The sequence below is a fragment of the Burkholderia sp. WSM2232 genome (assembly GCF_000472545.1).
In the GTDB taxonomy this organism is placed as follows: domain Bacteria; phylum Pseudomonadota; class Gammaproteobacteria; order Burkholderiales; family Burkholderiaceae; genus Paraburkholderia.
Map to the genome: position 1 here is coordinate 57,672 of NZ_AWZV01000025.1, position 56,824 is coordinate 114,495.

Genomic DNA, 56,824 nt, shown 5'->3' on the forward strand with positions numbered 1-56,824 from the left:
TGGCTGCTCGACCGTTTCGATGTCGACAGCAGATGGTGCCTCGTGCACGCCACGCACGTGGATGCCGGCGAGACGCTCGCGCTTGCAAAGAGCGGCGCGGTCGCCGGCCTGTGCCTGACCACGGAGGCAAACCTCGGCGACGGCATTTTCCCCGCGCACGATTATCTGGACGCGCAAGGCCGTATAGGTGTCGGCTCGGATAGTCATATCGGCGTCGACTGGCGCGCCGAGTTGCGTCTGCTCGAATACGGGCAGCGCCTTGTGCGCCGGCAACGCAATGTGCTGGCGTCGGCGCAGGTGTCGTATGTGGCCGATCGTCTGTTCGACGCAACGCTCGTGGGCGGCGCGCAGGCAACCGGCCGCGCGGCCGGCGCCTTGCAAGCCGGCCATCGCGCGGATTGGCTCGTGCTGGACCCGGATCACCCGAGCATTGCCGAGCATGCGCCGCATGCGTGGCTCTCGGGCCTGGTATTCTGCGAGCATGGCGAGACGCCGATTCGCGATGTGTACGCAGGCGGAGACAAGGTGGTCGACAAGCGCCGGCATCGCGACGAAGAGGGCGCTTACGCACGCTATCGCACGGCACTCGCCGAACTGCTCAAATGACACGAAGCACCACGCGGTGCATGCCTGAGATGGGTAGCATGCCCGCGTTGCGGCAACGTTCTTTCGCTCCAGGACTGACATGACTGCTCAGAACACTCCGCCGGTTTTCACGCTGCATAGCGGAAGCCTGCCGCTACTGATCTCGATCCCGCATCTGGGCACCCGGATTCCCGCGGACATTGCCGCGACGATGACACCGGTCGCGCAACGCACCGACGACTGCGACTGGCACCTCGACCGGCTCTATGCATTTGCGAGGCGGATGGGTGCGTCGATTCTCGCGCCCACCTACGCGCGCTACGTGATCGACCTGAACCGGCCGCCCGACGGCGCGAACCTGTATCCGGGGCAGGACACGACGGGGCTCTTGCCCGTGGATACCTTCGACAAGGAGCCCTTGTACCGCGAAGGCCAGTTGCCGGACGAAGCCGAAGTGGCGCGCCGTCGCGATGCATACTGGATGCCTTATCACGCCGCGCTTGCGAGCGAGCTTGCCGCGCTCAAGGCGCGCCACGGCAAGGTGCTGCTGTGGGAGGCGCACTCGATCCGCTCGCACGTACCGCGGTTTTTCGAAGGGCGCTTGCCCGACTTCAACTTCGGCACCTCGAACGGCGCGAGCGCGGTGGCGGGTCTGGCGGAGGAACTGGCGGCGGTGGTCGAGCGGCATGGCGATTATTCCGCCGTTGCCAACGGCCGCTTCAAGGGCGGCTATATCACGCGGCACTATGGTGAGCCTTCGCAAGGCGTGCATGCGGTGCAGCTGGAGTTGTCGCAGATCACCTATATGCAGGAACAGTTGCCGTACGCCTACGATGAAGCGCTGGCCGGCAAGATCGAGCCTTTGCTCGAGCAACTCGTGACGACGGCGTTCGAGCGCGTCAACGCTGCCTGATCGCGACGCCTGACGCATAACGAAAAAGCCTCGCCGCCGGCGAGGCTTTTTTCATGCACGCGACGCCTCGCGTCGGCATGGTCCGCCGTTGCCCTCGGCGCGAGGGCAACCATCAACGGCAGTGGCGTTCCCAGTGATGATGCACGTGCACCTTCTTGCACACCGGGTGATGGTGGCGAGCCGCCTGCGCGGGAGCAATTGCGCCGAAAACGGCGGCGGCCGCGGCGATGGCCAGAACGATTTTCTTCATTACAAAACCCTTAATCCGTGTTGTGAAATTCGCGGTGCGGCACGGCATGTGCCGCACGGTACGCAAGCATGCCACACACATGCGTACCGCGTAGGAACGCCGACGCTGCGCAAGTGTCCATTCCCATGGGAAACCCCGGAAAACTGCGTGTGGATTGACGAGCGGCAATGCGTGTAAATTTCGCCAGGAAGGCTCGCATGACCCAGGGCGCCACCCTTGCAGACGAGGCCATGCACCGGCTACCCTTTCAAAACGATGACGCACGAAGGCGTCGTCCTTACATCGGGCAAAAGATGGAAGACCCAGCGATGGAAGATTCCGACGAATTGCTGCTCCCGGTCTGGCGCGCGAATCTCGTGCTGCTCACGCGCGAAGTCGGCGCGGCGACGCGCCTCGCACGCATGATGACGTTCTCCGCGAGCTATCTGAAGTTGATGTTGTCCGGCCAGCGCGAATTCAGCGAGGAGTTCGTGCGCGGCATAGAAGCGGTGACCGGCTTGCCGAACGGCTGGATGAACACGCCGCACAGCGAAGCGGAAATTCCCGCCAACGCGCGCGCCGCAATCGACAACGAAGAGCCGCTCGCGCGCTTTCGCGGCACCGCGCATCCGGTGCGAAAAAAGACCGTGCTGCGGCCGCCCGAGCCGATTTTCGGCCAGACCTCGCCGGCTAAACGAATGGAGGACGAAACGCTGGACGCCGAAGCGCATCGGCGTCAGGCCTATTTCCGCAAGGTCCGCGAGCTGGCAGTCCAGGAAGTGCGGCGTTTCGAGCGACATCTCGCGCATGCGCCGGTCGAGCTGACGTCGTTGCGATCGAGGGTGGAAGACGTGATTGCCGCCGCCGAGCGCGACGATCCCATTCAGGCCGATCTTGCCGGGCGGCTCGAACAGATCGAGAAGCACCGTCATTTGCTGCTGCGGCATGTGGAGAGCTTGCAGGCTTTGCTCGGGCAATTGGGCGAGGGCGACTGATGCGCGTTCCCATCCGCAAGAGGCTCACGCGGGCGCCGCGCGGCACAGGGCGCTCATGACGCGCCGCCCGAGGTGCCTTAGCATGGCCGCGGCGCTTGCCTTGGTCGCCGCAGCCTCTGGCGCATGCGCGGAGGCGGCGGACGCGTCGAACGCGCCGGACGCGGCATCTGCTGCATCCACCGACGAGCGCGCGCCCTACACGACGGAGCGCGACGTGCATCTCTTCACGATCCAGAAGGACGGTTCCGTCGAGGAACACGACGACAGCGTGTTGCGCGCGAACACCATGAGCGGCGTGGACGACATCGCGCAACGTTACGTGTGGTTCAACAAGGACATCGAGCAGGTGCAGTTGCTCGCCGCCGAAACCATCGCCCCCGATGGCGCGACCCAGGTGGTTGGTCCGGAAGCGATTCGCGACGTTCAGGAGCCGCGTTCGGCGGGCGCGCCGAGCTTTCAGGACGGCGTGTTGCGCACGGTGATTTTTCCCGGCGTAGAGCCGGGCTCGCGCGTGCATCTGGCGTTTCGCAAGACCCGCATGAAGCCCTTGCAGGCGGGTACTTTCGCGTACCTCGTGGAGCCGACCCGCGAGCCGGTAGAAGAGCAGCGCCTGATCTTCGATCTGCCCGCCGACGTGCCGCTTTATGCCGACGCGCGCGGCTACACCGCACAGCCGCCGGTCACCGCGAACGGCCGCACGCGCTACGAATTCCGCTACCGGCATGGGCCGTATGCGCGGCTCGAAGCGGGCGCGGTCGGCTATGCGAACTGGGGCGATCGTCTGATGGTCTCGACTGTGCCCGACTTCGCGAGCTTCGCGGCGCGCTATCGCGTGCCCGCTATCGACGCTACTTTCGGCGACCCGGCCATCGTGCGGCTCGCGCAGTCGCTCACCGCGCGAGCCGCCGATCCGCGTGAGAAGGCGCACATCCTGTACGACTGGATGCGCATGAACATCCGCTACGTGGCGCTGTACCTCGGCGAGACCGCTGCGATCCCGCACAAGGCCGCGGACATTCTGCGCAACCGTTATGGTGACTGCAAGGACCACGTCGCGCTGTACAGCGCGTTGCTGGCCGCTGTCGGCATTCGCAGCGAAGCCGTGCTGCTCAATCTCGGGCCGTACTACACCTTGCCTGACGTGCCCGGCTACGGCGCGAGCGCCATCAATCACGCAATTGTCTGGATTCCTGAACTGTCGCTGTACGCGGACACGACCGCAGGCGGCGTCGGCTTCGGCTATCTGCCGGTGGCCGTCATGGACCGGCCGGTGCTGCTGGTCGGCGAGGGGGTGCTCTCGCGCACGCCCGCCACGCAGGAACGCGAGCGGACGGCCCGCGTGCAGATCGACGTCGACGAAAACGGCACCGCGCGTTACGGCTATCGCGTGGAAGATGCGGGCTTCACCGCCGAAATCGAGCGCAATATCTTTCGGCGTGCATCGCGCCAGCGCACGCAGCAGATTGCCGGCAATCGTCTGTTGCAAACCGGACTGCATGGCAGCGCGCAATTGCAGACGGGCGATGTGGCCGCGACCGACGGACCGTTCGCGACATCGATGCAGGGCAAGCTCGAGCATTTCGTCTGGATGGACGGCACGACCGCCGTGCCCGCCCTGACGAGCTTTTCCGGCGGCATGGACTCGCAGGTCCAGGCATGGCTTGCCGAGCCTGTGCGCACGCAGCCGTGGGCCTGCATTGGCGGTGCGTTCGACGAGACCCTCGAGATCACGCTGCCGCGCTTTGCCAGGCTAACCGACATACCCGCCGATACGGAAGTGCAGAACCGCTACGTGAGGTTCTCGTCGCGCTATGTTTTCGATCCGGCGGCGCGGGTGCTTCAGGTGAGACGCCAGCTTCGCGCCGCCTTCGGTCACCAGATGTGCAGCGCCGAAGAGTTTGAGGCCATGCAGGAAGATCTGGTGCGGATCGAGCGCGACCTCGACGCGCAGATCGTCGTCAAGGCCGCGCGGCTCAGTCAGGCTGCGAGCGCGAACTAGCCGCCTCAGGTGCCGCTCTTCGTGACGATCGGCACCCACGCGCCGTTCTTCACCTGATACAGCGTCGAGGCGCCGCTTTTCAGAGCACCGGTTTTGTCGAACGAGATTTTGCCGGTCACGCCTTCGAAGTCGATTGTCTTGAGCACGGGGCGGTAGTCGTTGGGCGAAGTGGATTTCGCCTGCTGCATGGCCCGGATCGCGGCCCATGCGCCGTCGTAGCCGAACGGCGCATACGAGAGAATCTCGCCGCCGAAGCGCTTCTTGAACTTCGTTGAGAAGTCCTTGCCGCCGGGCAGTTGCGCGAGCGGGCGGCCGTATTCCCAGGCCATCACGCCTTCGGCCGCGTCGCCGGCGAGCTTGATGAACTCCGGATCTTCAACGCCTCCGCCGCCCACCAGTTGCGCGGTCACGCCAAGCTGTTTCATGCGCCGCGCGAAGCCCGCGGCCTGCGTATCGAGCCCGCCGAAGAAGATCAGATCCGCATTCGCTGCCTTGATCTTGGTGAGCTGCGTGCTGAAATCCACCGCGTGGTTGTCGGTGTACTCGCGCGCGACGATGGTGCCGCCGTGCGCTTTCACGGCCTTCTCGAACTCGTCCGCTTCGCCCTGGCCAAAGGCGGTGCGGTCGTCGATGATCGCGATGCGTTTCGCCTTCGTCACCTCGACTGCGTAGACGCCTGCGTTGCCCGCGTTTTGCGCGTCGGTGGAGATCACCATGAAGGTGTTCGCGAAGCCGCGGCCGGTGATGATCGGGTTGGTGGCGGCAGGGTCGATCACCGGAATGCCGGCCTGCTCGTAGACCTGCGAGGCGGGAATCGTCGTGCCCGAGTTGAAGTGGCCGACCACCACCGAGACGCCCGAGTCCACCAGCTTCTGCGCGACCTGCACGCCGATGCGCGGGTCCGCCTGGTCGTCCTGCGAAACGATCTGGAATTGCGCGAGCTTGTCGCCGATCCTGATCTTCTGCGCGTTGGCTTCTTCGATGGCGAGCCGCACGCCGTTTTCGAGGTCCTTGCCGTAGCCGGCGTTCGCGCCCGTCATCGGCCCGGCGAAGCCGATCTTGACGGGCAGGTCGTCGGCGAAACTGCCGGCCGATGCGACGGCAAAGAGGGCGCCGACGCACAGAACAAGCGGTTTGAGCATGCTGTGCATGGTGTAGTGCCCGGTGTGGTGCTCCGTGTGGTGGCTGGTGCGGCGGTTACTCATGGTCTCTCCTCACTTCGTCGGTTCAGGTGTGAAAGCGGCAAGGTGATGACGCGGGTCGGGCGAGCCGCTCGAGCACTCAGCAAGTACTCAGCGAGCGCTCAGCGAGCGCGGGAGCGGTCACCGATGGGGCAGGCGTTTTCACACAGGCGCGTACGCTTGCGATCACGCTGGCTGGATCAGATGACGTTGCATTCGCACGCCGGTCATGTGGCGCGAATATAGGAAGCCAATATGCGGCCGTCTTGGCAGTTCGCGACGCTTTCAATGAGCATTTCGGCACAGCGGGCACGGGCCGTTGCACGCGCTGCGCCGCCTGGCGCATCGGCAGTGCGGATTGGCGCACATGCCTGGCTCATGCGTGGCACCTGTTGGCACCTGTTTGGGACATTGTTCGCACGTGGATGGGCCGTACGTGGCCCAGACGTGGCCGAGACCTGGCGCACACGTGGCCCACACGTGGCCCATGCGGGGACGCTTTCCACTGCAAAAAGAAAGGCCACGGGGAACAACACGGCCTGAAGAAACCCCACGCGCACCTGCCGGCGTGGGATTCGAAGACAGGAAAAGAAAGACCGCGCGACGCACGGCGCACCACGCGCGCCGCGCCGCTGGGCCGGTACTGGCAGCGAGTCTTACCGCTCGCCTTGCTGGCGCAGCACTTCTTCGCGCAGACGTAGCAGCGGCGCTTTGGTTTCTTCGTCGGCCCAGGTGTCGAGGTCGTCGATTGCGCGCTGGCAGCCGTCCAGCACGAGGTCGAGATCTACGGGCACGCCGTTGTTCAGCGCAAACTCGATGGTTTCCGCAAACTGCTGGCACTCTTCTTCGCCGTACGAAATGTCGAGGTTGTCCGCGATCACTTCGGCAATGTTGCTACGCGCCTTGTCGTCGGGCGTCACCATGTCGATGATGCCGCGCGCCACCGCGGGCGAGTAATAGAGCGCAATGTCGAGCCACTGCGCGGGATCGAAGTCGGGCTGGTCGAACTGGTTTTCGAAGAACTCGATGGCTTCCTGTTCGTGCACCTCGTCAGCGTCGACGCTCATGCACAACTGCTCAAAATACTCTTCCCGCTCGCTGCGGATGTAACCGTCCATCAATGCCTCGTCTGCTGAATACCGGATGCGTGTGAAAGTCGCCGCGCGCGGCCGTTGCCCAGCGCGCGGCACGCATTATAGGACGAGCGCCCGGCGCGCGAGGTTCCATGCAGCGTCATGCAGGCAGCAGCGACGCCGCGCCCGAGGCGCAGCGCGACAACGAAACGCGACAACGAAACGCGACAACGAAACGCGACGGCGACGCGTCCGAAGGCGAGCAGCGCGCGCCGTCTAAGCGGTTTCTGCCACCCACGCGTCGAACCATTCGCGCGGCTGCGCGATTTCGTTTTGCGCGGCCACCAGTTCCAGTTCGTAGCGCCCGGCCTGCCAGGTTGTCTTGACCACCGCGTTGACGGCGGCGAGCGTGTGTTCGAAGGCAGCGCGAATCGTATCGCCGAGCAGCGTGCGCGCGACGAACACCGCGCTCGTCACATCGCCCACGCCGACCGGCTGGCGCGCGAACGGATAGAGTGGGCGCTGACCCATCCATGCCTCGCGCTCGGTGACGACCAGCATGTTGAAGCGGTCCGCGGGACTGTTGCGGTCGAGCAGATGTTTGACCAGCACAAGCTTGGGTCCGCGCGCGATGATTTCCCGGCAGGCGGTGACGGCTTCTTCCAGCGTTTCGATTTCGCGGCCGACGAGCCGTTGCAATTCGGTGTGGTTCGGCGCCATCGCGTCGGCCATTTCCGGCATGGTGTTGACGAGAAACTCCTGGATGCCCGGCTCGACCTTGCAGCCGCCCGCGGCGCCCATGACCGGGTCGCAGAAATACCAGGCGCGCGGATTCGCGGCCTTCACGGCCTTGACGATTTCGAGTACCGCCTGGGCCTGCTCGGGCGTGCCGAGGTAGCCCGACAGCACCGCGTCGCAGCGCGGCAGCATGCCGATTGCGCCGATGCCTTCGGCGAGCTCTTCCATCTGCGTGGCGTTGATGGCGGTGCCGGTCCAGTGGCCGTACTGCGTGTGATTCGAAAACTGCACCGTGTTGAGCGGCCACACGTTCACGCCAAGCCGGCGCATCGGGAAAACGGCCGCGCTATTACCCGCGTGCCCGAAAACGACATGTGACTGAATGCTCAGAACGTTCTTCGTCATGGTATGGCTCGCGCAGGCGTACGTGCGCGATCAAGAAAACGGGAGGGATGCGCGGCGATGGTGCACGGGACGTGTGCCGGTCACCTCGCGCGCGGGACTGCTTCACACCTTGCAAGAACAATGCACGGTCTGCATCGTGAAGAGACAATACATGAGTTTGCCGCAAGGCAGGCGATCCGTCCCCGTGTTGTTGCGCCGAACCATCACTGCTCAGGGCTCAGACGAGCTCCCGATAAAGCGCCAGATAGCGCTCCGCCGACGCGCCCCAGCCGAAATCCTGGCGCATCGCGCGGCGCTGCGCCGCTTTCCATTCGGTGCGCCGGCCATGCAGCGCGAAAGCGCGGCGAATCGCCGCCGTCAGGCTGCGCGACGTAAAGCGCTCGAACACGAAGCCGGTGGCGAGATCTTCGGCGAGATTTTCGAGCGATGCGTCCACCACGGTGTCGGCCAGACCGCCCACGCTATGCACGAGCGGCAGCGAGCCGTAGGCGAGCGCATACAACTGCGTGAGGCCGCACGGCTCGAAGCGCGACGGCACGGCAATCACGTCGCTGCCAGCAATGATGGTATGCGCGAGCGTTTCGTCGAAGCCCAGTTCCACCGCGACACACTCCGGGTGCGTCTGCGCGACGCGCTTCAGGCCGTTTTCGAGCGCGGGGTCGCCGGTGCCGAACACCACCAGTTGACCGCCGCGCCTGACGATTTCCGGCACGGTTTCGAGCAGCAGATCGAGGCCTTTCTGCTCGGTGAGGCGGCTCACCACGCCGAACAGCAGCGCATCGCTTTTTTGCGCGAGACCGAAGCGTTTTTGCAATGCCTCCTTGCAGGCGAGCTTGCCGGCGAGCTTCGTTGCGGTGTAGCGGTGCTCGAGGAGCGCGTCGCTGGCCGGGTTCCACACCGTGTAATCCACGCCGTTCAGAATGCCGCTCAGGTCGTGCGCGCGGCTGCGCAGCAGGCCGTCGAGCCCGCCGCCTTGCGCGAGCGTCTGGATTTCGCGCGCGTACGTTGGGCTCACGGTCGTGATGCGGTCGCTGTAGAAAAGCCCCGCCTTCAGAAACGACAGTTGTCCGTAGAATTCGACGCCTTGCATGCTGAAGAAGTCGTCCGGCAAACCGAGCTGGCCGAACTGATGCGCGGGAAACACGCCCTGATACGCAAGGTTGTGCACGGTAAAGACACTGCGCGCGGGCGCGCGGCCCTGCTGCCGTTCGGCCGCTTTCAGGTAGGCGGCGGCGAGCCCGGCATGCCAGTCGTGCGCATGCACGATCTGCGGCGACCACGCCGGATCGAGCTGCTGCGCAAGTTGCGCGGCGACCCAGCCGACGAGCGCGAAACGCTGCGCGTTGTCGCCGTAGGGCACAAGTTCGTCGTTTAGATAGGGATTGCCGGGCCGGTCGTACAGCGTGGCGGCGCGGATCATGTAGACGATAAGCCCGTTCGAGGGCAGCGTGCCCTGTTCCAGCGCGACGCCCGGTGCATCGAAACGGCGGCCCAGTTGCGCGACCGGACGCACGTCGCGCAGACCGGCGGCCACCGCCGGAAAACCCGGCAGCAGCACGCGCACGTCGGCGCCGCGCTCGACCAGTGCGGCGGGCAGCGCGCCCGCGACGTCGGCGAGACCGCCTGTCTTGAGGAGGGGATACAGCTCGCTGGCGACGTGCAGGGCGCGAATCGTCATAGGCTCGGTCTCGTTCCTTTGAATGCTGGGGGCGATGAACGGTGCAGGCGGCTTGCGCAGCCCGTGCGCCTGGTCACTTCATGTCCTTTGCAGCGACTCGGGCGTGACCAGCACGACGCCGTCGTCGGTGCGATAGAAACGCTCGGCGTCGCGCACCGGATCTTCACCGATTACCGTTCCGTCCGGAATCGAGCAACCGCGGTCCACGACCACTTTCTGCAAGCGGCAACTCGCGCCGACGGTGACCTGCGGCAACAAGACTGCCTCATTGATGTTACAGAACGAACTCACCTTGACGTTCGACGACAACACCGAGCGCGAAATCTGCGAGCCCGAAATCACACAGCCGCCGCACACGATCAGATTATTGCCCGAGCCTTGCAGGCCCTTCAGGTCGCGCACGAACTTGGCGGGCGGCAGTTGCTCCTGGTAAGTCCAGATGGGCCAGCTGCGGTCGTAAAGGTCGAGCGTCGGGATCGTGGAGGCGAGGTCGAGATTGGCGGCCCAATAGGCGTCGATCGTGCCCACGTCGCGCCAGTACGGCTCGACGTTCGGGTCTGACGACACGCACGACATGCTGAACGGATGCGCGATTGCCGTGCCCTGCGTGACGACGCGCGGCAGGATGTCCTTGCCGAAGTCGTGGTCGGTATCCACGCTGGAGATGTTCTCCTCTAGCAGTGCATACAGATAGTCGGCATTGAACACGTAGATGCCCATGCTCGCGAGCGCGGTGTCCGGGCGGCCGGGAATGGCGGGCGGGTCGGCCGGCTTTTCGACGAAGCCGGTAACGCGGCGGTTCTCGTCCACCGCCATCACGCCGAAAGCAACCGCGTCCATGCGCGGCACCTCGATGCAGCCAACCGTGCAATCGGCGCCGCTCTCCGCGTGATCCGCGATCATGCGCGTGTAGTCCATCTTGTAGATGTGATCGCCCGCCAGCACGACCACGTACTTCGGCCGGATCGAGCGGATGATGTCCAGATTCTGGAACACCGCGTCGGCCGTGCCGCGATACCAGTGCGCGCCTTCCACGCGCTGCTGCGCGGGCCACAGGTCGATGAATTCGCCAAACTCGCCGCGCAGGAAACCCCAGCCGCGCTGCAAATGGCGCAACAGCGAGTGCGCCTTGTACTGCGTGACGACGGCGATGCGGCGGATGCCCGAGTTCAGGCAATTGGACAGCGCGAAATCGATGATGCGGAATTTGCCGCCGAAATGCACAGCCGGCTTCACCCGCTTGTTGGTGAGCGGACCAAGCCGGGTGCCGCGTCCGCCAGCAAGCACGATGGCGAGGGTGGTGCGTTGCAGATCGTTCAGCCGTGCCGGAGTATCCATGTTTGTCTCCTTCGGTTTTATCGTGGTGCCCTGCAATGGGTGCTGACTTGCTTTCCCCGATGATGCTGGTCGACCGCTTCTGCATTGATTCGCGCATCCGGACCGCTGCGCTGGCGAGCCCGTCCCGTAGTTCTAGCACTGAATCGGCTTGCGCGGGCGACGTTTGTCGTGCGTGGGCCGCCCTGGCGCTCAACTGTGTACGATCGCGGCTGTCGCGGCCGCGTGCTGTGCGCTACGACACACAGTGCGTGAGCCTCTGGCCCGCAATATGCGTGCCACGCGCCGGGCGAGCGCTGTGCCGGGGCGGGCCGGGCGCGGTGTTGCGCGCGCCGCTGCGCGGTTGCGCAGGCAATCGTAGAATCGTCCGCGACTGGGGCGGCGTGCCGGTGCTTCGTTTCGAGCGGGGTTTCAAGGCGTGCCTGCCCCTGCCTTCCGCGTTCCTTTTCTGCTCTTCCTGGACACTATGCCAATCAGCTTTCGCCGTTTTCCATCGCTTGTCGCATTGAGCGTGGCCGTAGTCTGCGCCGCGTCGTTCGTCGTGGACGATGCGTCCGCCGCGTCCTCTGGCCTGCCACAAACCGACGTGCCGGTTGCGTCGTCGGCCGCTTCGGCCGCTTCGGCCAGTGACACGTCCGGCGCCGCCGCGAGTGCCGCCGGCGCGAATGCGGGCCCCGCCTACGGTCCGGAGTTGCAGGGCTTCACCTATCCGGCGCCAGTCGGGCAGTACGCGTTCACCTCGCAAGGGGTCCCGCTTCACATGGCGTACATGGACGTCAAACCGGCGCACGCAAACGGCCGCACGGCGGTGCTTCTGCACGGCAAGAATTTTTGCGCGGCAACGTGGGAGGCGACCATTGTTCGTCTGAGCGAAGCCGGCTATCGCGTGATCGCGCCCGACCAGATCGGCTTTTGCAAGTCGAGCAAGCCCGAGCACTATCAGTACAGTTTCCAGCAGCTGGCGCGCAATACGCATGCGCTGCTCGAGTCGCTCGGTGTGAAGGACGCGACGATCATCGGCCATTCGACCGGCGGCATGCTCGCCGTGCGCTACGCGCTGATGTATCCGCGCGAGACGCAGCAACTGGTGCTCGTCAATCCGATCGGTCTCGAGGACTGGAAGGCAAAGGGCGTGCCCTCGCTGTCGGTGGACGACTGGTATCAGCGCGAACTGAAGACCAGTGCCGACGGCATTCGCCGCTACGAGCAATCCACTTACTATGCCGGCCAGTGGCGCGCCGATTACGAACCGTGGGTGCAGATGCTCGCGGGTATGTACCGTGGCCCGGGCAAGCAGATTGTCGCGTGGAATTCGGCGCTGCTTTACGACATGATCTATACGCAGCCGGTGGTCTACGAATTCGGCCAGTTGAACATGCCCACGCTACTGCTGATCGGCCAGAAGGACACCACCGCGATCGGAAAGGACGCGGCCTCGCCCGAGGTGCGCGCGAAGATCGGCCACTATCCGGAGCTCGGCAAGGCCGCGGCCCAGGCCATTCCACATGCGACGCTGGTCGAATTCGCCGATCTCGGCCATGCACCGCAGATGCAGGACCCCGCTGCATTCCACAAGGCGCTGCTGGACGGAATGGCAGCAGTACAGACCGGCCGCTGAGTTCGCGGGACGTGAAGGCCTAGGAGGGCTCGGAAGGGCTGGGAGAGGCTCTGAGGGCTCGGAAGGCCAGAAGGCCAGAAGGCCAGAAGGCCAGAAGGCCCAGAAGCGCTCAGGTAGCCGGAACAAACCGTTGGACGAAGAAAAAAGGCGGCGCCTCGCAAGCGCCGCCTTTTTCCACCCGCCGACGCTTCACTTCGCGTCGGCCAGTTCCTCGCGAATTTCCGCGCCGATCTCAAACGAGCGCAGCCGCGCCTTGTGATCGTAAATCTGCGCGGTGAGCATCAATTCGTCCGCATGGGTTTGCTCGATGATGGACATCAGGCTTTCGCGCACCGCGTCGCGATCGCCGATCGCCGTGCACGCGAGCGAATGCGCAACCGAACTCAGTTCCATTTCCGATGCCGCGAGCCGTTCGACCGGCGGCTGCAATTGCCCCGGCGTGCCGCGCCGCAAGTTGATGAACTGCTGCTGCAGCGACGTGAAGAGGCGCTGCGCTTCTTCCTGCGTGTCGGCTGCAAAAAGATTCACGCCGACCATCGCGTACGGCTTGTCGAGTGTCGCGGAAGGGCGGAACTGCGAACGATAAACCTGTAACGCCGTCAGCATGTAATCCGGCGCGAAGTGCGACGCAAATGCAAACGGCAAGCCGAGCGCCGCCGCGAGCTGCGCGCTGAAAAGCGACGAGCCGAGCAGCCACAGCGGCACGTGCAAGCCCGCGCCGGGCACCGCGCGAACTCGCTGGCCGGAGGCCGCGTCCGCGAAGTAGCGCTGCAATTCGACGACGTCGTCGGGGAAAGAGTCCGCGCTGTTTTGCAGGTCGCGGCGCAGCGCGCGGGCCGTGGTCTGGTCGGTGCCGGGCGCGCGCCCAAGACCCAGGTCGATGCGGCCGGGATACAGCGACTCGAGCGTGCCGAACTGTTCTGCAATCACGAGCGGCGCGTGATTCGGCAGCATGACGCCGCCGGAACCCACACGGATCGTCTTCGTGCCGCCCGCCACGTAGCCGATCACAACCGAGGTGGCCGCGCTCGCAATGCCGGTCATGTTGTGATGCTCGGCGAGCCAGAAGCGGCGGTAGTTCCACCGTTCCGCGTGTTGGGCGAGATCGAGCGTATTCCTGAAGGCATCCGCCGGCGTGGCGCCGGCAATGACGGGCGATAGGTCGAGGACCGAGAAGGGGATCATTGTCTGTGGTTTTGCTGTTTCTGGCGCTTTCACGCGATGGAGCATTCTCGCAAAGCTTCGGGCTTTCTGCTGGCGACGCGGCGATGTCCACGCTTGCGAAAGGGTTTGTCGGCGGCAGCAGGTCCGCATTACATGCAAATCCGATATAGATATGGTCGATCAATATTTAACAAGCGCATGGTGCGCTGCTACCGTGAGGACCTCGAAAACGCGCTGCGCGCGGTTTTGCAGCGAGCATCCTGCAGCGCCGTCGCCCCGCCGCGCGGCAACCATTCACGGAGGCATTCGCGTGTCCATCGAATTCATCGGCATGATCCAGACTCGCAAGGTGTCGGAAACACACGCGCCGCAAGGGCCCGTTATCGACATCGGCTACGTCGAGCAGTTCGCCCGCGCGCATGAGGCGGCGGGCTTCGACCGCATTCTCGTGCCGCATCACTCCACGAGCCCCGACGCGCTATTGACCGTGGCGCACGCGGCGAGCGTGACGAGCAGAGTGCACTTCATGCTCGCGCATCGTCCGGGCTTTGTTGCGCCGACGCTCGCCGCGCGGCAACTCGCCACGCTCGATCACTACTCGGGCGGCCGTCTCGCGGTGCACATCATTTCCGGCGGCGACGACGCCGAGCAGCGCCGCGACGGCGACTTCCTTTCCCACGACGAACGCTACGCGCGCACGGACGAGTACCTGCAGATCGTGCGGCGCATCTGGACCGAAGCCGCGCCGTTCGATCATCACGGCAAGTACTACCGCTTCGAACAGGGCTTTTCCGAAGTCAAGCCGCTGCAGCAGCCGCATCTTCCGGTGTATTTCGGCGGCGCGTCGGCGCCTGCGCTGGCAATTGCCGGACGTCATGCTGATGTCTACGCGCTGTGGGGCGAATCGAAGGCGCAAGTGCACGAGCAGGTGACGCGCGTGCGCGCCGAGGCCGCGAAACACGGGCGCAGCGTGCGCTTTTCGGTGTCGTTCCGGCCGATTCTCGCCTCGACTGAAGCCGCCGCGTGGGAGCGCGCCGAGCGTATCCTCGCTGAAACGCGGCGGCTGCGCGCGGCGCAAGGGCTCGGTGTAGGCGGTCCGGCGCAAAGCGAGGGCGCACGGCGGCTACTCGCGGCAGCCGGCGATTCGGATCGCGCCGACGAACGCCTGTGGACCGGCATCGCGAAAGAAATTGGCGGACGCTCGAATTCGACGGCACTGGTCGGCACGCCCGAGCAGGTCGCGAAGACGCTCGCCGAGTACTACGCGCTTGGCGTCACGACTTTCCTCGTGCGCGGCTTCGATCCGCTCGAAGACGCCATCGACTATGGCCGCGAACTGATTCCGGCCACGCGCGAGCGGATCGCGCGCCTCTCGAAGACTGGCAAGACAGGCAGTGTTCCGGACGGCGAGACCGTGGCCGCCTGAACGGCGGGGCGAGGCGCACGCTTGGGGCCTTTCGGCCGTGTCGACATTGCACCGCCTTGGACCGCGACCTTGCGGGCAGCGCGCGCTAACAGTGCATCCATGACATGCGCGGGTTCGCGAAACCTCGCGCATTCCAATCTTTGGAACTATCCTTCAAGGTTACCGATGACCGCTACTTTGCGATCGGACCGGCTGCGCGCGTTCGTCGGCCGGATCGCGTCGCTCGTCGACAGCGAAATACCCGAAGCCGCGCTACTTGAGGCGGGCGGCGCCGCGCTCGGCGAATTGATTGCCCATGACGACTGGCTCCCCGACGCCTTCGCGCAGCCCCACCCCGAGCGCTATCAGCAGTTCCTGCTGCATGCGGATTCGCGCCAGCGCTTTTCGATTGTCAGTTTCGTGTGGGGACCGGGTCAGGCCACGCCGGTGCACGATCACACGGTATGGGGCTTGATCGGCGTGCTACGTGGCGCGGAAATTGCGCAGCGATACCGTGTCACGGCACAGGGCGAGATTGTCGAGCAGGGCGCTCCGGAGCGTCTTGCCAGAGGCGCCGTGGATGCGGTGTCGCCGCGCATCGGCGATATTCATCGCGTGAGCAATGCATTTGGTGACCGTACGTCGATCAGCATTCACGTGTACGGTGGGAATATCGGTGCCGTGAGCCGTTCGGTGTATCCCGGCGGAATGGCCCGCAAAACGTTTGTGTCCGGCTATTCGAACGACGTGTTGCCGAACATCTGGAATGTGTCGAAGGAGTCCCCGATCCCATGACTTTCGTGAAAGATTTTCGTACCCGATCTTATGCAGACGTGCGCCGCGCACTGCTCGAACGCGAGGAACTCGCCTTCGTCGACGTGCGCGAGGAAGACCCGCACGCGCGCAGTCATCCGCTTTTTGCTGCGAACCTGCCGCTGTCGCGGCTCGAACTGGACGCGCCGGTGCGCCTGCCGCGCCGCGATGTGCCGATCGTCGTGCTCGACGACGGCGAAGGACTGGCCGCGCGCGCCGCCGCGCGCTTCGACAGCCTCGGCTACACGGACGTTGCGTTGCTCGAAGGCGGCTTGCAAGGTTGGCGCAAGGCGGGCGGCGAGTTGTTCCAGGACGTCAACGTGCCGAGCAAGGCATTCGGCGAACTGGTGGAAAGCGTGCGCCATACGCCGTCGCTGCCGGCGCAGCAGGTGCAGGCGTTGCTCGATCGCGAAGAGAACGTGGTCGTGCTCGACGCGCGCCGTTACGACGAGTATCAGACCATGAACATTCCCGGCAGTATCAGCGTGCCGGGAGCGGAACTCGTGCTGCGCGCGCGCGAGCTTGCGCCGGACCCTGCCACGCGCATCATCGTCAATTGCGCGGGACGCACGCGCAGCATCATCGGCGCGCAGTCGCTGATCAACGCGGGGCTCCCCAATCCGGTTGCCGCGCTGCGCAACGGCACCATCGGCTGGACGCTCGCGGGGCAGCCGCTCGCGCACGGCAGTTCGCGTCGCCCTGGTCCGGTCGTGGACGACGCGCTGCGTCTCATCGCGGCCGACGGCGCGCGCTCGGTCGCGGATCGCGCGAAAGTGGGCCGCACGTCGCGCGACGAAGCGCGCCGCTGGGCCGACGAAGCGGTGCGCACCGTCTATCGCTTCGATGTACGCACGCCCGAGGAATACGAAGCCGGGCACGTGCCGGGCTTCCGGTCTGCGCCCGGCGGCCAGCTCGTGCAGGAAACGGAAATGTTCGCGCCGGTGCGCGGCGCACGCGTGATTCTCGCGGATAGCGACGGCGTGCGCGCCAACATGACCGCCTCATGGCTCGCGCAGATGAACGTCGAGGTCTACGTGGTGGACGGCCTGACCGCCGCCGATTTCGCTGAAAAAGGCGCGGCTCCCGCCGCGCGCTTCGCGCCGCAGCCGCCCGACGCGGAAGAAATCGCCCCCGCCGAACTCGCCGCGCTGCTGCAGTCGCCGGGCACCGTCGTGCTCGATTTCACGAGCAGCGCGAACTATGTGAAGCGCCACATTGCGGGCGCGTGGTTCGTGATCCGTAGTCAGCTCGAAACGGCGCTGCACAAGCTGCCTGACGCGCGCCGCTATGTACTCACCTGCGGCAGCAGTCTGCTCGCGCGCTTTGCTGCGCCCGAGGTGGCGGCGCTGACCGGCAAGCCAGTCCAGGTGCTGACTGGCGGCACGGCCGCGTGGATCGAAGCGGGCCTGCCGGTGGAAAGCGGCGAGACGCGGATGGCGTCGCCGCGCATCGACCGTTACCGGCGTCCGTATGAGGGCACCGACAACGCGCGCGAGGCGATGAACGCATATCTGGAGTGGGAGTATGGGCTCGTCGCCCAACTCGCGCGCGATGGCACGCACGGGTTCCATGTGATCTGAACGTCAGTTGCGCCGGCGGGTCGAGACATCTGGTCCGCCTCGCCCCCGCAGCAGACTCACGCAGCGCTCTGCAACCCGCGCCTGTCGGGCTGGGCGCTGCGCATCTCCTTGAACTGCCGCGCGATCACCGCACCGAGCCGCTCCACCGGCTGTTGCAATTTGCCGAGCACGCGCGGCTGCACGAGCCAGATGTCGATGAGCGGCTTGAAGTCGCTGATCGGCACTACGTCGAGCATGTCGGCATAGCTGCTCGCGGCGAGCAGCGGCAAGGGCACGAGCCCGAGGCCGTGACCGTCTGCGACAAGCTGCAACTGCAGTTCGGTGCCGAGCGTTTCCAGATTCAGCCTGAGCGCGAGTCCGAGACCTGTCAGCGCACGCTGCAGGCCGTCGCGGAATCCGCAGCCGTCCGGATTCAACACCCAACCCAGCGACTGGCACTCGGCAAGCGTGTGCGTGCGTTTCCTGACAAGCCCCTTGCGGGCGACCACCGCCAGTTTGATGCGGCCGAGCGAACGCGCCGAAAGCGTGTCGTTAAAGGTCTTGTTGGCGGGCAGCAGCATCGCGGCGACGTCCAGCTCGCCGTCTTCCAGCTGTTCGAGCAACTGGCTGCTCCAGCCGGTGGAGGCGCGCGTCTGCAAATCGGGGTAGGCCGCTTTCACCGCGCGCAGCGCTTCGCCAAGCGCAATATCGGCGACGGTCTGCGCGACGCCCACGCGCAGCGTGCCGATGGGCGGCGTGTCGGTCGCGACGATTTCGCGCAGTACGTCCAGTTCTCGCTGGATCACCCGGCATTGCTCATACACCACGCGGCCGGTTGCCGTCGCCTTGAGCGGACGCGTGTTGCGGTCGAGCAATTCGACGCCGAGCGCTTCCTCGAAATTCTGCAGGCGGCGCGTGACGGCCGGCTGCGTGAGCCCGAGGCTGAGCGCCGCCTGCTGCAGCGACTGACAGCGAATAACTGTGACGTAAGCGTCGATTTCGTCGATCTTCATGATGCGCGATGGGGTTGGTTCGTGCGCCTGATGATACCTGCGGCGCGAATACGGGGGACCTGGCCGCCAACAAAAATTCGCATATTTGCTTAGAAGAATAATGCGTTTGTCTTATATGGGGCGTTGCGCTTATCGTCGCTGAACTTTGCAGGAATTCGAATCGCAGGCCATTACTCGCACGCCATAACCATGATGCCTTTCGGCCCGCCTTATACGATGTTTTCCGTGCTGCCTCGCACCTTCGTCAAAGCGCTTGCCGGCGCTGCGCTCGCGCTTTGCGCAGTGTTGTGCACGACGTCAGGGCACGCTGCAGACCTTCCGGTTCTCAAGGTCGGCGACCAGTCGTTGCAGACGCGCGGCATTCTCGAAGCCTCCGGCCAGTTGAAGGACCTGCCGTACAAGATCGAATGGTTCAATTTTCCGGCGGCGCAGCCGCTTGGCGAAGCGCTGAACGCGGGCGCCGTGGATGTGGGCGGCCTCGGGGACGCGCCGCTCGTGTTCGCGCTCGCCGCCGGCGCGCGGGTGCGGGCGGTGGCGGCGACGCGCTCCGATCCGCTCGATCTCGCCATCGTGGTGGATCCGCATTCGCCGCTTGCGGATGTCGCGAGTCTGAAGGGCAAGCGCCTTGCGACGACGCGCGGCTCGATTGGCCACTACCTCGCGCTCGCTGCGCTGAAAAGGGCCAATCTCGCGGCGAGCGAAGTCACGTTCGTGTTTCTTGCGCCCGCCGACGCGAAGGCCGCACTTGCCTCTGGCAGCGTTGACGCCTGGTCGGTGTGGGATCCCTATACGGCGCTCGGCGAATCGCGCGATCACGACCGCATCATCGCTAACGGCGTGGGTTTGTCGGAGGGGCTCAGCTATCAGGTCGCGACCGAGGCGGCGATTGCCGGCAAACGCGCGCAACTGGCCGACTTTCTGCGGCGCGTGGCGATCGGCCAGCGCTGGGCGCTTACGCATCCGGACGAGGTGGCGGCCATGCAATCGCGCGTGACCGGCTTGCCGACCGATGTGCTGAAGACGGTTTACCAGCGCGGCCAGGTGCATCCCGTTGCCATCGACGACACGGTCATCGCCGCGCAGCAGCGCACCGCCGACACCTACGAAGCGGCCAACGTGATACGCACGCATCTTGACGTGCGCGCAAGCTTTGACCGCAGCTTCCCGCTGCCGTGATTCGCACCGCGCGGCGCCGCGAAATCCTCTGCCAATTCGGTGTAAACGCGCTCTCGTCTAAAGCCGCCGATCCCGTTAGATTAGGCTCACTTGGAAGGCTTTATGAGGGGACCAGGGCGACCAGACAAGCAGCGGTTCGCTACTTCCGTCGCTGGCGCAAGGTGAACGGCCAAGGTCGTTTATCGCCGCACCGGAACAGGACCGCTGCGCGTCGTCCCACACTGCCGTGTCGTTCAAACGGGGTTTTGTCCTCCGACCTGCGTCTTCCTTCTCCGGCGTACTGACCGTACCCGCCTTTACGAAAGCTTCAATGTCCCTGTCATGGGCGACGCTTTGCACGGCGTCGCCTTTTTGCTTTCTGTTGCGTCTGTTGCTGTTTGCAATACATCTCGCGCGGTTACCCCGATCGTCGAAAAAATGCCTGACGTACCGCGTTTTGCGCGCACCGGGCCGGGATGACGGCGTGTTGGCGGACGCGTGTGCGCGCTCGCGGTTTTTGCGTTGCGCGGTTATCCTGTAGCGCGCCCCGACCAAGTGCGGCGGGGCATCACAACATGACCGGTGCGGGCCCTCGCGTGCGCACTGCTACAGGAAATTCGCTGTGAGCCTGAAACTGCCTATTGTCGCCATGCTGGCCGCATGCCTTGCGCTCACCGCATGCGACGACCAACAAAGCGAGCGTGCCGTGCAAAAAATCAGGGAGCTGTTCAACGCCGTGAAGCCCGACGCACTGCTGCTCAAGGACATGACGCCGGGCGTGACCACCGAAGCGCAGATCCGCGAGCAGATGGGCAAGCCCGAAACGGAACGCACCTATACCGACGGTTCGAAGCGCTTCGAGTATCCGCGTGGTCCGCAAGGTTTGAATACGTACATGGTCGACATTGACCGTGACGGTAAACTGCAATCCATCACGCAGGTGTTGACCGCCGCGAATTTCGGCAAGATCCGCATCGGCATGAGCGAGGACGAGGTGCGGCGGCTGCTCGGCAAACCGGGCCAGGTCGCGGTGTTTCCCCTCAAGCCTGAGACGGTGTGGAGCTGGAAATGGCGCGAGGGCGGCGTGACGGAAGAAGGCATTTTCAACGTGCATTTCGACCAGAATCACACGGTGTACACGACATCGCGTTCGGATGTCGTGCGCGGGCGCTAGAAACAAAGAGAACAGAAAGACGGGGGCTTCATGATACGTCGACGTCGATACAGCCGTATCGGACTGGTATTGGGTGGCGGCGCGGCGCGCGGCTGGGCACATATAGGAGCGATTCGCGCGCTGCACGACGCGGGCATCAAACCCGACGTGGTCTGCGGTACTTCGATCGGCGCGCTGGTCGGCGCGGTCTATGCGAACGGCGACCTCGACTGGCTCGAGGAGTGGGTCTCGCGGCTCACGTGGCAGACGGTGGTGCGCCTGCTCGACTTACGGCTCTCCGGCGGCCTGCTCGGCGGGCGCAAAGTAATCCAGCTTTTTGCCGACAAATTCAACGGCCGGTCCATCGCCCAGTTGAACATGCCGTTCGCGGCCGTCGCCACCGAACTCGACTCAGGCCGCGAAAGCTGGCTGCAGGACGGCAGCGTGGTGGACGCGGTGCGCGCGTCGATTGCGATTCCCGGCATTTTCACGCCGGTGTGGCACAACGGCGTATGGCTTGTCGACGGTGGCCTGAGCAATCCCGTGCCGGTGTCCGTGGCGCGCGGCATGCGGGCCGACTGCGTGATCGCGGTCGATCTGAACAACGACATTCTGAATGGCCGCGATTTCGGCGGCGCGGTGGTGGACACGCCCGCCATCGATCCGAACGCGCCCCCGCCCGTTTCGCTGCGCCGTAACGGCAAGCCCTGGCCGCGCTGGCTCGCGCCCGCCGAGGAGCGCGTCACCGACGACGTGCGCGTGCCGCCCGCGCCGAGCGCCCGCGTGCCTTCCATGCTGAGTTCTATCGCGCAAAGCATCGACATCATGCAGGTGCGGATCACGCGCAGCCGTCTGGCGGGTGAGCCGGCAGATATTCTGATCCAGCCGCGCCTGGGCGGTATGGGCATTTTCGACTTTCATCGCGCGGCCCCGGCCATCGAGGAAGGGCGCGCGGCGGTCGAATACATGCTGCCGGCTATTCGCGCGCGGCTCGGCATAGACTAGCGCCGCCCGGCGCGCTCTGTGCACGCCGCACTCGGGCAACGCCGCACTCGGGCAACGCCACACTCGGGCGCGCCGCACTCGGGCAACGCCACACTCGGGCGCGCCGTACTCGGGCACGCCTTACTCGGGCAACGCCTTACTCCGGGCACGCGCTTCGCCTTGCGCGAAGCGCGCGCCGTCTATCGAAAAAGCGACCTCAAACTTGCGAAATCGCTGCGGCGCCTGCTGAACGCGCTTCGCGTGACCAGCGCCAGTGCCCCACGACATCGGGCATGACAGGGCGCAGCGTGCCTTACACGTCTCTTGTTGCATCGCACCAAATTCGCCGCCTGCCTTTGTGATTTTAATTTTCGCTTGCGAGACTCCGCGCCATGCCTGATGGGTCGGGGCGGGCGGCGTGAGCCGACTGCATCCTGGCAACGTTCAAACGAACCTGGATGGAGACACGCGTGGTGCTATACGGCTTTGGTCCGGTGTTGCTGGCCGGCACGATCCAGACAGTCGAACTGTCGGTTCTGTCGCTCGCGACCGCCGTGCTGCTCGGGCTCGCGGGCGCGGCGGCGAAACTCTCCCTCAACCGGCCGCTGCGCGCGCTCGCCACCGGCTATACGACGCTGATCCGCTCGGTGCCCGACCTTGTGCTGATGCTGCTGCTTTTCTACAGCATCCAGATCGCGGTCAACAATCTGACCGACGCGCTCGGCCTGCCGCAATTCGACATCGACCCGTTCGTGGCCGGCGTGCTGACGCTCGGCTTCATTTACGGTGCGTACTTCACTGAAACGTTTCGTGGCGCGTTTCTCGCTGTGCCGCGCGGTCAGCTCGAAGCGGGCAGTGCGTACGGCATGAGCGGCGCGCGGGTATTCGCGCGCATTCTCTTTCCGCAGATGATGCGTTTCGCGCTGCCCGGCATCGGCAACAACTGGCAGGTGCTCGTCAAGGCGACGGCGCTCGTGTCGATCATCGGTCTCGCGGACGTCGTGAAGGCCGCGCAGGACGCGGGCAAGAGCACCTTCAACATGTTCTTCTTCATTCTGATCGCGGCGCTAATCTATCTCGCGCTCACTACCGTCTCGAACCTCGCGCTGATCTGGCTGGAACGCCGCTATTCGATCGGCGTGCGGCACGCGGAGCTCTAAGACCATGATCGACATCCTCAACGAATTCTGGCGCGCGTTTCTCTACTGGGACGGCCAGCGCATGTCCGGGCTCGCGGTGACGCTGTGGTTGCTGGTCGCCTCAGTCGGCATCGGCTTTTGCGTTGCAATTCCGCTCGCGGTCGCGCGCGTGTCGAAAAAGCGCTGGCTCTCCACGCCGGTGCGTCTTTACACGTATGTGTTTCGCGGCACGCCGCTGTACGTGCAGTTGCTGCTGATTTATACCGGCATGTACAGCCTCGAATTCGTCCGCTCGCATCAGTTGCTTGATGCGTTTTTCCGCAGCGGCTTTCACTGCGCGATTCTCGCGTTCGCGTTGAACACCTGTGCCTACACGACGGAGATTTTCGCGGGCGCGATCCGCTCGACGTCGCATGGTGAAGTGGAAGCCGCGCGCGCCTACGGCATGAGCTGGTTCACGATGTACCGCCGCATTGTGATACCGTCCGCGCTGCGCCGCGCGTTGCCGTTGTACAGTAACGAAGTGATCCTGATGCTGCATGCCACCACGGTCGCGTTCACGGCCACCGTGCCCGATATTCTCAAGGTGGCGCGCGATGCGAATTCGGCGACCTATCAGTCGTTCGACGCGTTCGGCCTCGCGGCGCTGATTTACCTCGTGGTGTCGTTTGCTCTGGTTGCGCTGTTTCGCCGCGCCGAGCGTCACTGGCTGGGTTATCTGGCGGTGCGCACGCATTGAGCGCGCCGTGTTCGCAGCGGGCGGCGCGCTCAATGCGTGCGCCGTCACAACCTCGATCCGTATTCTCAAAGGGAGAGCATCTTGCTCCACACCACGCAAACCCAGGCTTGCAAGCTCGCCGTGCAGGACATCCACAAGCGCTATGGCGACAACGAAGTGCTCAAGGGCGTCTCGCTGAACGCGAACAAGGGCGACGTGATCAGCATCATCGGTGCGAGCGGCTCGGGCAAGAGCACCTTCCTGCGTTGCATCAATTTCCTCGAGCGGCCGAACGCGGGGCAGATCGTGGTCGACGGTGAAGCGGTCAAGACGAAGACCGACCGCGGCGGCAACCTCGAAGTGGCCGATCACAAGCAGTTGCAGCGCATTCGCACGAAACTCGCGATGGTGTTCCAGCACTTCAATCTGTGGGCGCATATGAACGTGCTCGAGAACCTCGTCGAGGCGCCGATTCACGTGCTCGGCGTGCCGCGCCGCGAAGCGGAAGAGCGGGCGCGCGAATACCTGGAGAAGGTGGGCCTTGCTCCGCGCGTCGAAAAACAATATCCGTCGCATCTGTCAGGGGGGCAGCAGCAGCGTGTGGCGATTGCGCGCGCGCTGGCGATGAACCCGGACGTCATGCTGTTCGACGAGCCGACTTCGGCGCTCGACCCCGAACTGGTCGGCGAAGTGCTGAAGGTCATGCAGAAGCTCGCCGAAGAAGGGCGCACCATGATCGTCGTCACGCATGAAATGGGTTTTGCACGCAACGTGTCGAACCATGTGATGTTCCTGCATCAAGGCCGCACCGAAGAAGAAGGCCTGCCCGCGGATGTGTTGAGCACGCCGCGCAGCGAGCGGCTCAAGCAGTTCCTCTCCGGCAGCCTGAAGTAACGCGCCGCACCGTCATAGCGCAGCCGATGGCCCGCACGTCCAGTCCCGCACGTACCACCCAGGTGGCGATCGTCGCATTGCCGCCCGTGTCGATGTCGGGCGTCGGGCCGATTGTCGACGCACTCAATCTCGCCAATGAAATCGACGGCCGCGCGTTGTACCGCGTGCAGGTCTGTTCGTGGGACGGCCGCGCCGTGCCGCTCGCGGGCGGCGCCCAATGGCCCGCCGACGCCGCGTTCGGCGACGCGATCGCGTGCGACTGGCTGATCGTCGTCACCGAGCGCTTCCAGCAATTTGCCGACTATCGCCTGTTTCTCGCGAGTCTCGCGCGGGTCGGGCAGCGTACGCCGCTCGTCACCGGTATTCATCACGGTGTATGGTGGCTCGCGATGGCCGGGCAGTTGTCCGGCTATCGCGTGAGCGTCAACTGGGAAACCTATCAGCAGTTCGCCGAGCAGTTCGAACGCTCCATCGTCACCCAGCAGATTTTTGAAATCGACCGCGATCGCGCCACCTGCGCGGGCGGTCAGGCGAGCGTCGACTTCATGCTCGCGATGATCGGCCGCGAGCACGGCCCTGAACTGGCGGACCGCATCGCGGACACGCTCGGCGTCGGCGTGTTGCGCGCGGGCGAGGAGCGTCAGCGTATTCCGTTCGTGACCGCGCCGGGCGAGCGCCATCCGCGACTGAACGATGCGTTGCTGCTGATGGAAGCGAATATCGAAGACCCGCTCACCACCGACGAAATCGCGGCGCTCGTCGGCGTGTCGCGGCGGCAGCTGGAGCGGCTGTTTCGACAGTATCTCGGTTCGATGCCGTCCAAATACTATCTGGGCCTGCGCCTTTCCAAAGCGCGCACGCAATTGCAGCGCACCAGCAAATCGGTCGTGCAGATCAGCCTCGCATGCGGATTTTCGTCGGCGGCGCACTTTTCGAATGCTTACCGCGAACGCTTTGGCGTGACGCCGCGCGAAGACCGCCGCAACTGGATCGAGCGGCAGACCGGCGCGAGCGGCGGCGCCGCGAGCGAGCCGCGCGCGGGCGCATTGATCGAGCGGCCGGATCTCGCAGACTGAACAGGCCGCTGGCGCTGGCCGTGGGCGCTGGAAGCTCATAGAAAGCGTCGCCTGTGCGCAAGACGTATCGCTCGTGGTTTCCTACACTACGTGTATTACCTCTCACCCGTAACGAGGATTTGTCATGAACGACCTGACTGTGACACGCAAGACCTTCGACGAAGTCATGGTGCCGGTGTTTGCGCCCGCCGCCTTCGTGCCGGACCGCGGTCTCGGCTCACGCGTCTGGGATACGCAAGGGCGCGACTATGTCGACTTCGCCGGCGGCATTGCCGTCACCGCGCTCGGTCATGCGCATCCCGAACTGCTGAAAGTCTTGCACGAGCAGGGCAGCAAGCTCTGGCACATCGGCAATGGCTACACGAACGAGCCGGTGCTGCGTCTTGCCAAACGTCTCGAAGACCTGACCTTTGCCGACCGTGCGTTCTTCGCGAACTCCGGTGCGGAAGCAAACGAAGCGGCGCTGAAGCTCGCACGCCGTGTCGCGTTCGATCGTCATGGCGCCGACAAATTCGAAATCGTCTCGTTCACGCAGTCGTTTCATGGCCGTACGTTCTTCACCGTCAGCGTGGGCGGCCAGCCGAAGTACTCGGAAGGCTTCGGGCCGGTGCCGCAGGGCATCGTGCATTTACCGTACAACGATATTCAGGCCGCGAAACAGGCCATCGGCGCGCAGACCTGCGCGGTGATCGTCGAGCCGATTCAGGGCGAGGGCGGTGTGATACCCGCGGACCCGGCGTTCCTCAAGGCGCTGCGCGAAGCCTGCGATCAGCACGGCGCGCTGCTGATTTTCGACGAAGTGCAAACCGGCGTGGGCCGCAGCGGCTACTTCTACGCGTACCAGGACAGCGGCGTGACGCCGGATATTCTCACCACCGCGAAGGCGCTCGGCAACGGTTTCCCCATCGGCGCAATGCTGACCACGAACGAACTGGCCGCGCACTTCAAGGTCGGCGTGCATGGCACGACCTATGGCGGCAATCCGCTCGGCTCCGCGATTGCAGAGAAAGTGGTCGAGCTGGTGAGCGATCCGCAACTGCTCGAAGGCGTGCGCACGCGCAGCGAAGTGCTGAAGGGCCATCTAGCTAAACTCAACGAACGCTTTGGCCTCTTCAAGGAAGTGCGCGGCAAGGGCTTGCTGATCGGCGCGGAATTGACCGACGCCTACAAGGGCCGGGCGAAAGACTTTGTCACGGCGGCCGGCCAGCATGGCGTGATCATGCTGATGGCGGGACCGGACGTGCTGCGCTTTGTGCCGTCGCTGATCATGCCGCTCGACGACATGAACGAAGGCTTCGTGCGGCTCGCGAGCGCGATCGCCGAACTGATCGGCGCGAAGGCCGAAGCCGCCTCGAAATAAGCGCGCGTTCTTCAGTGCCCTGCACGGACTCACCGGTTGTTTTCATGGGTTGCACCGGTGCGTCACATTCATGGCTCGCATTGATGCGTGACACTCCACAGGAACGATGATGCTCTTCGTACGCCCCGGCCGCCTCGCCGATCTCGATGCGCTCGAACACATGGCGCGCACCGCACAGCCGGTGCTGCATTCACTGCCGCATGACCGGCGCGCGCTCGAAGCGCGCGTCGCGCTGTCGGAAGACTCGTTTCGCGCGGAAGTCGACTTTCCGGGCGAGGAGTTCTATCTGTTCGTGCTCGAAGACAGCGAGACCGGCAAGCTGATGGGCACGGCGAGCATCGTCGCGGCGGCGGGCTACTCCGATCCGTTCTACGCATTTCGCAACGACGCGCTGATTCATGCGTCGCGCGAGCTGCACGTGAACCGCAAGATTCACGCGCTCACCATGTCGCACGAACTGACCGGCAAGAGCCGGCTCGCGGGCTATTACATCCATCCGTCGCTGCGCGGCGACGCCGCCGCGCACCTGCTGTCGCGCGCACGGATGATGTACATCGCCGCCAATCGCAAGCGCTTTACGCCTGAGGTGTTTTCGCTGCTGCTCGGCGTGACCGATGAGAAGGGCGTGTCGCCGTTCTGGGAAGCGGTGGGGCGCAAGTTTTTCGGCCGCGATTTTGCCGACATCGAGATCGAATCGGGCGGGCGCAGCAGAACATTCATTGCCGAAGTAATGCCTACCTATCCGATCTACGTGCCCTTGCTGCCCGAAGCGGCGCAGCGCGTGCTCGGCGAACCGGATGCGAACGCCTTGCTCGCGTACGAAATCCATCTCGAGGAAGGCTTCGAGACCGACCGCTTCATCGATATTTTCGACGCGGGTCCGGTGCTTACCGCGCAGGTGGACCGCAGTGCGTGCGTCACGCGCAACGAGACGCGCGAGGTGCGCGAGGTACACGAGAGCGCGGCGCCCGCAAGCGGCTCGGCGTTCCTGATCGCGCATAACGGCGCGGACGGCGAGTTCCGCTGCGTGCTCGGCGATCTGCCGGCCGCGCAGCGCGAAGGCGCGCCGCTCGCGCATGCGGCACGCGCGGCGCTGGGCGTGCAGGACGGCGATGCGGTGCGCTGCGTGCCGCTCTATCGGCCGCAAGGCGAACAACAATCGGGAGATGCACAATGATCGTCGTTCGCGTTGTGCAACGAGGCGATGTGGACGCGCTGATGCGCCTCGCGCAGGAAACCGGCCCGGGGCTCACCACCTTCAAGCCGGACCGCGAGGCGCTTGCCGCACGCGTCGAACGCGCGCGCCGCACCATGGAAGACAAGGCCGCGCCGCACGAAGCAGGCTACTTCTTCGTGATGGAAGACACGCAAACCGGCGATGTCGCGGGCGTCTGCGGCATCGAGGCCGAGGTCGGACTGCAGCAGCCGTTCTACAACTATCGCGTGAGCACGGTGGTACATGCGAGCCAGGACCTCGGCATCTGGACGCGCATGCGCGCGCTCAACATCTCGCACGACCTGACGGGCTACGCGGAGGTTTGCTCGCTGTTTCTGAGCCCGCGTTATCGCACGAGCGGAGTGGGCGGCTTGCTGTCGCGCTCGCGCTTTATGTTTCTCGCGCAGTTCCGCGAGCGCTTTCCGCAGCGCCTGTGCGCGGAATTGCGCGGCCATTTCGACGAGCAGGGCACGTCGCCGTTCTGGCGCGCCGTGGGGTCGCATTTCTATCAGATCGACTTCAACGCGGCGGACTACCTGAGCTCGCACGGCCGCAAGGCGTTCCTCGCCGAGTTGATGCCGCGCTATCCGGTGTATGTCGAGCTGTTGCCCGAAGAGGCGCAGCAATGCGTCGGCCTCACGCATAGCGACACGATTCCAGCGCGGCGCATGCTCGAAGCGGAAGGGCTGCGCTACGAGAACCACGTCGATATTTTCGACGCAGGTCCGGTTCTGGAATGCCATATCTCCGACTTGCGCACGGTGCGCGAAAGCGTGCTAGTGCCGGCCGAGATTGCCGACGTGCCGGCGGGCGCGCCGCAGGATGCGCCGCGCTCGATGGTGTCGAATACGTCGCTGGGCGATTTTCGCGTGGGCGTGGCGGCCGGCGTGCCGCACGACGGCGTGTTCCGCATGAACGCGCAGGAAGCGTCGGCACTCGGCGTGAAGTCAGGCGACCCGGTGCGGGTGCTGCCGCTGAAACACAAACAAGGATGATCATGAGCGAGCTTTTCATCGACGGCGAGTGGGCCGCCGGCACAGGCCCCGCGTTCGCGTCGCACAATCCGGGTACGGGCGCGACCGTTTGGGAAGGCAACAGTGCGTCGCCGGACGACGTGGACCGCGCGGTGCGCAGCGCGCGTCGCGCGTTCGCGGCGTGGTCGGCGGTGAGCCTCGACGAGCGTTGTGCAGTGGTGCGCCGCTTCGCCGCGCTCGTTACCGAACGCAAGGAAGCGCTCGCCGAAGCGATTGGCCGCGAAACGGGCAAGCCGCTGTGGGAAGCGCGCACCGAAGCGGCCTCCATGGCCGCGAAGGTCGAAATTTCGATTCAGGCCTACAACGAGCGCACTGGCGAAAAGCGTTCGGCAATGGCGGACGGAACCGCGGTGCTGCGGCATCGTCCGCATGGCGTGGTCGCCGTGTTCGGGCCGTATAACTTTCCCGGCCATCTGCCGAACGGGCATATCGTGCCGGCGTTGATCGCGGGCAATGCGGTGGTGTTCAAGCCGTCGGAGCTCGCGCCAGGCGTCGCCGCGCTGACCGTGCAGATCTGGCGCGACGCGGGCTTGCCGGCGGGCGTGCTGAATCTCGTGCAAGGCGAGAAGGACACGGGCGTTGCGCTCGCAAATCACCGGCAGATCGACGGACTCTTTTTCACCGGTAGTTCGGACACCGGAACATTGCTCCACAAACAGTTCGGCGGACGCCCCGAGATCGTGCTCGCGCTCGAAATGGGCGGCAACAATCCGCTCGTGATCGGTCCGGTCGCGGATATCGACGCGGCCGTGCATCACACGATCCAGTCGGCGTTTCTGTCGGCGGGGCAGCGCTGCACGTGCGCGCGGCGAATCTTCGTGCCGAACGACGCAGTCGGCGAGCGCTTTCTCGCGCGCTTCGTCGAGGTTGCGTCGCGCATCGGCGTGGGCGAATACAACGCCGAGCCGCAGCCTTTCATGGGCGCGGTGATCTCGGCGCGCGCGGCTTCGCGGCTGGTCGCGGCTCAGGAACGTCTGCTTGGCGAGGGCGGCGAGGCGCTGCTGAAAATGGAGCAGCGCGACCCGAGGCTCGGCTTCGTCACGCCGGCCATTCTCGACGTCAGCGCCGTGAAGCACCTGCCTGACGAGGAGCATTTCGGACCGCTCGCGCAGATCATCCGTTACGACAACTTCGACGAGGCGCTCGAAAAAGCCAACGACACCCAGTTCGGCCTCTCCGCAGGCTTGCTTGCCGACGACGAATCGCTGTGGACGCATTTCCAGCGCACCGTCCGCGCGGGCATCGTCAACTGGAACCGGCCGACCAACGGCGCTTCGTCCGGTGCGCCGTTCGGCGGCCCGGGCCGCTCGGGCAACCACCGGCCGAGCGCCTATTACGCAGCCGATTATTGCGCGTACCCGATGGCCTCCGTCGAAAGCGCGCAACTGCACATGCCCGCGAGCGTCTCGCCGGGCCTTCAATTCTGAGGATCGACGATGCAAGCCACTGAAGCCAATTTCGACGGCCTGGTCGGCCCCACGCACAACTACGCGGGGCTGTCGTTCGGCAACGTCGCGTCGCAGAACAACGAGAAGTCGGTTGCCAATCCGAAAGCGGCCGCGAAGCAGGGTCTGCGCAAGATGAAGCAGTTGGCCGATCTCGGCTTCCATCAGGGCGTGTTGCCGCCGCAGGAGCGGCCGTCGATGCGTCTGTTGCGCGAACTTGGCTTTTCGGGCGACGACGCAACGGTCATCGCGCGCGTCTCGAAGAACGCGCCCGAGTTGCTCGCCGCGGCGAGTTCGGCGTCGGCCATGTGGACCGCCAATGCGGCGACTGTGAGCCCGTCCGCCGACACGCACGACGGCCGCGTGCACTTCACGCCGGCCAATCTGTGCAGCAAGCTGCATCGCGCGATCGAACATGAATCGACGCGCCGCACACTGCGCGCCATTTTCAGCGACGCGAACCGCTTCGAGGTACACGAAGCCTTGCCCGGCACGCCTGCACTCGGCGACGAAGGCGCGGCGAATCACACGCGCCTGTGCTCCGAATACGGCGCACGGGGTGTCGAATTCTTCGTGTATGGGCGCAGTGAATATCGCCGCGGGCCGGAGCCCAAGCGCTTTCCCGCGCGTCAGACGTTCGAGGCGAGCCGCGCGGTCGCGCATCGTCATGGTCTGCAGGAAGAGGCAACCGTCTACGCACAGCAGAGCCCCGATGTGATCGACGCAGGCGTGTTCCATAACGACGTGATCGCGGTCGGCAATCGCACCACGCTGTTCTGTCACGAGCTGGCGTTTGTCGAGCAGAGCGCGGTGTACGACGAATTGCGCGCGAAGCTCGAGAGTGTGAGCGCGGGCTTGAACGTGATCGAAGTGCCGGATGCGCAGGTGAGCGTGGCCGACGCGGTCTCGTCGTATCTGTTCAACAGCCAGTTGCTCACGTGTCCCGACGGCAGGCAGGTGCTGGTCGTGCCGCAGGAGTGCCGCGAAAATCCGCGCGTGGCTGCGTACCTGGACGAGCTCACGTCGCACACCGGTCCCATCGACGAGGTGCTCGTGTTCGATCTGCGCGAGAGCATGAAAAACGGCGGCGGTCCGGCGTGCCTGCGTCTGCGGGTGGTGCTGAACGAGGCGGAACGTGCGGCGGTCACGCGCGGCGTGTGGATAGACGACAGCTTGTTCGGCCGGCTCGACACGTGGATCGAAAAGCATTATCGCGACCGTCTCGCGCCGGCAGATCTGGCCGATCCGCATTTGCTCGCCGAGTCGCGCACCGCGCTCGACGAACTCACGCAGATTCTCGGACTCGGGTCGCTCTATGACTTCCAGCGCTGAGCTCGAGCGCGGCGAGCCGGCCGCGATGCTGGACGATTTTCTCGCCTACACGCTCGCGGGCACGCGGCCTGCGGCGAACGCCATGCAAGGCACGTGCGCCACGGGCGCACGCTGGTCGTGGCTCGACGACGGCGTGCTGCTGATCGAGCCCGCTGCTGCGCCGGTTGCCGCCATGCGCAGCGTACTCGCGTCGGCCGGCGTGCATGGCGACGAAACCGCGCCCATCGAACTGCTTTCGTATCTGGTGCGCGACATTGCGCGCGGCGAGGCTGCGTTGACCTGCCGTTTGCTGGTGATTCTCGGCAACGTCGACGCGATGCGCGACGCATGCCGTTATCGCGACGACGATCTGAACCGGCTCTTCAGCGGCCGCCATCTGCAATTGCCGCACAGTCACGAGGCACCACGCGCCGCGGCGCTCGAGCAGGCGGCCACGCGGTTCTTCGCCGCCGCTTCGGATAAGCCCGGCGCGCGCTGGCATATCGACATGCACACGGCGATCCGCGCCTCCGCATTCGAGCGCTTCGCGTTGCTGCCGCATACCGGCAGGCCGTTTTCGCGCGCGATGTTCGAGTGGTTGGGCGAAGCGCACATCAGCGCGGTGCTGTTGCATACCACCAAGGGCAATACCTACTCGCATTTCACCGCGCAGACGTGCGGCGCCGAGGCGTGCACGCTGGAGCTGGGCAAGGTCCGCCCGTTCGGCCAGAACGATCTCGCGCGCTTTGCCGGCGCCGACGAGGCGCTGCGTCGTCTGCTCGCGGGCACCAATGGGCGTGGTCCCATGCAGTTGCCGCGTGCCTTCACGGTGATCGATCAGATCACGAAGCAAAGCGCTGCGTTCGAATTGCTAGTCGACGCGGACGTCGCGAACTTCACGCCATTTGCCAGAAACACCTTGCTCGCGCGCGACGGCGACTACCGCTACGTCGTGCAACGCGACGAAGAACGCCTCGTATTTCCGAATGCGAGCGTCAAGCCCGGGCTGCGAGCCGGCCTGATGGTGATCGAGACCACCGCGCATACGCACGCCACACTCGTCTAGCGGCGCATGTGCCGCAAGCGAGCCGCGCCGGGCGCCGGTGCCGGCGCGTGCGCATGCATGCGGATTCTTTGCACGAGCGCGACATCAAGTTGCAGCTTTTCAAGCTTGCCTGCCGCGCGTTGCAGCGAACACTGCGGCGCCGGCCCCGCGCGGGCGCGGCGCCCGAGCCTGTACAATTCGCGCCTCGCGGCTGCTGCGCTGCATCACAGCGGCCGCGCGAGTTTGAATCGCATTTTTGGCGCGGCAATCATGCCTGTCCGGATTCGGCTCTGTCTTGTTCAATACCGTAGAGGAACACCCGCAATGAAGATGAATTGGCGAAACACGGCTGCGCTGGCGCTATTCGCGACGGCAACGGTCACGGCAGGCTCGGCCGTGGCGGCGGACATCAAGGAAGTGCGCTTCGGTGTCGAGGCGTCTTATGCGCCGTTCGAATCGAAGTCGCCGTCGGGCGAACTGCAGGGTTTCGACATCGACGTCGGCAATGCCGTATGCGCGAAGCTGAAGGCCAAGTGCGTGTGGGTCGAGAATTCATTCGACGGCCTGATTCCCGCCTTGCAGGCGCGCAAGTTCAATGCGATCAACTCCGACATGACGATCACCGGGCAGCGTCGTCAGGCGATTGATTTCACGGACCCCATTTACACGATCCCGAATCAGATGATCGCGAAGAAGGGCAGTGGCCTGCTGCCGACGCCCGCGTCGCTCAAGGGCAAGCATGTCGGCGTGCTGCAGGGCACGATTCAGGAGACGTACGCGAAGGCGCGCTGGGCGCCGGCCGGCGTCGACGTGGTGCCGTATCAGACCCAGGACCAGATCTATGCCGACCTCGCTTCAGGCCGCCTGGATGCGTCGTTCCAGGATGCGGAAGCGGCGTCCAAGGGCTTTCTGAAGAAGCCGCAAGGCGCGGGCTTCGAGTTCGCCGGTCCTGCCGTCAGCGACGAGAAGCTGCTGGGCGCGGGCGTCGGCTTCGGCATTCGCCGCGGCGACAAGGCGCTCAAGGACGCGTTGAACCAGGCGCTCAAGGAACTGAAGGCCGACGGCACGATAGACCGCTTCGCGGCGAAATACTTCGACGTGAAGGTGGTGCTGAAGTAAGGCGGCACCTCGACGCTAGATACGACATGCAAGACGGCCGCAAACTGCGGCCGTTTTGCATTGGGCGCACGGTGAACGGCGGCGTCGCGGTTCATATGCCCCTCTGCTCCAAATATTTGCAGATATTGCCTGAACGACATGCCAGTGCAAGACGGGCTGCGCTAAAATCGCCGGGCGCGCTGCGTCGCCACACCGCGAGTACACATTGCGGGTGCACGCGTCGAAGCAAACGATAAACACGCCGGGCGCATCGCGACGCGGCGATAACCACAAGACAGCAGCAAGCGCCGGGGGCGCCTCGCGGGGGATCAGAATGAGCACTATTGCAGTCGAGAATCCGGGCCGTACGGGGGCCACGGACGATGCGCAGTTGAACGCGAGCTTCGCGCGGCAGCCCATCCTGAATCGGGACGGCATGCTGTGCGGCTACGAGCTCAAGATTCGCGCGCCGCAATGGCCGGCAGAAGCGCTGGCCGACCTCGATCCCGACACGCACGACGACACGGATACGGACGCTGACGACCGCAATACGCGAGCCGGCCGCGCGCTCACGCCGGCCCAGCGCGTTGCCCGCGCGATTATCCGCGGGCTCGCCGAGAGCAATGTGCGCGGCGCATTGACCGGCCACCCGGCGTATATCGACACGAGCCGCGACATGCTGCTCGACGACGCGATAGAGCGCCTGCCCGCCGAACGCTTCCTGTTCGAACTGCCGCATGACATCCACGTGGACGAAGAACTGATTGCGCGCATCGTGCTGCTGCATGGGCGGCGCTATCGGTTCGTGCTCGACGACGTGACCCAGCCCAACGAGACCTTCGCGAAGCTCCTGCCTTACGCGGAAGCCATCAAGATCGACATGACGCGCGCACCCGCCGCGCTGTTGCCCAAGCTGACGAGCGTGCTCAAGTCGGCGGGCAAGCTGCTGATCGCCTCGGGCCTCGACACGCAAGCCGCTTTCGAAACCGCGCACGGCATGGGCTTCGACCGTTTTCAGGGCTACTTCTTCGCGCGCGCGCAAACCTCGATGACGCGCCGCGTGAGCGCGCCGCGCCATGCGCTGCTGAACCTGCTGCAACTGCTCGCGGGCGACCCGACGGTCGCGCAGCTCGAGGCAGAACTGAAGCTCAATCCCGTGCTGGTGATGCATCTGATGAAGCTCGCCAATTCGAGCGGCTTCGCGGTCGGCCACAAGGTGACGACGTTGCGCGAGGCGATCAACGCAACCGGCACCGACCGCATTGCGCGCTGGACGCAGTTGCTGCTGTATGCGGACGGCCGCAAGGTCGCGCTCGAAGACGACCCGCTGCTGCAACTCGCGGCAACGCGCGCGCGGTTCATGGAACTGGCTGTCGAGCGCCTGCCCGAGGCCGGGCGCGACGAAGCCGACGCAGCGTTCCTGACCGGCGTGTTTTCATTCGTCGACGCGGTGTTCGGCGGCTCGCTCGAAAGCACGTTGAATGTGCTTACGCTGTCGCGTCCGATCCAGGCGGCCATTCTGCATCGCGAGGGCGTGCTCGGGCAGTTGCTCGCCGCCGTCGAGGCGCTGGAAAACGGCGCGTGGGACACGCTTGCGGCGCGATGCGCGCAGCTTGCGCCGTTGACGGTGGAAGAGGTCGGGCACATGGGGCTGGCGGCCGGCGCCTGGGCGGGCGTCGCGGACCGCAGCGCGGAAGGGCTCGAAAGAATCGAGGACTGAGGCTTGCAAAGCAGGCAAGCCGGCATGGAGCGCATGCCGGCTGCGGAACCTCAGTTGCGAATCTGGTTGTGGAGCTCAAGCGCGGAGCGCAGGTGCGGAACTCGAGCGCGAAATTGAAGCACAAAACTGAAGCGCAAAACTCAAGCACACAACCCGGCCGCAAAAATTCAAATTGAAAGCCTGGTTGCTGACAATCATTCTCGAAGCTCAGCAGGCAAATCTGGCGTCGGGCAAACACAGAATCTGGAGAACCTACGCAGTGTGATCAACGATCACGCCACGTCTTTACATCGTCTCCATTTCCCGCATCTGCCCCAGGCCGAAAAAACGGCCTAACTCCCTGGCCAGTTCGTTCAGCACGCTCATCTCCTTCTGGGAGATGCGGCGCGGCTCCTGAGTGTGCGACCAGTCGCCGTAGAGCAGTGCGACGGTCTGCTCCGTTTCGTCCACCACCGGCAGCAGCACGAAGGCGCGGGCGTCGTCGAATGAACGGCGGAACCACTCGGGCAGCCGCGCGACCATTTTCGGATCGCGCGCATTTTCGATGAAGATGCCCACCGAATTCGCAATGGCCAGGTGGAACACGTCGGGCTCGAAGGCCGAGCTGAACGTGAGCTTGGGCAGCGCCGCGTCGATCTTCGGCCCGAGGCCGAGGCGCGCGCGGAACGTGCCGTTGCTGTGCTTGACGAACACCACGGTGCGCGCAAAGCCGAGTGCCGCGAGCACCGTTTCGGATGCCATGCCGAGCGCCGGCGCGAGCGAGCTCGTGTCGGGCAGGTTGCGCAGATCTTCGACGCCTGCTGCAATGCGCGCCTCCGGGTTGAGCGCTTCGCGCGCCATGGCGTCGGCGTTCGCGCGCAGTTCCACGATTTCGCGCATCACACCGTCGCCGCCTTCCTCGCGGGCGAGCGCCACGCTCATGTCGAGCAGCACTTCGGGGTCGGTGTTGAGCGCGCGGCTATATTCCTGCGCCAGTTCGGCCATGCGCTCTTCGCGCGCGAACTCGGGCACGTTCTGCTGCGTGAGGACGTCGGCGACCGCCGTCGAGTAATTGGTAATGGCGCGCAGCCACTGCACCTGGCGCGGCTGCTCGGTGTCCTGCGGATCGAACTCGCCCATGCCGGAGCGGATCATGTCGGGCAGGCGCCAGCGCACCGCGGCTTCCGCGCCGATTTCGTCGAACGTCACGCCGAGCACGAGCACACAGGCATCGGCTTCGAGCGTGCCGCTTTCAATGTGGCGGCGAATCTGATCCCATTCCGCGTCGAGATAGAACACCACCAGCAGCTTGCCGATTTGCCGCATCAGCGTGCAGACCACCGCTTCCTCGCCGGCGCGCAGATCGCCGCGCTCGGTGAGCTTGCGCGCGACGCAGCCCGAGAGCAGCGTGCGGTTCAGTTCGAGCTTCGCGTCGATGCGGCGCGGCGCGCTGTGATGAAAGTGATCGACGATTTTCAGGCCGACCACCAGATGGCCGACGGCGTCCATGCCAAGCACCATGAGCGCGCGCGACACCGTCGTGATGTTGCCGCCGAACGCCATATACATGGCCGAGTTCGCGAGGCGCAGCACTTTTTGCGTCAATGCGAAGTCCGACAGCACCACCTGCACGAGGCCGGTGAAGTCGAGGTCGTCGTTGTTCATTGCCGCCATGGTGGTGCGCAACGACTGCGACAGCATGGGGAAATCGCCGCGCTCGCTCATTCGCGTCCAGAGCCGGTCGAGCACCGCCGCCTTTACCATGAGAGTCCCGCAAAAGCCATACGTATTCCAGTGAATGCCATGCCGGCGCGAAGCCGGCTTATGCCGCTCTTTGAGTGCTTGACCGGCACCGCTATGCGCCGTGCAGGTGAAGCGAGCGCGCTTCGAAACGCTGCGCCAGTTCGTCGGACGGCAACGCCTGGCAGACGAGCCACCCCTGAATGTGGTCGCATCCCATCTCGGTGAGCAGGCTGCGTTGCGCTTCGGTTTCCACGCCCTCGGCGACCAGTTCCAGGTCCAGCGTCTGGGCGAGGCCGACCACCGCGCTGACGATCGCCTGATCGTTCCGGGAGGTTAGCAGATTCTCGACAAAACTCCTGTCGATCTTGAGCTTTGCAAGGGGAAACCGTTGCAGGTAAGCCAGGCTCGAATAGCCGGTGCCGAAATCGTCGACGGCAAAGCGGATGCCCATGGCCGTCAGCTCTTCGAGCAGCACCTTGGCGTGGGCCGGGTCGTGCATGAGCAGGCTCTCGGTAATTTCGAAGACGAGGCGCCGCGGGTCGATGCCGGTCAGGTTGATCGCCTCGCGCACCGCGTCCGTAAAACGGGGATCGCGGAACTGCTGCGGCGACACGTTGACCGCCACGTACTGCAGCGAGATGCCCCGCGCGTCCCACTGGATCAACTGCATGCACGCCACCTTGAGCACCCAGTTGCCGAGGAAGTTGATGAGCCCGACCGACTCCGCGAGCGGAATGAACATGGACGGCGGCACGAGGCCGTGGACCGGATGCATCCAGCGGATCAACGCCTCCACGCCGACCACGCCGTGCGTGCGGCTGCTGGTGATCGGCTGGAAGTGCAGCGAGAACTCGCCGTTGCGCACACCGTCGTAGAGGTCCGCCTCGAGTTTCAGGCGCTCGGCGTCGGCGGGGTTGTCGTCCGGCACATAGAACGCGAGCGTATTGCCGCCCGCCGCCTTGGCCTGCAGCAGCGCGTGGTCGGCCCAGCGCAGCAGGTGCGTGTCGTGCGCGGCCGTGTCGTTCGCGTGACGCACGTCCGGGTAGAGGGCAATGCCGATGCTCGCCGACAGGTGCACCTGCTGGCCGCTGAATACATACGGCTGCTGGATCGCGGTCAAGAGGCGCCGCGCCAGCGCTTCTGCGGCTGCTGCGGCGTCGGTGCGGTTGGCGGCGGGCTTCACGAGGATCGCGAACTCGTCGCTGGCCACGCGCGCCACCGTCTCGTGCGGGCTCGTCATGTTCAGGATGCGCCGCGCCGTGTCGCGCAGCATTTCGTCGCCGGCGTCGTAGCCGAGCGCGCGGTTCACGCGCTGATAATCGTCGATGTCGAGCAGCAGCAGCGCGGCGGGCGTGCCGTGTGCGTCGGCCCGCTGCTGCGCTTCCAGCACTGCGGGAACCAGCGCGGACTGGTTGGCCAGATTGGTGAGCCGGTCCAGATGCAGCGCCTGGATGAGGCGCTCCTCGCTCGCGCGCCACGCCGACACGTCGAAACCGGCAATCGCGAAGCCGTCGATGCCGTGGTGGCTGCTGCGCACCACGCGCAGCTCGACGGTGATCGGGTAGGTGAGCGACTTGATAAGCCCGAGCGTCGCCTTTTCCACGTTGCCGGTGGCGCGGGCGCGCTCGAGCAGCGCGTCGAGGCGCGCCGTGTCGGCCTCGGCCACCAGCTCGTGCAGCGTAATGGTCTCCAGATACTCGCGGTGATAGCCGATAAAGCGCAGGCTCGCGTCGGACACGTAGAGAAAGCGCAGTTCGCTGTCCACATGCGCGAGCAGGTCTACGGCGCCGACCACCTGTTCCAGTTGCGGCGCCGCGGGCAGCGCGGCGGGCGGCGTGACGGGCGGCCCCGCTTGCGGCTTGTCCTCGACGCGCCGGCCAAGACCAAGAAGCCGGTCGACGACCGTGCGCAAGGAGCCCCGGCGGGGGGCGGTGATCCTGTTCGCTTCCATGTATCGGTGGCAACCTGTGTTCGTCTGCGGGCGGGGCGGCTTGCCGTTCGCCTCTGGGGAGCGGCGAAAGGGTTCAGGCGGGTGTCATGCGGGTACCACGCGGGTATCAGGCCGCCCCATCAGGACTAGATAACGACCTGTCGCCTCAAATCTTTAGTGCAAGCGCAAGAAAAACATCCCGTAAGGGAGCGCGGCGGGCGACGGAAGCCGGACACCGCCGATTCGGTTAAAGTGCGGTTGGCCGGCGTCCGTTAATACGGCAAACCCCTGTGCGGTGGCGGCGCGCCGCTGTCGCGCAGCCCTTCGAAAGCAGCACCGACGACCCATGTCTGAACTTCATTTGGTCCGGGCCTCTGCCCGGCGCATCGAGGTGCGCGACGCGACCGGCGACGAACCCGACGCGGCTAGTGCTGCGCAGTTCGTCTATCTGGGCCGACAGCCGATTCTCGATCGCCAGGGCGCGCTCAACGCATACGAACTGCTGTTTCGGGCTGGCGCCCACAACTATGCCGAAGTCACCAACGACGCGCAGGCGACCGCGCAGGTGGTGGCGCGCGCGCTCGGCGGAATCGGCGTGCCGGCCGTGCTCGGGCAGCATCGCGGCTTTGTCAACATCGACCGGACGATGCTGTTCGACGACATTGTCCACGTGATGCCGCCGGAGCGCTTCGTTCTCGAGATTCTCGAAACCGTCAGGTTCGACGCGCAACTCGCGCGGCGGCTCGGCGAACTGCGGCGCGGCGGTTTCCAGGTTGCGCTCGACGACGTGACCCAGCTCTCGGACGAACTGCTCGCCATGCTGCCGCATGCGGACATCGTCAAGATCGATTTCCTGCAGACGCAGCGCGCGGATCTGCCCGAACTTGCGGCGGCGATGCGCGGGGCGGGCAAGACCCTGATCGCCGAAAAGGTGGAGACGCGCGAAGACTTCGCCCTTGCCCGCGATCTGGGCTTCGATCTGTTCCAAGGCTACTTCTTCGCACGGCCGCAGGTGCTGGCCGCGCCGAAAAACCGCTCGCCGCGCCCCGGCCTGATGCGCCTGCTCGCGCTGCTTTCGCGCGACGCAGGCATCGTCGAGCTGGAAGCGGAGCTGAAGCTCAATCCCAGTGTGGTCGTGCAGTTGCTGCGCCTCGTGAACTCCAGTGCGTTCGGCCTCGGGCGCAATATTGCGTCGCTGCGCGAGGCAATCATTGCGACAGGCACACGGCAGATCGCGCGCTGGGCGCAACTGCTGCTTTACGCGGACAGCGGCGATCTGCCGTGGCGCGCCGATCCGCTCGTGCAACTGGCAGGCACGCGCTCGCGCTTCATGGAACTGGCGGCGGGCTGGATGCGACCGGCCGACGACGAATTCGCCGACGCGGCCTTCATGACCGGCATCTTTTCGCTCGTGCATGTGCTGCTTGGCAGCACGCCGAAAGCCGTGCTGGAAAAGCTGGGCCTCGCGCCGCAGATTCGCGATGCGATTGTCGAACGGCGCGGAGCGCTCGGCACGCTGCTGCAAATCGCGGAGGCGGCGGGCGAGGGCTGCGATGCGGTGTCGATCGCCCGCGGTTGCGATGCGCCGCCTGAATTTGCCGCGCTCACGCCCGGGATACTGGCCGAGCTGAACCTCTCCGCGGCCGCGTGGTTCGGCGCGCATATCGAGGAAGCGGCGGCGTGATTTTGCTGGCAAGCGCAATTCATGAGACTCGGGCAGCCAATAAATCAACGAGCCAGGCAGCAATCCGTTGCGACACTCGTGGACGCCCGATCCGAGTTCGCGAGACTGGCCGCATTCGTTGCCGTTACTTGTGAGACTGTTAGGGAAGGGATTGTCTTCGTTCGGCCCAGAATCGGACACTCGACGAGAATCCCAAAATCGCAAACAATCAGGCGATGGGCCATGAGATGAGGTTGAATTCAAATCCCGGCCAACTCCTGTCCCCACGCACGCACCCCATCCGCCAAACAGAATGACCTGGACGCCTCCACCTCAAGGCAAGAGCAATGCGCCGACGTGGTTAAAGACGAGCCTTACTCTGCTCTATCGTTTGCTATGCGGACTTTTGGTACTAGGCGCGCTTGTCCCCATTGTGATGCAAGTATTTAACATTCCGGTTCCGTTCGATACGCCTAGGGCGTTTTCCCTTTTTATCCTGGCCGGAGGCATGCTCGCGCTCACACACGCCTTGCGCACTTGGCTTTTGCGCCTGCCTATTTCGACCCGATACTCGCAACCGGTTCCATATGGCTATCCGGGATGGCGCGGCTTTCTCCAAGCCCAGTTTGCTACGGGTTGTTTCCTGTTTTTCTTCGGTGCGCTGCTGCTCCTGCTTTGATTCGCAAACGTCGCCGGGTCTAATGACCGCTTTGTGGAAGATTGTTTTCTCATATGGGTCGCATGCGTCTGTTTGCCATAGGCCGGCTACATATGCGGCTTGCATGAGGCGCTGATCGGCCATCTACGGACGCTCGCCCAAGACCTTCCAATGACGGTCGAACGTCGGCTTTAGGCTGAGCAGCGGCCTTGCTTACGGGAGAAGCAACCATCCGGTCTGAGCCATGCGTTTGCATAGGCAATTTCGACAGCAGGCTGACCGCGCCGCAGCCGAACTCTTCGCTAATGGGTACCGGCCTGCTGGAGCAAATCACTTTGCTCGCACGGGACTGAACTCAATCCAGAGTAAAATTGAAGAATATCAACATAGCAGCGAAGCATCCGCGTCGTTTGATCAGGCAGACCATGAAAAAAATCGCAATTTTTAACCACAAAGGTGGTGTCAGTAAATCCACCACGACCTTCAATCTCGGATGGTCCCTCGCAGAGGCGGGAAACCGCGTTCTTATTGTCGACTGCGATCCGCAATGCAACCTAACGGGGATGGTGCTCGCCTTGAAAGGGCTAGACGATCTTGGCGACTTTTATGAGGCACATCCTTCCGCGAATCTCTATACAGCGGCTAGAAGGGCGTTCGAGGGATCACCGGAAAAGATTGTAGCGGCAGAAATAGTAGCGACTGCGCAAGAGAATTTGTTCCTGCTTCCAGGTCACATTGACACAGGTCTTTTCGAGCCTGATCTGGCGATGGCGCATAAACTGTTGGGCGCCATGTCGATTTTGCAGAACTTACCGGGAGCGCTCGGATTTTTGCTCGACGAGACGGCCAAAGCGAACAATATCGATTACGTATTCCTCGACATGAGTCCTAGTGTCGGGGCTCTCAACCAAAACTTGTTGGTATCGTGCGATTATTTCATCGTACCTGTCGCGCCTGATTACTTCAGCTATCTCGCCATCGACTCCCTTTCGAAAACTTTGCCTCGGTGGGCCATCAACGCGAATGAGCTACGCTCCCGCTCGGGGCCACAAATCTATAAGTTACCCGCATCTAATCCTCGTTTCATGGGAATAGTCTCGCAACGGTTCAATGTCCGATCAGGCAAAGTAACTAATGCGTATCAAAAATGGATTGATAAGATCGTGGCCCGGTGCCACGAATCGCTCATTCCCTCCTTGCAGAGCGTCGATATGATGCTTCCGGAGGAAAGATACCGTTCAGTTCTCGGGGACGGTTGGGAAATTGCGCAAGTTCCCGATTTCCATGGCTTACTGGGGAAATCACAAGAACATTCTAAGGCGGTCTTTGCATTGACTGACGATGACCTTGACATGTCGGGGAAGGTCGAGAAAACTTACATCGCGTCAAGGGATAATTTCAAAGAAATATTCAAGTCGTTCGCAGCTAAAGTCGTTGAGCTCGCAAAATGACGGGCATTGCTCAACTGCATCAATTCAAAGCGGGACTCTATTGGCCGATTCGAACGAACCTTGCGCCCGGGGAGTTCAATCTGAGATATCGAGGAAGAGAGTATGTCCTTAATCTCTCCCAGCCTCAGTATATCGACACCGGTATATCCGGCGTGAATGTCCCAGCATTTTCTTTTACCCTCATCGAGATTAAGTGGGCCAAGCCGCATCAGCTTTCTGGAGACAAACTCGTGGCGTGGGCGAGGTCGGCAAAGGCAAAGCTGCTGGAGGAGGCTGAAGCATTTCAGAACCACTTCATCGATCTTCTGTTCACGAGCTCTGTTCGGCTGAATCGAAATCTCGACCAGATTCGACATTTCGGAATTGTCGATTGGGCAGCCAGTTACGTGACGGTGAACCATATCCTGCTTGGGATTGAATTGTCGCCTCAAGCTATGGCCCTTGTCTCGGATAACCAGTTAACGATTCCAACAGACGATCTCGCGGCCGAAAACGTCAGCTTTCTGCAAAGGACGCTCCAGAGAGCTTATCGAATTGCTAATTCTGGCTATCCCACCGAGAGTTTGCTTCTGTCGGCGGCGGTGGTAGACGCGACCACCCAGCGGTTCCTCGAAAAGTCTATGCAGAAACGGGGGCTTTCGCCAGATTCCGCCAAGGAGTTGCTTCGGAACACTACAACAAAGCGTCTCAAAACCTATCTCGATCCTGTACTCAAGTTGGTGGCGACCAGATCGCTTAGTGATGAACAGCCCGGCTTATATGAACGGCTGATTCGTCTGAACGAGCTTCGAAATGATGCGATTCATAACGGCAGAGAAACTTCACGCAGCGAAGCTATCGACGGATGCAAAACTGTATTTGAGGTCGTGAGTTTCTTGCATTCGATTGACCGTGATTGCGCTGAGGCCCCCGTGGCACCGTTCATTTTGTGAATCGAACCGCTAAGGTCTGGATATCCCGGCCTCACGGCCGGCAAAAAGCGTAAGCGTTGCGAAACTGACGCGAGGCAAACGGCAGCTAGCCGTGCGTCCCGTCAAAGATGAGATCAGGCGCAAATAGCGGCACTTTCTCAGTTTAGCTTGATGTCTGGTGTGCTTTCCACGAAAGACATCTGCTTTTCGAGAGCGTCCGCTTCCGGTGCGATTACGGTCCCCCGTGTTTCGGTGGCCGGCTAATATGCATGTAAAACGCCGGCTTTCAACCGGGCGTTTGCGCACTTCGAAGTGCTAATTCTTTTGACTGTCTGGGGTAATGTCTTGCAAGGACTGCGCGACGCGAGCCAACTTTGCTTTGTCATCAAAAAAGGAGGAGTCGCCAATCATTACAGTACGAATCGGAGAGATAGTCGCCTTGATGTCTTTCTCCAGCTTGTCTAGGATCGGTCGCAATATGGGGATGTCGATTTTTAGACGGGTCTCCGCCGCCTCGACATCCTTCAGGCCCTCGTGCGTATGCTTGAAAAGCCTGAGCTTGAGTTCGCGGTCACTCTCAGTGGCGAAAACCACTTCACTGTAATCGCCTGCCAGAATTTTGGCGCTTGTTGCAAGGAGCCGCTGTGACACATCTGTGATTACCTGCTCTGGCGTCTTAACCGTCTCGGGGAAGAGCTTGCTTCTCAGCGCAGCCGGGGTGACACCTGCTGCCGTCACGGCCACCAACCGGGTGTGGAGGTACGGCGCGGCCAACTGAACACTATAAGGATGTACCTTCATTGTCCGTAGGAGCGGTACAGTTATCTCTCGAAATATCCCTTGGTTGATCTCATTTGCGACATGAGCCATCAGCAGGCCATCCAATGTTGTCCTCACCTCGGATATCGTCGCGATCAAGTCCTTTAGAGCGTTAGGATCGAGCGCTTTGAAAAAATCAATGCTGAAACCGTATAGATCCACAAATCCCATACTGACGCGCTGCTCCGGCGGAATGTCCGATATGCGACCCTTGATATCACGAAGGTGCTCGTCAGTTAGAAGCTTCAAACCGTGGTCATCAAGCGCCTTCCTCAATACGGTATCAGCCTCTTCGATTGAGACTATAGTTCTAACAGTGAAGAAAGACCTAAGCACCTCTGGTTCGGTATTTACACGATCGGAAAGGTCAAGACCGTTGAAGCCGACGATTCTGATTCGCTTGACGAGATCTCGAACCCGTTCAGTCGGAGGATTTGCCAAAAACGGTCGAAATGACTCAAACTCCTCTAACGCGTCTTGCACATATCGGTCCACAGTGCCGTTTCCAATCTCGATATCGATTTGCACCGGAAAAGAGTGTAGAAGATCGATTGCCTCTCCAGTGAAATCACCTGGGGCAAAGACGAGATAACTGAACGTCTCTGGGGCGGGGAGGATTGACGAGTCGAGGCATGCATTGATTAGGAACTTTACGATCTCCCGAAGCAGCGCCGGCCGGGTCAAACGAGTGGATAACTTCTTGCATTGGATGAGCCCTCGCACTTCCGATCCAGAGTACAGGACACAGTCTCGCCCTCGCTCTCCTACACCTTGCATAAGCGCCACGTCGTCAAAGTCGGTATGCTTTCCTGAAGCAATTTCCTTCTTCATGAGCATGTACGCTAAAGTTTCAAACTGGCGATCCCCAAGCAACTCAAAGGGGAGCTTTTGAATTGCAGGTTCAACAACCTCGGGACGGTATCCGCCACCGAGTTCAGTTTGAAGTTGAGAGTCAGAGACTTTTCTAATCAAGCTATACCCCGGTTGTTGTGTTCGTTGAAAATTCTAAGCTGCAGCTTTGTGAAACATTATCCCATGGGAATTCGTTGCCTCTGCCGGTCTGGCGCTTTGGCCATCGGAGGAACGGTCTCCCGTTCCGTCCCATTGCTGCAGTCTGCAATCAACAGTGTCCGTAGCCCGTGGCGGAAAGCAGTCATTCAATGCTTCCACGCCCGAGCGGCCGAGTTGGGTGGCGGATTCAACCGGTCGATGCAACACCTCCGCTGCTCACGCAGATTCTAGGTGTTGCATCGACCGGTTGAATCCGCCGTCGACTAGAGACGGTCCAGCCCTTGAGACATTCGTTCGATCGACGCCCCATCACACTGACGGTCGAAGTCGTGCATCCCGGTCCTCGATGGCGCAATATCGGACCGTTGCGCACCTGCCGGGTTTTCAGTCCCGGCAGTCTCATCAATTCCGTCTTTCCAGTCTCACCAACTCGGCCCCAGTCTCACGAATTCCATTTACCTGCAATTTTGCGGGTGAATGGCGGATGAATGGCGGATCTTTTGCGGCCTGATTTACGACCTGACTTGCGGTTGATTGGCGCTTAGATGCGCTCAGGGCGCTGCCTGGCAATCAAAGGCAATCAGGGGCAATCAAGGGCGCCCGCGAGTCGGCGGCGCATACGTTGGCGAGCGCCGCGTGCCGTGTATCGAGCGTCGCCCGTCGAGCGACAGCCACCGCCGACCCGGGCCTTCGGGCAAGCGTCGCGCGCGATTTTCGTCTACGTGGTCCAATAGAGCGCAAGGCCGGCCGTCCACGTGCCGTCGCGCCGTTTCGTCGCGCCCGCTTCAAGCGTCCCAGGCGCCTTGAGTGGCGCGACCAACGCGCTTTGCATACTGCCGGACGGCGGCGCCAGAATCTCCCATTCCGCAAAATTGAGCCGCAACGCTCAAAGGATCGCAGATGAAGAAAAACCTCATGCCCGCTGCGCTGGCCGCAGCCGTTTCCGTGGCCTGCGCTGCCTGGTCGCTTAACGCTCATGCGACGCTCGAGCCGGGCGACACGGCCCCGCCGTTCACCGCCGAGGCGTCGCTCGGGGGCAAGACCTACACGTATTCGCTTGCCGACGAGCTGAAGAAGGGGCCAGTGGTGCTGTACTTCTATCCGGCCGCTTTCACCACGGGCTGCACGATCGAGGCGCACGAATTCGCCGAAGCCGTCGACGAATACAAAAAATATGGCGCGACGGTGATCGGCGTGTCGCACGACAACATCGACACGCTCACGAAGTTCTCCGTGAGCGAGTGCCGCAGCAAATTCCCGGTTGCGGCGGACGCGCAGTCCAAGGTGATCGCCGCCTACGACGCCGGCATGCCGATGCATAGCTCGATGGCCAATCGCGTGTCGTACGTGATCGCGCCGGACGGCAAGATCATCTACGAGTACACGAGCCTTTCGCCCGAAAAGCATGTCGAGAATACGCTGAAGGCTGTCAAGGCGTGGGCCGCCACGCACAAGCGGCCGTAAGACTTCTGCCGGGCGTTCGCTATGCCGATTCTGGTTGGACTATTTGCGCTGATCGCGCTGGTGTACGGCGCGGTGCGCGCCTTCGACGCGTTGCAGGCGGGGTTTGGAACGCCGGTCGCCGTCGGCGTCGCGGCGTTGGGGGCGCTGCTGCTGGCGGCCGCCATCGCTTACTGGTTGCGCCGCAGGAAGGAAGTCGCGCCGAACATTCGCGACGGCGACTGGACGCATCGGCTCGACGGCAGTTGGGGTTCGGTGCGGCTCGCTTCGGGCAAGCGCCTGTGTGAGCTGCACGTGGGCGGGCAGCAGGGCGCCTATATCTTTGCCGATCTGCTTGGCGCGGATCTGCAGCGTCACGAAGCGCACTGGCAACTCGCGCTGAAGGTCAAGGACAGCGCGCGCAGCGTGTGGCTGTTGCCGATGCAGAACGAGCGGCAGGGCCGGCAATGGCAGCGCATCTTTCTACTCGCAATCGAGCAGAAGCTTTGAGACTGCCTTGCCGCGGCGCGGCGCGCCGCGCGGCACGTGCCGCCTGCCGCTTGCCGCATGCCGCATGCCGTTGCACGGCGGCCTCTGCTTGTCTGCACGTCTTGCAAAAGCCGCCGCGCAGGCGGGTCATGTTACGTCACGAACTGGGCGCAATACCGCTTCTGCGCGCTTTTCTCGACTCCCAGCGCACACGAATCCGGTCCATGTAAAGGTAGACCACCGGTGTGGTGTAGAGCGTGAGCATCTGGCTCATGATCAGCCCGCCGACAATCGCAATGCCGAGCGGCGCGCGCAACTCCGCGCCTTCGCCGCGCCCGAACGCGAGCGGCAGCGCGCCGAGCATCGCGGCGAAGGTGGTCATCATGATCGGGCGGAAACGCAGCAGGCATGCCTCATGAATCGCGTCGCGCGACGAGCGCCCGTGCCGCGACGCTTCTATCGCGAAGTCCACCATCATGATCGCGTTCTTCTTGACGATGCCGATGAGCAGAATCACGCCGATCAGCGCGATGATGCTGAATTCGGTTTTGAAGAGCAGTAGCGCGAGCAACGCGCCCACGCCCGCCGAGGGCAGCGTCGACAGAATGGTCAGCGGGTGGATATAGCTCTCGTACAGAATGCCGAGCACGATATACACCGCGGCAAGCGCCGCGAGAATCAGGATCGGCTGGTCCGACATGGACTGCTGGAACGCCTGCGCGGTGCCCTGGAAGCTGCCGTGGATGGTCGCCGGCATGCCGATTTCGGCCATTGTCTGGTAGATCACCTGGGTTGCCGTGGAGAGCGACACGCCCGGCGGCAGATTGAACGAGATCGTGGAAGCGACGAACTGGCTCTGGTGATTCACCGAAAGCGGCGTATTGCCCGGCCCGAAGCTCGCGATTGCAGAGAGCGGCACCATGGTTTCCTTCGACGTGGACACCGCCGCGCCCGACGACGCGCTCGACTTGCCGCTCGTCGCAATGGAGTTGATTGCCTGGTTGCGCGCGGAGTCGGCGGCAATCGACGCGGCGCTCGACGCCGTGGTGCCCGCCGTACCGCCTGCCGAGGCACTGGTGGACGACGAGCTGGATTTCTCCGACGCCGTGACCGTGCCCGCCGGCGCGTTGGTGGTCTGGGCGCCGCTCGCGCTGCCGCCCGAGGTGCTGATGTAAATCTGCTTCAGCATGTCCGGGCTTTGCCAGTATTTGGGTGCGACTTCCATCACGACGTGATACTGGTTCAGCGGGTTATAGATCGTCGACACCTGGCGCTGGCCGAACGCGTCGTACAGCGTGTTGTCGATCTGCGCGGGCTTGATGCCGAGGCGCGCCGCGCTCGCGCGGTCGATCGTCACCATCGCCTCAAGGCCGCCTTGCTGCTGGTCGGAGTTGACGTCGGCCAGTTCCTTGCGCGCCTGCAGCGCCTCGGTGAGCTTCGGCCCCCACAGGTACAGGTCGGGCGTGGAATCGGCGAGCAGCGTGAACTGATACTGCGCATTCGACTGCCGGCCACCCACCCGGATGTCCTGGACCCCTTGCAGGAAAGTGCGCGCGCCTGCCACGTCGCCGAGCGGTGCGCGCAGCTGCTGGATCACCTGATCGACGGAAATCTTGCGCTCGCTCTTCGGCTTGAGCGACACGAACATGAAACCCGAATTGGTCTGCCGTCCGCCCGTGAAGCCGACCACGCTGTCCACCGCCGGGTTCTTGCCGACAATCTCCATCATCTGCGCGAACTTGCCTTTCATCGCCTGGAACGACGTGCTCTGGTCCGCCTGAATGCCGCCGATGAGCCGGCCGGTGTCCTGCTGCGGGAAAAAGCCCTTGGGCACGACGATGTAGAGCCAGATATTCAGGCCGATGGTGGCCAGCAGAACGAACAGGATCAGCCGCGGATGCAGCAGCGCCCAGCCGAGCGTGCGTTCGTAGCCGCGCTGCATGCTGGCAAAGCCGCGTTCGAGCCAGCGCCCGAAACGGCCTTCTTCTTTCTGTTCGTGCGGCTCGCGCAAGAGGCGCGAGCACATCATCGGCGTGAGCGTGAGCGAGACGATCAGCGACACGCCGATTGCTAGCGACAGCGTCAGCGCGAACTCGCGGAACAGGCGCCCGACGATGCCGCCCATCAGCAGAATAGGCAGGAACACGGCGACGAGCGAGATGCTGATAGACATCACCGTGAAGCCCACTTCGCGCGCACCAAGGAAAGCGGCCTTCATGCGCGGTACGCCGTTCTCGATATGCCGCGAGATGTTCTCGAGCACCACGATGGCGTCGTCTACCACGAAGCCGGTGGCAATGGTCAAGGCCATCAGCGAGAGATTGTCGATCGAGAAGCCGAGCAGATACATCGCGCCGAACGTGCCGATGATCGAGATCGGCACGGCCACGCTCGGAATCAGCGTGGCGCGCCAGTTGCGCAGGAACAGGAACACCACCATCACCACGAGCGCGACCGCGATGATCAGCGTGTGTTCGGTGTCTTTGAGCGACGCGCGGATCGTGGTGGAGCGGTCGGCGGTCGGCGTGATGTCCACGTCCGCGGGCAGCGACGCGTGCAGTTGCGGCAGCATCGCGGTCACGCGGTCGATTGTCTCGATGATGTTCGCGCCGGGTTGCCGGTACAAAATCACGAGCACCGAGCGCTTGCCGTTGAAGAGACCGAGATTGCGCAGGTCTTCGACGGAATCGACGACTTCGGCCACGTCCGAAAGCTTGACCGCCGAGCCGTTGCGATAGGCGATCACGAGGTCGCGATATTGCGCAGCCTTGGTCGCCTGGTCGTTCGTGTAGATCTGCACGCGGTTCTGGCCGAATTCGATCGAGCCCTTCGGACTGTTCGCGTTGGCCGCGGCCAGCGCCGCGCGCACGTCTTCGAGACCAATGCCATAGTGGAACAGCGCTTGCGGCTCCAGTTCGACGCGCACGGCCGGATTCGCGGAGCCGCTCACATCCACTTCGCCGACGCCTTCCACCTGGGAGAGCGACTGCTGCAGCACCGTGGCCGCGGAGTCGTACAACTGACCGGCAGTGAGGGTCTTCGACGTGAGCGCGAGAATCATGATGGGCGCATCGGCCGGGTTCACCTTGTGATAGGTCGGATTGCTGCGCAGGCTGGCCGGCAGGTCGGCGCGCGCCGCGTTGATGGCCGCCTGCACGTCGCGCGCGGCGCCGTCGATATTGCGGTTCAGGCCGAACTGCATGGTGATGCGCGTGGAGCCGACCGAGCTCATCGAGGTCATTTCGGTAACGTCGGCAATGGAGCCGAGATGCCGCTCGAGCGGACTGGCCACACTCGTCGCCACGGTGTTCGGGCTCGCGCCGGGCAACGACGCCTGGATCGAAATGGTGGGAAAGTCCACCTGCGGCAACGGCGCGACCGGCAGCTTCATGAACGCGAAAATTCCCGACAGTGCAATGCCGATGGCGAGCAGCGTCGTGGCGACGGGGCGCGCGATAAACGGACGCGACAGGTTCATCGCCTCAGGTCCCCGCATCCGTTGCGCCGGCCGCCGGGCCGCCGCGATTGAACCGTTCGCGCGCGCGGCGTGCCAGCGAGTCGAACGCCAGATAAATGACCGGCGTGGTGAAGAGCGTGAGCAACTGGCTGACGATCAGACCGCCGGCAATCGCAATGCCGAGCGGCCGGCGCAGTTCAGAACCCGCACCCGTGCCGAGCATCAACGGCAGCGCGCCGAGCAGTGCGGCGAGCGTGGTCATCAGAATCGGCCGGAAGCGCAGCAGGCACGCCTGATAGATCGCTTCGCGCGGCGCCTTGCCTTCTTCGCGTTCGGCGTAGAGCGCGAAGTCGATCATCATGATGGCGTTCTTCTTCACGATGCCGATCAGCAGCACGATGCCGATAATGCCGATGATGTCCAGGTCGTGGCCCGTCATCAGCAGAGCGAGCAATGCGCCGACACCTGCCGAGGGCAGGGTCGACAGAATCGTGATCGGGTGAATGAAGCTTTCGTACAGCACGCCGAGCACGATATACATCGTGACGATGGCCGCGAGAATCAGGAACAGCTCGTTGGACAGCGACGCCTGGAAGGCGAGCGCCGCGCCCTGATAGCGCGTCTGGAAGGAGGCGGGCAGGCCAATGTCCTTCTCGGCCTCTTCGATTGCCTTGACCGCCGCGCCAAGCGACGAACCGGGCGCGAGGTTGAACGAGACCGTGGTCGCGGGGAACTGGCTCAGGTGCGTGACGAGCAGCGGCGCCGGCTTTTCGATGAACCTCGCGATGGCCGAGAGCGGCACCTGGCCGCCCGACGAGGTGGACGAGGGCAGGTAGATCGAGTTCAGCGACTCGGTGTAGTGCTGCATCGAAGGCTGCGCTTCGAGAATCACGCGGTACTGGTTCGACTGCGTGAAGATCGTCGAGACGATGCGCTGTCCGAACGCGTCATAAAGCGCGCTGTCCACGGTGGCGGGCGTGATGCCGTAACGCGATGCCGTCGCGCGGTCGATTTCGACATACACCGACTGGCCGTTGTCCTGCAGGTCGGTGGCGACGTCCGCGAGTTCGGGCGCCTGCTTGAGCCGCTCGACGAGCTTCGGCACCCACGTCGTGAATTCGCCGATGTTCGGGTCGGTCAACATGAACTGATACTGCGTGGGGCTCACAGTCGAGTCGATGGTTAGGTCCTGCACCGGCTGCATATACAGCGAGGCGCCCGAGATGTGCGCGACGTCCTGCTGTAACTGTCGGATCACTTCGCTGGCGGTGTTGCTGCGGTCGTCGCGCGGCTTCAGGTTGATCAGCATGCGGCCGCTGTTCAGCGTAATGTTGCTGCCGTCCACGCCGATGAACGACGTGAGGCTCTGCACGTCCGGGTTCTTCAGGATCTGCGCCGCGAGTTCCTGCTGACGCTCGGCCATCGACGCATACGAGACCGACTGCGGCGCCTGCGTGATTGCCTGGATCACGCCCGTGTCCTGCACGGGAAAGAAGCCCTTCGGAATGAACACGTACAGCAGCGCGGTGAGCACGAGCGTCAGCACGGCGACGACGAGCGTGGAGCGCTGGCGATCGAGCACCCATGTGAGCGCGACCGCATAACGGGCGATGACCCAGTCGATCGCGCGGTGCGCGCGCGCCTCGAAACGGTGGCTTTCGTGCGGCGGCGTGTGGCGCAGCAGCTTGGCGCACATCATCGGCACGAGCGTGAGCGACACGACCGCCGAAATCACGATGGTCACGGCGAGCGTGATCGCGAACTCGTGGAACAGGCGGCCCACCACGTCGCCCATGAAGAGCAGCGGGATCAGCACCGCGATCAGCGAAACGGTCAGCGAGATGATCGTAAAGCCGATCTGTTTCGAGCCTTTTAACGCGGCTTCAAGCGGCGACTCGCCTTCTTCCACGTAGCGGGCGATGTTCTCGATCATCACGATCGCGTCGTCGACCACGAAGCCCGTTGCGATGGTCAGCGCCATCAGCGACAGGTTGTCCAGCGAAAAGCCGCACAGGTACATGACGGCGAGCGTGCCGATCAGCGAGAGCGGCACCGAGAGACTCGGAATGATGGTCGCGTAGACGTTTGCAAGAAACAGGTACATGACCAGCACGACGAGCACGACCGACATGGCCAGCTCGAACTGCACGTCGCGCACGGAGGCGCGGATCGTGGTGGTGCGGTCGGTGACGACCTGCACTTCGAGCGCCGCGGGCAGCGACTGCTGCAACTGCGGCAGCAGCTTCTTGATGTTGTCCACGACCTGGATCACATTGGCGCCCGGCTGGCGCTGCACGTTCAGGATGATGGCCGGCGTGCCGTCCACCCATGCGCCGAGCTTGGTGTTTTCCGCGCCCTGCACGATGGTGGCGACGTCCGTCAGCATCACCGGGCGGCCGCTCTTGTAGGCGACCACCGCGCTCTTGTAGGCGTCGGCGTCGGTCAACTGGTCGTTCGCGTTGATCGTGTAGTTGCGCGTCGGGCCGTCGAAGTTGCCTTTCGGCGTGTTGACGTTCAGGTTGGAGATGGTGGTGCGCAGATCGTCAAGGTTCAGACCGTAGGCGGCGAGCGCGCGCGGGTTGGCCTGAATCCGCACAGCCGGCCGCTGGCCGCCCGAGAGGCTCACGAGACCCACGCCGCCGACCTGCGAGATTTTCTGCGCGAGCCGCGTGTCCGCGAGATCCTGGATCTGCGTGAGCGGCAAGGTTTTCGACGTGATCGCGAGCGTGAGGATGGGGGCGTCGGCGGGATTGACCTTGGCGTAGATCGGCGGCGCTGGCAGGTCGGAGGGCAGCAGGTTGCCCGCCGCGTTGATGGCCGCCTGCACTTCCTGCTCGGCGATGTCGAGCGGCAGATCGAGGTTGAACTGCAGCGTGATGATCGACGAACCGGCCGAGCTTTGCGACGACATCTGGTTGAGCGACGGCATCTGTCCGAACTGCCGTTCGAGCGGCGCGGTGACGGACGAGGTCATTACCTCCGGGCTCGCGCCCGGATAGAACGTCTGTACCTGGATGGTCGGATAGTCGACTTCGGGCAGCGCGGAAAGCGGCAGGAAGCGCAGCGCGACGAGGCCGACCAGCATGATGGCCGCCATCAGCAGCGCAGTGCCGACGGGGCGCAGAATAAAGGCGCGGGATGGATTCATGCGGTAAGTGCGGTGCCTTTATTGCGAGGCTTGAGCCGTATGCCTGCCGTGATGGGGCCGTGCGCTGGAGGCTGCGGAGGCGGCTGTGGTGTCGGCGGCTCCCGCGGCACCCTGGGCTGCCGCGCCGCTTGCGCCTGATGCACCGCGTGCGCCCGAAGCGCCGCGCGGCTTATCCGCCGGAATGGTGATCTTCGCGCCTTCCTTCAGACGGTCCGAGCCGTCGATCACGACGCGTTCGCCCACTTGCAGGCCCGACTTGATGCTGGTGCGCTCGCCGTCGACCGGGCCGACTTTCACCGGCCGCACGGTCACCGTGTTGTCCGGCTTGACGACATAGACGAACTGGCCCATCGAGCCGTTCAGCACAGCCGAGGTCGGCACGATCACCGCGTCCTTGATCGTGTTGACGAGCAGCCGCGTGTTGACGAACTGGTTCGGGAACAGCACGTTCTTGCTGTTCTGGAAGATCGCGCGCAGTTTGACGGTGCCGGTGGTGGTGTCGATCTGGTTGTCGAGCGTTTCCAGGGTGCCGCCCTCAAGCGACGTAGTGTTGCTGCGGTCGTACGCGGTCACCGAGAGCTTCGCGCCGGTTTGCGTCTGCTCGAGAATCTGCTGCAGGTTGTCTTCCGACGTGGTGAAGATCACGCTGATCGGCTGCAACTGCGTTATCACGACGATGCCGTTGGTCAGGCTCGGCGTCACGTAGTTGCCCGGGTCGACCTGACGCAGGCCGACGCGCCCGGAAACCGGGGCGGTGATGCGCGCATAGACGAGGTCGAGTTTGTAGGTGTCGACGTTGGCCTTGTCCGACTTGACGGTGCCTTCGTATTGACGCACCAGCGACGCCTGCGTATCGACCTGCTGGCTCGCAATCGAGTCTTGCGACAGCAGCGTCTGGTAGCGCTTCAGATCGAGACGCGCGGTTTGCAGCAGCGCTTCGTCGCGCGCGAGCGCGCCTTGCGCGTTGTCGAGCGAGATCTGGTAGGGGCGCGGGTCGATCTGCGCGAGCAGGTCGCCCTTTTTGACCATCTGGCCTTCCTTGAAATACACCTCCTGCAACGTGCCGCTCAACTGCGGCAGAACCGTCACGCTCGCGAGCGGCGTGACGGTGCCGAGCGCGGTGAGCACCACCGGCATCTCGCCTTGCGTCGCAGTGGCTACATGGACCGGCTGCGGCATGTTCGCCATCGCGCCGGGACCGCCCCGGCCGGGCCGGCCGCTGTGAGCGCCGCTCGCGCCTGGCGCGGCGGCGCCCCCTGGCGAGCCCCACGGATGCCAGCGCCACAGCACGAAGGCGAGAATCAGCAGCGCGAGGACGATCAGCGCGACGTTGCGGCCGCGATGGCTTCGGACGGCGCCGGGCCGCGTGTCGGCGGTACCAGGTGTACCGGGCTTGGCGGGTGTGTGCGACGGACGGGCGGGCGCCGCTTCCGGCGTCTTCGGGGAAGCCGGAGCGGCGGGGCGTGTAGTTTCCGAATGCTGTTGTTGTTCGTCCATCGGTTCGGTCAGTGACTGCTTGGAAGTGTGGCGTAGGCGCGATTGTGCCGCATCGGCGCCTGGCATTCGCGGATGAGGATGCACGGCAGGCGGGTTCGACAGCGGGCGGGCCGCGTGCGTTCAGCGCGATGCTACCCGAGACGCGGTTAATAGATGCCTGCGCGGCGCCCCTGAAGCCCCCAATCGATGCTCCGGCAGGGCCCGCCGGGCGTCCGCGCCGCGGAGCGCGCCCGCGCTGCGGCAGGAATGCATGATCCTACGTCCCGCCCTCTGTAACAGTCCACCCGCGTATTTTTCTGTTGATTACGCCGGTTACAGGCGGCGGAAGGTGGCGCTCACGGCCGGGTGACGAAGTGGCGTGCTGGTGGGGGGGCGAGGGGTGCGTGTTGAGGCGTCCCGGAGGTCCAGCCCTGTGGGGTTCCGGCGTCTGAGCGTTCCGGCGGCTCAGCGGCTCAGCGGATCAGCGGATCAGCGGATCAGCAGCACAGAGGCACAGAGGCACAGAGGCACAGAGGCACAGAGGCACAGAGGCACAGAGGCACAGAGGCACAGAGGCACAGAGGCACAGAGGCACAGA

General features: G+C 63.9%; 43 protein-coding genes (1 of these 43 running past the window's edge). 29 read left to right on the plus strand and 14 right to left on the minus strand.

The genetic code is table 11. The annotated features are described in order from the left end of the window. Window positions 1-606: the end of a formimidoylglutamate deiminase gene (locus F757_RS0122015; RefSeq protein ID WP_027213285.1), read on the plus strand. The gene continues 801 nt to the left of window position 1, outside the view; only the last 606 of its 1,407 coding nucleotides appear in the window; the start codon falls outside the window, past its left edge; its stop codon occupies window positions 604-606. A 79-nt stretch (window positions 607-685) separates the two neighbouring features. Further along, on the plus strand, window positions 686-1,498 hold the full coding sequence (hutG, locus tag F757_RS0122020; RefSeq protein ID WP_027213286.1) for an N-formylglutamate deformylase: 813 nt from the start codon (window positions 686-688) through the stop codon (window positions 1,496-1,498). A gap of 112 nt (window positions 1,499-1,610) precedes the next feature. On the opposite strand, the gene F757_RS36255 is transcribed toward hutG, so the two are convergent. Next, on the minus strand, window positions 1,611-1,748 hold the full coding sequence (locus F757_RS36255; protein ID WP_167507900.1) for a hypothetical protein: 138 nt from the start codon (window positions 1,746-1,748) through the stop codon (window positions 1,611-1,613). A gap of 308 nt (window positions 1,749-2,056) precedes the next feature. Between F757_RS36255 and F757_RS0122035 the strand changes: the two genes are divergently transcribed. Continuing rightward, window positions 2,057-2,722 (plus strand): hypothetical protein, encoded by a 666-nt coding sequence (locus tag F757_RS0122035; protein WP_027213287.1) that lies wholly within the window; start codon window positions 2,057-2,059, stop codon window positions 2,720-2,722. 82 nt (window positions 2,723-2,804) lie between these two features. Beyond that, window positions 2,805-4,721, plus strand: coding sequence for a DUF3857 domain-containing transglutaminase family protein (locus tag F757_RS0122040; protein ID WP_232221441.1), 1,917 nt, complete (start codon window positions 2,805-2,807; stop codon window positions 4,719-4,721). Window positions 4,722-4,726: 5 nt separating this feature from the next. Here F757_RS0122040 and F757_RS0122045 read toward each other — a convergent pair whose 3' ends face one another. The 5 genes from F757_RS0122045 to glgC form a co-directional block, all read right to left on the minus strand. After that, window positions 4,727-5,872 carry a branched-chain amino acid ABC transporter substrate-binding protein gene (locus F757_RS0122045; RefSeq protein WP_027213289.1) on the minus strand — a complete coding sequence of 382 codons (1,146 nt, stop codon included), beginning with the start codon at window positions 5,870-5,872 and terminating at the stop codon, window positions 4,727-4,729. A gap of 686 nt (window positions 5,873-6,558) precedes the next feature. Further along, window positions 6,559-7,020, minus strand: a complete 462-nt coding sequence (locus F757_RS0122050; RefSeq protein WP_027213290.1) for a hypothetical protein — start codon at window positions 7,018-7,020, stop codon at window positions 6,559-6,561. A gap of 231 nt (window positions 7,021-7,251) precedes the next feature. Beyond that, window positions 7,252-8,118 carry a pyridoxal kinase PdxY gene (gene pdxY, locus F757_RS0122060; protein ID WP_027213291.1) on the minus strand — a complete coding sequence of 289 codons (867 nt, stop codon included), beginning with the start codon at window positions 8,116-8,118 and terminating at the stop codon, window positions 7,252-7,254. A 217-nt stretch (window positions 8,119-8,335) separates the two neighbouring features. After that, window positions 8,336-9,796 (minus strand): glycogen synthase GlgA, encoded by a 1,461-nt coding sequence (gene glgA / locus F757_RS0122065; protein WP_027213292.1) that lies wholly within the window; start codon window positions 9,794-9,796, stop codon window positions 8,336-8,338. Between the two features lie 78 nt (window positions 9,797-9,874). Further along, complete coding sequence (glgC, locus tag F757_RS0122070) at window positions 9,875-11,134, minus strand: glucose-1-phosphate adenylyltransferase (protein ID WP_027213293.1); 1,260 nt, start codon at window positions 11,132-11,134, stop codon at window positions 9,875-9,877. A 463-nt stretch (window positions 11,135-11,597) separates the two neighbouring features. Here glgC and F757_RS0122075 point away from each other — a divergent pair, with 463 nt between their 5' ends. Then, window positions 11,598-12,749, plus strand: coding sequence for an alpha/beta fold hydrolase (locus tag F757_RS0122075; protein ID WP_027213294.1), 1,152 nt, complete (start codon window positions 11,598-11,600; stop codon window positions 12,747-12,749). 189 nt (window positions 12,750-12,938) lie between these two features. On the opposite strand, the gene F757_RS0122080 is transcribed toward F757_RS0122075, so the two are convergent. After that, window positions 12,939-13,934 (minus strand): LLM class flavin-dependent oxidoreductase, encoded by a 996-nt coding sequence (locus tag F757_RS0122080; protein WP_027213295.1) that lies wholly within the window; start codon window positions 13,932-13,934, stop codon window positions 12,939-12,941. 289 nt (window positions 13,935-14,223) lie between these two features. Here F757_RS0122080 and F757_RS33935 point away from each other — a divergent pair, with 289 nt between their 5' ends. The 3 genes from F757_RS33935 to F757_RS0122095 all read left to right on the plus strand — a co-directional run bounded on the left by F757_RS33935 (window position 14,224) and on the right by F757_RS0122095 (window position 17,711). Next, on the plus strand, window positions 14,224-15,339 hold the full coding sequence (locus F757_RS33935; RefSeq protein WP_035467326.1) for an LLM class flavin-dependent oxidoreductase: 1,116 nt from the start codon (window positions 14,224-14,226) through the stop codon (window positions 15,337-15,339). Window positions 15,340-15,504: 165 nt separating this feature from the next. Then, the gene (locus F757_RS0122090) at window positions 15,505-16,113 is read left to right on the plus strand and encodes a cysteine dioxygenase (protein ID WP_027213296.1); all 609 of its coding nucleotides are present in this window, start codon (window positions 15,505-15,507) and stop codon (window positions 16,111-16,113) included. Further along, window positions 16,110-17,711 (plus strand): rhodanese-related sulfurtransferase, encoded by a 1,602-nt coding sequence (locus F757_RS0122095; protein WP_027213297.1) that lies wholly within the window; start codon window positions 16,110-16,112, stop codon window positions 17,709-17,711. The genes F757_RS0122090 and F757_RS0122095 overlap by 4 nt, the downstream gene beginning before the upstream one ends. Before the next feature lie 56 nt (window positions 17,712-17,767). Here the strand turns inward: F757_RS0122095 and F757_RS0122100 are convergent, their stop codons facing one another. Further along, on the minus strand, window positions 17,768-18,703 hold the full coding sequence (locus tag F757_RS0122100) for a LysR family transcriptional regulator (protein WP_027213298.1): 936 nt from the start codon (window positions 18,701-18,703) through the stop codon (window positions 17,768-17,770). Window positions 18,704-18,892: 189 nt separating this feature from the next. Between F757_RS0122100 and F757_RS0122105 the strand changes: the two genes are divergently transcribed. The 15 genes from F757_RS0122105 (at window position 18,893) to F757_RS0122185 (ending at window position 36,051) form a co-directional block, all read left to right on the plus strand. After that, entirely contained in the window at window positions 18,893-19,879 is a 987-nt protein-coding gene (locus tag F757_RS0122105) for an ABC transporter substrate-binding protein (RefSeq protein ID WP_027213299.1), read from the plus strand. Between the two features lie 601 nt (window positions 19,880-20,480). After that, window positions 20,481-21,032: an outer membrane protein assembly factor BamE domain-containing protein gene (gene bamE, locus F757_RS0122110; RefSeq protein WP_027213300.1), complete on the plus strand. Its 552-nt coding sequence runs from the start codon at window positions 20,481-20,483 to the stop codon at window positions 21,030-21,032. Window positions 21,033-21,062: 30 nt separating this feature from the next. Continuing rightward, window positions 21,063-22,016 carry a patatin-like phospholipase family protein gene (locus tag F757_RS0122115; protein ID WP_027213301.1) on the plus strand — a complete coding sequence of 318 codons (954 nt, stop codon included), beginning with the start codon at window positions 21,063-21,065 and terminating at the stop codon, window positions 22,014-22,016. Between the two features lie 449 nt (window positions 22,017-22,465). Continuing rightward, on the plus strand, window positions 22,466-23,155 hold the full coding sequence (locus F757_RS0122125; protein WP_013339720.1) for an ABC transporter permease: 690 nt from the start codon (window positions 22,466-22,468) through the stop codon (window positions 23,153-23,155). Between the two features lie 4 nt (window positions 23,156-23,159). Next, window positions 23,160-23,873, plus strand: coding sequence for an ABC transporter permease (locus F757_RS0122130; RefSeq protein WP_027213303.1), 714 nt, complete (start codon window positions 23,160-23,162; stop codon window positions 23,871-23,873). A gap of 81 nt (window positions 23,874-23,954) precedes the next feature. Continuing rightward, on the plus strand, window positions 23,955-24,746 hold the full coding sequence (locus tag F757_RS0122135) for an ABC transporter ATP-binding protein (protein ID WP_027213304.1): 792 nt from the start codon (window positions 23,955-23,957) through the stop codon (window positions 24,744-24,746). 26 nt (window positions 24,747-24,772) lie between these two features. Next, window positions 24,773-25,822, plus strand: coding sequence for a GlxA family transcriptional regulator (locus F757_RS0122140; protein ID WP_027213305.1), 1,050 nt, complete (start codon window positions 24,773-24,775; stop codon window positions 25,820-25,822). A 124-nt stretch (window positions 25,823-25,946) separates the two neighbouring features. Then, complete coding sequence (locus tag F757_RS0122145; protein WP_027213306.1) at window positions 25,947-27,182, plus strand: aspartate aminotransferase family protein; 1,236 nt, start codon at window positions 25,947-25,949, stop codon at window positions 27,180-27,182. Window positions 27,183-27,291: 109 nt separating this feature from the next. After that, entirely contained in the window at window positions 27,292-28,359 is a 1,068-nt protein-coding gene (aruF, locus tag F757_RS0122150) for an arginine/ornithine succinyltransferase subunit alpha (protein WP_027213307.1), read from the plus strand. Further along, window positions 28,356-29,393 (plus strand): arginine N-succinyltransferase, encoded by a 1,038-nt coding sequence (astA, locus tag F757_RS0122155; protein ID WP_027213308.1) that lies wholly within the window; start codon window positions 28,356-28,358, stop codon window positions 29,391-29,393. Before aruF ends, astA begins: the two co-directional genes overlap by 4 nt. Window positions 29,394-29,395: 2 nt before the next feature. Beyond that, on the plus strand, window positions 29,396-30,859 hold the full coding sequence (gene astD, locus F757_RS0122160; protein WP_027213309.1) for a succinylglutamate-semialdehyde dehydrogenase: 1,464 nt from the start codon (window positions 29,396-29,398) through the stop codon (window positions 30,857-30,859). 9 nt (window positions 30,860-30,868) lie between these two features. Next, the gene (gene astB, locus F757_RS0122165; protein WP_027213310.1) at window positions 30,869-32,209 is read left to right on the plus strand and encodes an N-succinylarginine dihydrolase; all 1,341 of its coding nucleotides are present in this window, start codon (window positions 30,869-30,871) and stop codon (window positions 32,207-32,209) included. Further along, on the plus strand, window positions 32,193-33,254 hold the full coding sequence (gene astE, locus F757_RS0122170) for a succinylglutamate desuccinylase (protein WP_027213311.1): 1,062 nt from the start codon (window positions 32,193-32,195) through the stop codon (window positions 33,252-33,254). The genes astB and astE overlap by 17 nt, the downstream gene beginning before the upstream one ends. A 303-nt stretch (window positions 33,255-33,557) precedes the next feature. Beyond that, window positions 33,558-34,352, plus strand: coding sequence for an ABC transporter substrate-binding protein (locus tag F757_RS0122180; RefSeq protein ID WP_027213313.1), 795 nt, complete (start codon window positions 33,558-33,560; stop codon window positions 34,350-34,352). A 313-nt stretch (window positions 34,353-34,665) separates the two neighbouring features. Continuing rightward, on the plus strand, window positions 34,666-36,051 hold the full coding sequence (locus F757_RS0122185) for an EAL and HDOD domain-containing protein (RefSeq protein ID WP_027213314.1): 1,386 nt from the start codon (window positions 34,666-34,668) through the stop codon (window positions 36,049-36,051). 285 nt (window positions 36,052-36,336) lie between these two features. Here the strand turns inward: F757_RS0122185 and F757_RS0122190 are convergent, their stop codons facing one another. Next, entirely contained in the window at window positions 36,337-37,794 is a 1,458-nt protein-coding gene (locus F757_RS0122190; RefSeq protein ID WP_027213315.1) for an HDOD domain-containing protein, read from the minus strand. 91 nt (window positions 37,795-37,885) lie between these two features. Continuing rightward, window positions 37,886-39,724, minus strand: coding sequence for a putative bifunctional diguanylate cyclase/phosphodiesterase (locus F757_RS0122195; RefSeq protein WP_027213316.1), 1,839 nt, complete (start codon window positions 39,722-39,724; stop codon window positions 37,886-37,888). Between the two features lie 325 nt (window positions 39,725-40,049). Here F757_RS0122195 and F757_RS0122200 point away from each other — a divergent pair, with 325 nt between their 5' ends. The 4 genes from F757_RS0122200 to F757_RS0122215 all read left to right on the plus strand — a co-directional run bounded on the left by F757_RS0122200 (window position 40,050) and on the right by F757_RS0122215 (window position 44,407). Beyond that, window positions 40,050-41,387: an EAL and HDOD domain-containing protein gene (locus tag F757_RS0122200; RefSeq protein WP_027213317.1), complete on the plus strand. Its 1,338-nt coding sequence runs from the start codon at window positions 40,050-40,052 to the stop codon at window positions 41,385-41,387. Between the two features lie 292 nt (window positions 41,388-41,679). Then, window positions 41,680-42,045 (plus strand): hypothetical protein, encoded by a 366-nt coding sequence (locus tag F757_RS0122205; RefSeq protein WP_156923697.1) that lies wholly within the window; start codon window positions 41,680-41,682, stop codon window positions 42,043-42,045. Window positions 42,046-42,395: 350 nt separating this feature from the next. Next, complete coding sequence (locus F757_RS0122210; protein WP_156923699.1) at window positions 42,396-43,475, plus strand: ParA family protein; 1,080 nt, start codon at window positions 42,396-42,398, stop codon at window positions 43,473-43,475. After that, window positions 43,472-44,407, plus strand: a complete 936-nt coding sequence (locus F757_RS0122215; RefSeq protein WP_027213320.1) for a hypothetical protein — start codon at window positions 43,472-43,474, stop codon at window positions 44,405-44,407. Before F757_RS0122210 ends, F757_RS0122215 begins: the two co-directional genes overlap by 4 nt. A gap of 294 nt (window positions 44,408-44,701) precedes the next feature. Here the strand turns inward: F757_RS0122215 and F757_RS0122220 are convergent, their stop codons facing one another. Further along, entirely contained in the window at window positions 44,702-46,177 is a 1,476-nt protein-coding gene (locus F757_RS0122220; protein ID WP_027213321.1) for a hypothetical protein, read from the minus strand. 939 nt (window positions 46,178-47,116) lie between these two features. On the opposite strand from F757_RS0122220, the gene F757_RS0122230 reads away from it, so the two are divergent. Both F757_RS0122230 and F757_RS0122235 read left to right on the plus strand, forming a co-directional pair. Then, window positions 47,117-47,680: a peroxiredoxin gene (locus F757_RS0122230; protein ID WP_027213322.1), complete on the plus strand. Its 564-nt coding sequence runs from the start codon at window positions 47,117-47,119 to the stop codon at window positions 47,678-47,680. A 21-nt stretch (window positions 47,681-47,701) separates the two neighbouring features. Beyond that, window positions 47,702-48,166, plus strand: coding sequence for a hypothetical protein (locus F757_RS0122235; RefSeq protein ID WP_027213323.1), 465 nt, complete (start codon window positions 47,702-47,704; stop codon window positions 48,164-48,166). Window positions 48,167-48,302: 136 nt separating this feature from the next. On the opposite strand, the gene F757_RS0122240 is transcribed toward F757_RS0122235, so the two are convergent. Genes F757_RS0122240 through F757_RS33940 form a run of 3 tightly spaced genes read right to left on the minus strand, consistent with a single transcriptional unit; the run spans window position 48,303 to window position 56,247 of the window. Further along, the gene (locus F757_RS0122240; RefSeq protein ID WP_027213324.1) at window positions 48,303-51,623 is read right to left on the minus strand and encodes an efflux RND transporter permease subunit; all 3,321 of its coding nucleotides are present in this window, start codon (window positions 51,621-51,623) and stop codon (window positions 48,303-48,305) included. Between the two features lie 4 nt (window positions 51,624-51,627). Beyond that, window positions 51,628-54,750 carry an MdtB/MuxB family multidrug efflux RND transporter permease subunit gene (locus F757_RS0122245; protein WP_027213325.1) on the minus strand — a complete coding sequence of 1,041 codons (3,123 nt, stop codon included), beginning with the start codon at window positions 54,748-54,750 and terminating at the stop codon, window positions 51,628-51,630. Between the two features lie 18 nt (window positions 54,751-54,768). After that, complete coding sequence (locus F757_RS33940) at window positions 54,769-56,247, minus strand: MdtA/MuxA family multidrug efflux RND transporter periplasmic adaptor subunit (RefSeq protein WP_035467332.1); 1,479 nt, start codon at window positions 56,245-56,247, stop codon at window positions 54,769-54,771. Window positions 56,248-56,824 lie beyond the last annotated feature (577 nt).

Coding starts and splice junctions, on each gene's coding strand:
- hutG (WP_027213286.1), top strand. CDS start 686: ATGACTGCTCAGAACACTCCGCCGGTTTTCACGCTGCATAGCGGAAGC.
- F757_RS36255 (WP_167507900.1), bottom strand. CDS start 1,748: ATGAAGAAAATCGTTCTGGCCATCGCCGCGGCCGCCGCCGTTTTCGGC.
- F757_RS0122035 (WP_027213287.1), top strand. CDS start 2,057: ATGGAAGATTCCGACGAATTGCTGCTCCCGGTCTGGCGCGCGAATCTC.
- F757_RS0122040 (WP_232221441.1), top strand. CDS start 2,805: ATGGCCGCGGCGCTTGCCTTGGTCGCCGCAGCCTCTGGCGCATGCGCG.
- F757_RS0122045 (WP_027213289.1), bottom strand. CDS start 5,872: ATGCACAGCATGCTCAAACCGCTTGTTCTGTGCGTCGGCGCCCTCTTT.
- F757_RS0122050 (WP_027213290.1), bottom strand. CDS start 7,020: ATGGACGGTTACATCCGCAGCGAGCGGGAAGAGTATTTTGAGCAGTTG.
- pdxY (WP_027213291.1), bottom strand. CDS start 8,118: ATGACGAAGAACGTTCTGAGCATTCAGTCACATGTCGTTTTCGGGCAC.
- glgA (WP_027213292.1), bottom strand. CDS start 9,796: ATGACGATTCGCGCCCTGCACGTCGCCAGCGAGCTGTATCCCCTCCTC.
- glgC (WP_027213293.1), bottom strand. CDS start 11,134: ATGGATACTCCGGCACGGCTGAACGATCTGCAACGCACCACCCTCGCC.
- F757_RS0122075 (WP_027213294.1), top strand. CDS start 11,598: ATGCCAATCAGCTTTCGCCGTTTTCCATCGCTTGTCGCATTGAGCGTG.
- F757_RS0122080 (WP_027213295.1), bottom strand. CDS start 13,934: ATGATCCCCTTCTCGGTCCTCGACCTATCGCCCGTCATTGCCGGCGCC.
- F757_RS0122090 (WP_027213296.1), top strand. CDS start 15,505: ATGACCGCTACTTTGCGATCGGACCGGCTGCGCGCGTTCGTCGGCCGG.
- F757_RS0122095 (WP_027213297.1), top strand. CDS start 16,110: ATGACTTTCGTGAAAGATTTTCGTACCCGATCTTATGCAGACGTGCGC.
- F757_RS0122100 (WP_027213298.1), bottom strand. CDS start 18,703: ATGAAGATCGACGAAATCGACGCTTACGTCACAGTTATTCGCTGTCAG.
- F757_RS0122105 (WP_027213299.1), top strand. CDS start 18,893: ATGATGCCTTTCGGCCCGCCTTATACGATGTTTTCCGTGCTGCCTCGC.
- F757_RS0122115 (WP_027213301.1), top strand. CDS start 21,063: ATGATACGTCGACGTCGATACAGCCGTATCGGACTGGTATTGGGTGGC.
- F757_RS0122130 (WP_027213303.1), top strand. CDS start 23,160: ATGATCGACATCCTCAACGAATTCTGGCGCGCGTTTCTCTACTGGGAC.
- F757_RS0122140 (WP_027213305.1), top strand. CDS start 24,773: ATGGCCCGCACGTCCAGTCCCGCACGTACCACCCAGGTGGCGATCGTC.
- F757_RS0122145 (WP_027213306.1), top strand. CDS start 25,947: ATGAACGACCTGACTGTGACACGCAAGACCTTCGACGAAGTCATGGTG.
- aruF (WP_027213307.1), top strand. CDS start 27,292: ATGCTCTTCGTACGCCCCGGCCGCCTCGCCGATCTCGATGCGCTCGAA.
- astA (WP_027213308.1), top strand. CDS start 28,356: ATGATCGTCGTTCGCGTTGTGCAACGAGGCGATGTGGACGCGCTGATG.
- astD (WP_027213309.1), top strand. CDS start 29,396: ATGAGCGAGCTTTTCATCGACGGCGAGTGGGCCGCCGGCACAGGCCCC.
- astB (WP_027213310.1), top strand. CDS start 30,869: ATGCAAGCCACTGAAGCCAATTTCGACGGCCTGGTCGGCCCCACGCAC.
- astE (WP_027213311.1), top strand. CDS start 32,193: ATGACTTCCAGCGCTGAGCTCGAGCGCGGCGAGCCGGCCGCGATGCTG.
- F757_RS0122180 (WP_027213313.1), top strand. CDS start 33,558: ATGAAGATGAATTGGCGAAACACGGCTGCGCTGGCGCTATTCGCGACG.
- F757_RS0122185 (WP_027213314.1), top strand. CDS start 34,666: ATGAGCACTATTGCAGTCGAGAATCCGGGCCGTACGGGGGCCACGGAC.
- F757_RS0122190 (WP_027213315.1), bottom strand. CDS start 37,794: ATGGTAAAGGCGGCGGTGCTCGACCGGCTCTGGACGCGAATGAGCGAG.
- F757_RS0122195 (WP_027213316.1), bottom strand. CDS start 39,724: ATGGAAGCGAACAGGATCACCGCCCCCCGCCGGGGCTCCTTGCGCACG.
- F757_RS0122200 (WP_027213317.1), top strand. CDS start 40,050: ATGTCTGAACTTCATTTGGTCCGGGCCTCTGCCCGGCGCATCGAGGTG.
- F757_RS0122205 (WP_156923697.1), top strand. CDS start 41,680: ATGACCTGGACGCCTCCACCTCAAGGCAAGAGCAATGCGCCGACGTGG.
- F757_RS0122215 (WP_027213320.1), top strand. CDS start 43,472: ATGACGGGCATTGCTCAACTGCATCAATTCAAAGCGGGACTCTATTGG.
- F757_RS0122230 (WP_027213322.1), top strand. CDS start 47,117: ATGAAGAAAAACCTCATGCCCGCTGCGCTGGCCGCAGCCGTTTCCGTG.
- F757_RS0122235 (WP_027213323.1), top strand. CDS start 47,702: ATGCCGATTCTGGTTGGACTATTTGCGCTGATCGCGCTGGTGTACGGC.
- F757_RS0122240 (WP_027213324.1), bottom strand. CDS start 51,623: ATGAACCTGTCGCGTCCGTTTATCGCGCGCCCCGTCGCCACGACGCTG.
- F757_RS0122245 (WP_027213325.1), bottom strand. CDS start 54,750: ATGAATCCATCCCGCGCCTTTATTCTGCGCCCCGTCGGCACTGCGCTG.
- F757_RS33940 (WP_035467332.1), bottom strand. CDS start 56,247: ATGGACGAACAACAACAGCATTCGGAAACTACACGCCCCGCCGCTCCG.